The 57,671-nt window shown below is 34.2% G+C and carries 57 protein-coding genes and 2 pseudogenes (2 of these 59 cut by a window edge); 40 read left to right on the top strand and 19 right to left on the bottom strand.

Features of this window, described 5'->3' with window-relative positions; translation table 11 throughout:
- From betA to mbcS, 4 genes are all read left to right on the top strand, one after another.
- Positions 1 to 1,653: the 3' portion of a choline dehydrogenase gene (gene betA / locus HMPREF3247_RS05405; RefSeq protein ID WP_000066526.1), read on the top strand. It extends 57 nt beyond the left edge of the window; 1,653 of the gene's 1,710 nt are visible here — the last part of the coding sequence; its start codon lies off the left edge, out of view; its stop codon occupies positions 1,651 to 1,653.
- 277 nt (positions 1,654 to 1,930) lie between these two features.
- The gene (locus HMPREF3247_RS05400) at positions 1,931 to 2,143 is read left to right on the top strand and encodes a sterile alpha motif-like domain-containing protein (RefSeq protein WP_000011688.1); all 213 of its coding nucleotides are present in this window, start codon (positions 1,931 to 1,933) and stop codon (positions 2,141 to 2,143) included.
- Positions 2,144 to 2,422: 279 nt separating this feature from the next.
- The gene (locus tag HMPREF3247_RS05395; RefSeq protein ID WP_000708244.1) at positions 2,423 to 2,866 is read left to right on the top strand and encodes an antibiotic biosynthesis monooxygenase family protein; all 444 of its coding nucleotides are present in this window, start codon (positions 2,423 to 2,425) and stop codon (positions 2,864 to 2,866) included.
- 193 nt (positions 2,867 to 3,059) lie between these two features.
- On the top strand, positions 3,060 to 4,658 hold the full coding sequence (mbcS, locus tag HMPREF3247_RS05390; protein ID WP_001172351.1) for an acyl-CoA synthetase MbcS: 1,599 nt from the start codon (positions 3,060 to 3,062) through the stop codon (positions 4,656 to 4,658).
- A 59-nt stretch (positions 4,659 to 4,717) separates the two neighbouring features.
- Here mbcS and HMPREF3247_RS05385 read toward each other — a convergent pair whose 3' ends face one another.
- Entirely contained in the window at positions 4,718 to 5,047 is a 330-nt protein-coding gene (locus HMPREF3247_RS05385) for a hypothetical protein (protein WP_001791775.1), read from the bottom strand.
- Between the two features lie 295 nt (positions 5,048 to 5,342).
- On the opposite strand from HMPREF3247_RS05385, the gene lqo reads away from it, so the two are divergent.
- A complete protein-coding gene (lqo, locus tag HMPREF3247_RS05380) occupies positions 5,343 to 6,839 on the top strand; it encodes an L-lactate dehydrogenase (quinone) (protein ID WP_001130051.1) in 1,497 nt (498 codons plus the stop codon).
- 192 nt (positions 6,840 to 7,031) lie between these two features.
- Here lqo and HMPREF3247_RS05375 read toward each other — a convergent pair whose 3' ends face one another.
- Complete coding sequence (locus HMPREF3247_RS05375; RefSeq protein WP_001031413.1) at positions 7,032 to 7,922, bottom strand: fructose bisphosphate aldolase; 891 nt, start codon at positions 7,920 to 7,922, stop codon at positions 7,032 to 7,034.
- A 122-nt stretch (positions 7,923 to 8,044) separates the two neighbouring features.
- Positions 8,045 to 8,461 carry a hypothetical protein gene (locus HMPREF3247_RS05370; RefSeq protein ID WP_001237629.1) on the bottom strand — a complete coding sequence of 139 codons (417 nt, stop codon included), beginning with the start codon at positions 8,459 to 8,461 and terminating at the stop codon, positions 8,045 to 8,047.
- 257 nt (positions 8,462 to 8,718) lie between these two features.
- Between HMPREF3247_RS05370 and HMPREF3247_RS05365 the strand changes: the two genes are divergently transcribed.
- Positions 8,719 to 10,056 (top strand): aspartate aminotransferase family protein, encoded by a 1,338-nt coding sequence (locus tag HMPREF3247_RS05365; RefSeq protein WP_000030073.1) that lies wholly within the window; start codon positions 8,719 to 8,721, stop codon positions 10,054 to 10,056.
- A gap of 79 nt (positions 10,057 to 10,135) precedes the next feature.
- Here HMPREF3247_RS05365 and HMPREF3247_RS05360 read toward each other — a convergent pair whose 3' ends face one another.
- Positions 10,136 to 11,584 (bottom strand): APC family permease, encoded by a 1,449-nt coding sequence (locus HMPREF3247_RS05360; protein ID WP_000534428.1) that lies wholly within the window; start codon positions 11,582 to 11,584, stop codon positions 10,136 to 10,138.
- Between the two features lie 686 nt (positions 11,585 to 12,270).
- On the opposite strand from HMPREF3247_RS05360, the gene HMPREF3247_RS05350 reads away from it, so the two are divergent.
- Positions 12,271 to 13,230 carry an L-lactate dehydrogenase gene (locus HMPREF3247_RS05350; RefSeq protein ID WP_000846637.1) on the top strand — a complete coding sequence of 320 codons (960 nt, stop codon included), beginning with the start codon at positions 12,271 to 12,273 and terminating at the stop codon, positions 13,228 to 13,230.
- A gap of 278 nt (positions 13,231 to 13,508) precedes the next feature.
- Positions 13,509 to 14,213, top strand: coding sequence for an acetolactate decarboxylase (gene budA / locus HMPREF3247_RS05345; RefSeq protein ID WP_000186126.1), 705 nt, complete (start codon positions 13,509 to 13,511; stop codon positions 14,211 to 14,213).
- 85 nt (positions 14,214 to 14,298) lie between these two features.
- Here budA and HMPREF3247_RS05340 read toward each other — a convergent pair whose 3' ends face one another.
- The gene (locus HMPREF3247_RS05340) at positions 14,299 to 15,159 is read right to left on the bottom strand and encodes an oxidoreductase (protein ID WP_000953556.1); all 861 of its coding nucleotides are present in this window, start codon (positions 15,157 to 15,159) and stop codon (positions 14,299 to 14,301) included.
- Positions 15,160 to 15,231: 72 nt separating this feature from the next.
- Here HMPREF3247_RS05340 and panB point away from each other — a divergent pair, with 72 nt between their 5' ends.
- The 4 genes from panB (at position 15,232) to sasK (ending at position 17,996) form a co-directional block, all read left to right on the top strand.
- On the top strand, positions 15,232 to 16,050 hold the full coding sequence (gene panB, locus HMPREF3247_RS05335) for a 3-methyl-2-oxobutanoate hydroxymethyltransferase (RefSeq protein ID WP_000860047.1): 819 nt from the start codon (positions 15,232 to 15,234) through the stop codon (positions 16,048 to 16,050).
- Positions 16,043 to 16,894: a pantoate--beta-alanine ligase gene (gene panC / locus HMPREF3247_RS05330; protein ID WP_000163742.1), complete on the top strand. Its 852-nt coding sequence runs from the start codon at positions 16,043 to 16,045 to the stop codon at positions 16,892 to 16,894. The genes panB and panC overlap by 8 nt, the downstream gene beginning before the upstream one ends.
- Before the next feature lies 1 nt (position 16,895).
- Positions 16,896 to 17,279: an aspartate 1-decarboxylase gene (gene panD / locus HMPREF3247_RS05325; protein ID WP_000621531.1), complete on the top strand. Its 384-nt coding sequence runs from the start codon at positions 16,896 to 16,898 to the stop codon at positions 17,277 to 17,279.
- Between the two features lie 99 nt (positions 17,280 to 17,378).
- Positions 17,379 to 17,996 carry an LPXTG-anchored surface protein SasK gene (gene sasK / locus HMPREF3247_RS05320; RefSeq protein WP_001838109.1) on the top strand — a complete coding sequence of 206 codons (618 nt, stop codon included), beginning with the start codon at positions 17,379 to 17,381 and terminating at the stop codon, positions 17,994 to 17,996.
- Positions 17,997 to 18,093: 97 nt separating this feature from the next.
- On the opposite strand, the gene HMPREF3247_RS05315 is transcribed toward sasK, so the two are convergent.
- Positions 18,094 to 19,776, bottom strand: coding sequence for a CocE/NonD family hydrolase (locus tag HMPREF3247_RS05315; RefSeq protein ID WP_001071571.1), 1,683 nt, complete (start codon positions 19,774 to 19,776; stop codon positions 18,094 to 18,096).
- Positions 19,777 to 19,832: 56 nt separating this feature from the next.
- Here HMPREF3247_RS05315 and HMPREF3247_RS05310 point away from each other — a divergent pair.
- Positions 19,833 to 19,941 (top strand): annotated as a pseudogene (locus tag HMPREF3247_RS05310) (hypothetical protein).
- Entirely contained in the window at positions 19,919 to 20,506 is a 588-nt protein-coding gene (locus HMPREF3247_RS05305; RefSeq protein WP_000151110.1) for a TetR/AcrR family transcriptional regulator, read from the top strand. The pseudogene HMPREF3247_RS05310 and the gene HMPREF3247_RS05305 overlap by 23 nt, the downstream one beginning before the upstream one ends.
- 80 nt (positions 20,507 to 20,586) lie before the next feature.
- Here the strand turns inward: HMPREF3247_RS05305 and HMPREF3247_RS05300 are convergent, their stop codons facing one another.
- Positions 20,587 to 21,036 carry a VOC family protein gene (locus tag HMPREF3247_RS05300; protein ID WP_000125708.1) on the bottom strand — a complete coding sequence of 150 codons (450 nt, stop codon included), beginning with the start codon at positions 21,034 to 21,036 and terminating at the stop codon, positions 20,587 to 20,589.
- 353 nt (positions 21,037 to 21,389) lie between these two features.
- On the opposite strand from HMPREF3247_RS05300, the gene HMPREF3247_RS05295 reads away from it, so the two are divergent.
- Entirely contained in the window at positions 21,390 to 22,112 is a 723-nt protein-coding gene (locus tag HMPREF3247_RS05295; protein WP_000606210.1) for an epoxyqueuosine reductase QueH, read from the top strand.
- Positions 22,113 to 22,297: 185 nt separating this feature from the next.
- On the opposite strand, the gene HMPREF3247_RS05290 is transcribed toward HMPREF3247_RS05295, so the two are convergent.
- Complete coding sequence (locus tag HMPREF3247_RS05290) at positions 22,298 to 22,573, bottom strand: hypothetical protein (RefSeq protein WP_000159837.1); 276 nt, start codon at positions 22,571 to 22,573, stop codon at positions 22,298 to 22,300.
- 154 nt (positions 22,574 to 22,727) lie between these two features.
- Complete coding sequence (locus HMPREF3247_RS05285; protein ID WP_000277412.1) at positions 22,728 to 23,792, bottom strand: quinone-dependent dihydroorotate dehydrogenase; 1,065 nt, start codon at positions 23,790 to 23,792, stop codon at positions 22,728 to 22,730.
- A gap of 217 nt (positions 23,793 to 24,009) precedes the next feature.
- Between HMPREF3247_RS05285 and HMPREF3247_RS05280 the strand changes: the two genes are divergently transcribed.
- From HMPREF3247_RS05280 to HMPREF3247_RS05250, 7 genes and pseudogenes are all read left to right on the top strand, one after another.
- Entirely contained in the window at positions 24,010 to 24,876 is an 867-nt protein-coding gene (locus HMPREF3247_RS05280) for a fructosamine kinase family protein (RefSeq protein ID WP_001005509.1), read from the top strand.
- A gap of 341 nt (positions 24,877 to 25,217) precedes the next feature.
- On the top strand, positions 25,218 to 25,496 hold the full coding sequence (locus HMPREF3247_RS05275) for a TIGR04197 family type VII secretion effector (RefSeq protein WP_000987949.1): 279 nt from the start codon (positions 25,218 to 25,220) through the stop codon (positions 25,494 to 25,496).
- A gap of 14 nt (positions 25,497 to 25,510) precedes the next feature.
- The gene (locus HMPREF3247_RS05270; RefSeq protein ID WP_070866198.1) at positions 25,511 to 25,879 is read left to right on the top strand and encodes a hypothetical protein; all 369 of its coding nucleotides are present in this window, start codon (positions 25,511 to 25,513) and stop codon (positions 25,877 to 25,879) included.
- Complete coding sequence (locus HMPREF3247_RS05265) at positions 25,867 to 26,163, top strand: DUF4176 domain-containing protein (protein WP_000447710.1); 297 nt, start codon at positions 25,867 to 25,869, stop codon at positions 26,161 to 26,163. Before HMPREF3247_RS05270 ends, HMPREF3247_RS05265 begins: the two co-directional genes overlap by 13 nt.
- Positions 26,164 to 26,678: 515 nt before the next feature.
- A complete protein-coding gene (locus HMPREF3247_RS05260; protein ID WP_001163737.1) occupies positions 26,679 to 27,785 on the top strand; it encodes an NAD(P)/FAD-dependent oxidoreductase in 1,107 nt (368 codons plus the stop codon).
- A pseudogene (locus HMPREF3247_RS05255) lies at positions 27,779 to 29,120 on the top strand (nucleoside recognition domain-containing protein). Before HMPREF3247_RS05260 ends, HMPREF3247_RS05255 begins: the two are co-directional and overlap by 7 nt.
- A 96-nt stretch (positions 29,121 to 29,216) precedes the next feature.
- Positions 29,217 to 30,107: a CobW family GTP-binding protein gene (locus tag HMPREF3247_RS05250; RefSeq protein ID WP_070866197.1), complete on the top strand. Its 891-nt coding sequence runs from the start codon at positions 29,217 to 29,219 to the stop codon at positions 30,105 to 30,107.
- 146 nt (positions 30,108 to 30,253) lie between these two features.
- Here HMPREF3247_RS05250 and HMPREF3247_RS05245 read toward each other — a convergent pair whose 3' ends face one another.
- The 4 genes from HMPREF3247_RS05245 to HMPREF3247_RS05230 all read right to left on the bottom strand — a co-directional run bounded on the left by HMPREF3247_RS05245 (position 30,254) and on the right by HMPREF3247_RS05230 (position 33,466).
- Complete coding sequence (locus HMPREF3247_RS05245; protein ID WP_000448913.1) at positions 30,254 to 31,084, bottom strand: alpha/beta hydrolase; 831 nt, start codon at positions 31,082 to 31,084, stop codon at positions 30,254 to 30,256.
- 19 nt (positions 31,085 to 31,103) lie between these two features.
- The gene (locus HMPREF3247_RS05240) at positions 31,104 to 32,114 is read right to left on the bottom strand and encodes an amidohydrolase family protein (RefSeq protein WP_000836431.1); all 1,011 of its coding nucleotides are present in this window, start codon (positions 32,112 to 32,114) and stop codon (positions 31,104 to 31,106) included.
- Positions 32,115 to 32,211: 97 nt separating this feature from the next.
- Entirely contained in the window at positions 32,212 to 32,916 is a 705-nt protein-coding gene (locus HMPREF3247_RS05235) for an SDR family NAD(P)-dependent oxidoreductase (RefSeq protein ID WP_000161829.1), read from the bottom strand.
- A complete protein-coding gene (locus tag HMPREF3247_RS05230) occupies positions 32,909 to 33,466 on the bottom strand; it encodes a TetR/AcrR family transcriptional regulator (protein WP_001224187.1) in 558 nt (185 codons plus the stop codon). Before HMPREF3247_RS05230 ends, HMPREF3247_RS05235 begins: the two co-directional genes overlap by 8 nt.
- 130 nt (positions 33,467 to 33,596) lie before the next feature.
- Between HMPREF3247_RS05230 and HMPREF3247_RS05225 the strand changes: the two genes are divergently transcribed.
- The 3 genes from HMPREF3247_RS05225 to HMPREF3247_RS05215 are packed head-to-tail and all read left to right on the top strand — an operon-like array spanning position 33,597 to position 35,131.
- Complete coding sequence (locus HMPREF3247_RS05225) at positions 33,597 to 33,896, top strand: DUF2316 family protein (protein ID WP_000055856.1); 300 nt, start codon at positions 33,597 to 33,599, stop codon at positions 33,894 to 33,896.
- Between the two features lie 19 nt (positions 33,897 to 33,915).
- A complete protein-coding gene (locus tag HMPREF3247_RS05220; protein ID WP_000651837.1) occupies positions 33,916 to 34,737 on the top strand; it encodes an NmrA/HSCARG family protein in 822 nt (273 codons plus the stop codon).
- 16 nt (positions 34,738 to 34,753) lie between these two features.
- Positions 34,754 to 35,131: a VOC family protein gene (locus tag HMPREF3247_RS05215; protein WP_000616227.1), complete on the top strand. Its 378-nt coding sequence runs from the start codon at positions 34,754 to 34,756 to the stop codon at positions 35,129 to 35,131.
- A 149-nt stretch (positions 35,132 to 35,280) separates the two neighbouring features.
- On the opposite strand, the gene HMPREF3247_RS05210 is transcribed toward HMPREF3247_RS05215, so the two are convergent.
- The 3 genes from HMPREF3247_RS05210 to HMPREF3247_RS05200 form a co-directional block, all read right to left on the bottom strand.
- On the bottom strand, positions 35,281 to 35,511 hold the full coding sequence (locus tag HMPREF3247_RS05210; RefSeq protein ID WP_000697134.1) for a DUF896 domain-containing protein: 231 nt from the start codon (positions 35,509 to 35,511) through the stop codon (positions 35,281 to 35,283).
- Between the two features lie 219 nt (positions 35,512 to 35,730).
- Positions 35,731 to 36,231, bottom strand: a complete 501-nt coding sequence (locus HMPREF3247_RS14295; RefSeq protein WP_072467470.1) for a hypothetical protein — start codon at positions 36,229 to 36,231, stop codon at positions 35,731 to 35,733.
- A 197-nt stretch (positions 36,232 to 36,428) separates the two neighbouring features.
- On the bottom strand, positions 36,429 to 36,998 hold the full coding sequence (locus tag HMPREF3247_RS05200) for a TetR/AcrR family transcriptional regulator (protein WP_072467476.1): 570 nt from the start codon (positions 36,996 to 36,998) through the stop codon (positions 36,429 to 36,431).
- A 184-nt stretch (positions 36,999 to 37,182) separates the two neighbouring features.
- On the opposite strand from HMPREF3247_RS05200, the gene HMPREF3247_RS05190 reads away from it, so the two are divergent.
- From HMPREF3247_RS05190 to HMPREF3247_RS05130, 13 genes are all read left to right on the top strand, one after another.
- On the top strand, positions 37,183 to 37,281 hold the full coding sequence (locus HMPREF3247_RS05190; protein ID WP_223181132.1) for a hypothetical protein: 99 nt from the start codon (positions 37,183 to 37,185) through the stop codon (positions 37,279 to 37,281).
- Positions 37,282 to 37,407: 126 nt separating this feature from the next.
- Complete coding sequence (locus HMPREF3247_RS05185; protein ID WP_000200684.1) at positions 37,408 to 38,463, top strand: PTS sugar transporter subunit IIC; 1,056 nt, start codon at positions 37,408 to 37,410, stop codon at positions 38,461 to 38,463.
- 607 nt (positions 38,464 to 39,070) lie between these two features.
- Positions 39,071 to 39,772: a lytic transglycosylase IsaA gene (isaA, locus tag HMPREF3247_RS05180; RefSeq protein WP_000751267.1), complete on the top strand. Its 702-nt coding sequence runs from the start codon at positions 39,071 to 39,073 to the stop codon at positions 39,770 to 39,772.
- 275 nt (positions 39,773 to 40,047) lie between these two features.
- Positions 40,048 to 40,536: a GNAT family N-acetyltransferase gene (locus HMPREF3247_RS05175; RefSeq protein ID WP_000996736.1), complete on the top strand. Its 489-nt coding sequence runs from the start codon at positions 40,048 to 40,050 to the stop codon at positions 40,534 to 40,536.
- 511 nt (positions 40,537 to 41,047) lie between these two features.
- Positions 41,048 to 42,859 (top strand): acyltransferase family protein, encoded by a 1,812-nt coding sequence (locus HMPREF3247_RS05170; RefSeq protein ID WP_000379821.1) that lies wholly within the window; start codon positions 41,048 to 41,050, stop codon positions 42,857 to 42,859.
- Between the two features lie 360 nt (positions 42,860 to 43,219).
- Entirely contained in the window at positions 43,220 to 43,987 is a 768-nt protein-coding gene (locus tag HMPREF3247_RS05165; RefSeq protein WP_000725225.1) for a CHAP domain-containing protein, read from the top strand.
- Positions 43,988 to 44,161: 174 nt separating this feature from the next.
- Complete coding sequence (gene crtO, locus HMPREF3247_RS05160; RefSeq protein WP_001795496.1) at positions 44,162 to 44,650, top strand: glycosyl-4,4'-diaponeurosporenoate acyltransferase; 489 nt, start codon at positions 44,162 to 44,164, stop codon at positions 44,648 to 44,650.
- On the top strand, positions 44,643 to 46,136 hold the full coding sequence (locus tag HMPREF3247_RS05155) for a phytoene desaturase family protein (protein WP_000160459.1): 1,494 nt from the start codon (positions 44,643 to 44,645) through the stop codon (positions 46,134 to 46,136). Before crtO ends, HMPREF3247_RS05155 begins: the two co-directional genes overlap by 8 nt.
- Before the next feature lie 5 nt (positions 46,137 to 46,141).
- Positions 46,142 to 47,269, top strand: coding sequence for a 4,4'-diaponeurosporenoate glycosyltransferase (crtQ, locus tag HMPREF3247_RS05150; protein ID WP_000871732.1), 1,128 nt, complete (start codon positions 46,142 to 46,144; stop codon positions 47,267 to 47,269).
- Between the two features lie 36 nt (positions 47,270 to 47,305).
- Positions 47,306 to 48,169, top strand: a complete 864-nt coding sequence (gene crtM, locus HMPREF3247_RS05145) for a 4,4'-diapophytoene synthase CrtM (protein ID WP_000178305.1) — start codon at positions 47,306 to 47,308, stop codon at positions 48,167 to 48,169.
- Positions 48,170 to 48,180: 11 nt separating this feature from the next.
- A complete protein-coding gene (locus HMPREF3247_RS05140; protein WP_000686167.1) occupies positions 48,181 to 49,689 on the top strand; it encodes a phytoene desaturase family protein in 1,509 nt (502 codons plus the stop codon).
- 426 nt (positions 49,690 to 50,115) lie between these two features.
- Positions 50,116 to 51,270 carry an aminotransferase class I/II-fold pyridoxal phosphate-dependent enzyme gene (locus HMPREF3247_RS05135; RefSeq protein ID WP_000625079.1) on the top strand — a complete coding sequence of 385 codons (1,155 nt, stop codon included), beginning with the start codon at positions 50,116 to 50,118 and terminating at the stop codon, positions 51,268 to 51,270.
- A 22-nt stretch (positions 51,271 to 51,292) separates the two neighbouring features.
- On the top strand, positions 51,293 to 52,291 hold the full coding sequence (locus tag HMPREF3247_RS05130; protein WP_000161366.1) for a D-lactate dehydrogenase: 999 nt from the start codon (positions 51,293 to 51,295) through the stop codon (positions 52,289 to 52,291).
- An 89-nt stretch (positions 52,292 to 52,380) separates the two neighbouring features.
- On the opposite strand, the gene copZ is transcribed toward HMPREF3247_RS05130, so the two are convergent.
- From copZ to cwrA, 3 genes are all read right to left on the bottom strand, one after another.
- Positions 52,381 to 52,587, bottom strand: coding sequence for a copper chaperone CopZ (copZ, locus tag HMPREF3247_RS05125; protein ID WP_000076661.1), 207 nt, complete (start codon positions 52,585 to 52,587; stop codon positions 52,381 to 52,383).
- A gap of 279 nt (positions 52,588 to 52,866) precedes the next feature.
- Positions 52,867 to 55,275, bottom strand: a complete 2,409-nt coding sequence (locus tag HMPREF3247_RS05120; protein WP_000024129.1) for a heavy metal translocating P-type ATPase — start codon at positions 55,273 to 55,275, stop codon at positions 52,867 to 52,869.
- Between the two features lie 239 nt (positions 55,276 to 55,514).
- Positions 55,515 to 55,706 (bottom strand): cell wall inhibition responsive protein CwrA, encoded by a 192-nt coding sequence (gene cwrA / locus HMPREF3247_RS05115; protein WP_001221402.1) that lies wholly within the window; start codon positions 55,704 to 55,706, stop codon positions 55,515 to 55,517.
- Positions 55,707 to 55,944: 238 nt separating this feature from the next.
- Here cwrA and HMPREF3247_RS05110 point away from each other — a divergent pair, with 238 nt between their 5' ends.
- On the top strand, positions 55,945 to 56,544 hold the full coding sequence (locus HMPREF3247_RS05110; protein ID WP_000136500.1) for a sugar O-acetyltransferase: 600 nt from the start codon (positions 55,945 to 55,947) through the stop codon (positions 56,542 to 56,544).
- A gap of 189 nt (positions 56,545 to 56,733) precedes the next feature.
- A protein-coding gene (gene pruA, locus HMPREF3247_RS05105; RefSeq protein WP_000259692.1) for an L-glutamate gamma-semialdehyde dehydrogenase crosses the window boundary here: on the top strand, positions 56,734 to 57,671 show its 5' portion. Its footprint extends 607 nt past the window's final position; 938 of the gene's 1,545 nt are visible here — the first part of the coding sequence; the start codon lies at positions 56,734 to 56,736; its stop codon lies off the right edge, out of view.

The following is a 57,671-nucleotide window of genomic DNA, read 5'->3' as shown; positions in this document are numbered from 1 at the left end:
TCTGTACTAGGTAATCGACTGAGTGAAGATAAAGATAAAGAAGTCTTAGTATTAGAAGCGGGTCGCAGTGATTATTTTTGGGATTTATTTATCCAAATGCCTGCTGCGTTAATGTTCCCTTCAGGCAATAAATTTTACGATTGGATTTATTCAACAGATGAAGAACCACATATGGGCGGTCGTAAAGTAGCACATGCCCGAGGTAAAGTTTTAGGTGGATCAAGTTCGATTAATGGCATGATTTATCAACGTGGTAATCCAATGGACTATGAAGGCTGGGCAGAACCAGAAGGTATGGAAACTTGGGATTTTGCGCACTGCTTACCGTATTTTAAAAAATTAGAAAAAACATACGGTGCAGCGCCTTATGATAAATTTAGAGGCCATGATGGACCAATTAAGTTAAAACGAGGGCCAGCAACGAATCCTTTATTCCAGTCATTCTTTGATGCAGGTGTTGAAGCAGGCTATCATAAAACACCTGATGTGAATGGATTTAGACAAGAAGGTTTTGGACCGTTCGATAGTCAAGTACATCGTGGTCGCCGAATGTCAGCTTCAAGAGCATATTTACATCCAGCTATGAAGCGTAAAAACTTAACCGTTGAAACACGTGCCTTTGTAACTGAAATTCATTATGAAGGTAGAAGAGCAACTGGTGTTACGTATAAGAAAAATGGCAAACTACATACCATCGATGCTAATGAAGTCATCTTGTCTGGCGGGGCATTCAATACGCCACAATTACTACAATTATCTGGTATTGGTGATTCAGAGTTCCTAAAATCAAAAGGCATTGAGCCACGTGTTCATTTACCTGGTGTGGGTGAAAACTTTGAAGATCACTTAGAGGTATACATTCAACATAAATGTAAGGAACCTGTATCATTACAGCCAAGCTTAGATATCAAGCGCATGCCATTTATTGGTTTACAATGGATTTTCACACGTACAGGTGCAGCAGCATCTAACCATTTTGAAGGTGGCGGATTTGTACGTTCAAATAACGAAGTTGATTATCCTAACTTAATGTTCCATTTCTTACCAATAGCTGTAAGATATGATGGTCAAAAGGCAACGGTCGCACATGGTTATCAAGTTCACGTAGGACCAATGTATTCAAACTCTCGTGGTAGCTTGAAAATCAAATCTAAAGATCCATTCGAAAAACCAAGTATCCGCTTTAATTATTTATCAACAGAAGAAGATAAAAAAGAATGGGTAGAAGCAATTCGTGTAGCAAGAAATATCTTATCTCAAAAAGCAATGGATCCATTCAATGGTGGAGAAATTTCACCAGGACCAGAAGTGCAAACAGACGAAGAAATTCTGGATTGGGTTCGTAGAGATGGTGAAACAGCATTACACCCATCTTGTAGTGCTAAAATGGGTCCTGCTTCAGATCCAATGGCAGTAGTTGACCCGTTAACAATGAAAGTCCACGGTATGGAAAATTTACGTGTAGTTGATGCATCCGCTATGCCACGTACGACAAATGGCAATATACACGCACCTGTTTTAATGTTAGCTGAAAAAGCAGCAGACATTATACGTGGCAGAAAGCCTTTAGAGCCACAATATATTGATTATTATAAGCATGGTGTTCATGATGAAAATGAAGGTGCAATCGAAGTAAAACCATACGCTAAATAAATTTATATAGTAGACTCTTAGTCTGGCATCTATTGTATTGGTGCCAGACTTTTTTGCGTTTTATCTAAATGAGAAGTTAATGTGTTGTTCAAAAACGGTGTGTGAGTAAATGAACTGAAAATAGAGTTAATTGTACATTGTGATGATTAATTGACCTAATTGGCAGACATTAAAAGAGTGTACAACCTTAAAAAGTTCACTAAATAGACATTTAATTGTGTTTTCTTGAAAGCTTTCGTGGTAGGATTTATATAAGTAAATTGAGAGAAGGAATACTATGAGCTTTTACGAATATATACAAACATTTAAAGATGATAAAACACCATTAGGCGAATTAGCGATTTGGATTAAAGAAGATGATTCATTCCCAAAACAAGAGAAGCTAACAGAAAACATTTTGTCTTATTTTCATCAAATGTCCAATATAGATCATGAGTTTTTAGAAATTGTAAAAAGATCACTTTCTCTGTATGATCAATTAAAATCGTAAAATCAGAAATAAAGTTAGCTAAAATAAAAGGCCGGTGATTTCACAGATGAAGTTGTCGGCTATTTTCATGACTAATGTTAAATAATGATCATGAAATTGAAGACACAAAAATAGTGGGCGACTCCTGTCCCCATTTGTATGAAATATTAATACTTTTTACAAAGTCTTATCTTTTAAAAAGAAGCCAAACTATGATTGTAATTAATAAATACGGGAATGAATTAGTAATAGATATAAAGTAATATGACCAAAAATATAAATGAAATGAAGGCATTTATTATGAAAATTTATGATGAATATAGAAGTTATGTAATAGAAGAATTGAATGATTGTCTCACAATACAAAAAAATAATGACACTGCATATTACGATGTTTTGGAAGCGATAAATGATTTATCAAATGATTCATTATGTGTGTTAAATCATTTATATATTAACGAAGGACAAGAAGAAACATTCGAGCAAAAATTTTTGCGACGTAATAAGCATTTAAAAAACGTTGATGGATTTAAAGCATTAAGATTTTTAAGACCTAGAACAGCTGGTAGACACTATATCATTATTACGCTGTGGGAAAATAGGCAAGCATTTTATCATTGGCAAAATTCAGCTGAGTACAAGCATACACACAAGCATCGTGGCACTTCGAAAGGTGCAGATGTAAAAATAATTAATCGTGAATTATCATACAATATTCGTATTGAATTAGCTGATATGGTCTAGCCCGAGATATCAACCCTCAATCATTTGAAAGTCCTTGAATGCTACGTCATGTCAAAGTGTAGTGTCGAGGACTTTGGTATTTAACCCTATTTAATTGAAAATTCTGTAAAGATAGGCGTATGATATATATAATTCATTTATAAAATTACAATGTTCATCACAGGAAAAGTGGATGTATGAAAGGAAGTTAGTTATGCAAAAGTCAGCTCTATTCGCGCCTGAAAAATATAACATTATTTCGGAAATCGAAAAATATAGCCACATACCAGATAAAAAGGCAATTCTATATCATAATACTGTAGGCGAAGATATATCAGTCACTTACCAACAGCTCATTGAACAGTCTAATAAAGTAGGTAATGTTTTAGCATCGCACGGTTTATCTAAAGGCGATAAAGTACTCATTATGATGCCACGATCTATTGCGACGTATGAATTATATATTGCTGCTTTAAAATTAGGTGTTGCAATCATTCCATGTTCTGAAATGCTAAGAACTAAAGATTTACAATACCGTATCACGCACGGTGAAATAAATGCAGTTATTGCATTAGAGCCATTCACAGTTGAATTTGAAAAAATTAAAGAATATGATGCGTTAACTAAATTTGTTATTGCCGGTCAAAAAGATGGATGGATTTCACTTGAAGCTGAAAAAGAAAACGCAAGTAACAAACTAGAAATGGCAGATACGACGTGTGATGATATGGCGATTCTGTCATATACATCTGGTACAACTGGCAATCCTAAAGCCGTTACACATTGTCATGGATGGGGATTTGCACATTTACAAATGGCACCAAAACATTGGTTATGTATTAATGAAGATGACTTAGTTTGGGCAACAGCAGCACCAGGTTGGCAAAAATGGGTATGGAGTCCTTTTTTATCTGTATTAGGTTCAGGTGCAACTGCTTTTGTATTTAATGGAAGATTCAGTCCTGAAACATACTTAGAATTGCTTCAAAAATATCAAATTAATGTTTTATGTTGTACACCGACAGAATATCGTATGATGGCTAAATTACAGAACTTAAATGATTATGACTTAACGCATTTACATAGTGCCGTTTCTGCAGGTGAGCCACTAAATCGAGAAGTAGTTGAACAATTCAAGAAATACTTTAATTTAACTGTAAGAGATGGATATGGCCAGACTGAAAGTACCTTGCTTATAGGCTTTTTAAAAGATACACCACAAAGGATTGGATCAATGGGTAAAGGCATTCCGGGTAGTTCGGTCACTGTAGTAGATGATGAGGGGAATAGCGTACCTGCTAATACGAAAGGGAATATTGCAGTACCACTTGATTTGCCAGCACTTTTCAAAGGGTATTATAAAGAGCCAGAACGTACGGCGAAAGCGCAAACAGGTAAATACTACATCACTGGTGACTTAGCTCATGTAGATGATGATGGTTATTTCTGGTTTGAAGGACGTCGAGATGACATTATTATTAGTTCAGGCTATACGATTGGGCCTTTTGAAGTTGAAGATGCGTTAACGAATCATCCAGCCGTTAAAGAATGTGCTGTAGTAGCAAAGCCTCATGATATACGAGGAAATATTGTTAAAGCATTCGTTATTTTACAGGACCATACTGCGGGTGATGATACGTTAGTTAAAGAACTACAACAATTTGTTAAAAATGAAGTTGCACCATATAAATATCCGAGAGAGATTGAATTCGTTGACGACTTACCAAAAACAAACTCAGGTAAAATTCGTCGTGTTGAACTACGAGATGCTGAAATAGAAAAATGGCAACAACAAAAAGATAGCAATCAATAAACATAGCAAAGCAGTCCAATGCGTAAGGTATGATGATACGCACTGGACTGCTTGTTTATTTATGATGTTCTTTGTCGTCTAGTTATAAATATTAAAATTAGTTTAGAAACAAGCGCAACCAGTATTAAGAATGAGAAAATATAAGATGTTAAACCTCGAATATCCCAGTTTAATAAAAACACATTACTATCACCGGCATTAAGTTGAAACTCAGTATGTGTTAGAACGATAATTACAATACCTATAAGTGCAAGATTCAAAATAATTTTCAATATTAAAGGTAATTGTAATGTTTTTCTTGGATGCAGATATTGAATATCCTTTTTATGATTGATTTTACACTTATATTGTATCAAAATAGAGTATAGGTTTAAAATGCTATAAGCCAAATGTAGATTAAAACAATCGTTAGCTATTTGTTGTCAAATAATTATGATTGATTTGATATTTATCTTCTATGAATAAAAGATTTAATATATTGCAAAGTTAATGAATAATTATAATTTACATTTACCACTGCTTGCTTTAACATATACATGTAAGCACTAACTATAGTATTTTGTTACAGCGTATCAATTAAAACAGGAAGTTATCAATGGCGTTGATATTTTAAAGAAATATGTCAGTTTTATGTAACTTTCATATTGATGATACACATTTACAATTTTTGGAGAGGTGAAACCAATGGCTAAGTCTAATAGTAAAGACATCGTTTTAATTGGAGCCGGTGTACTTAGCACAACATTTGGTTCAATGTTAAAAGAAATTGAGCCAGACTGGAATATCCACGTTTACGAACGCTTGGATCGTCCTGCAATCGAAAGTTCAAACGAAAGAAATAATGCTGGTACGGGTCATGCAGCATTATGTGAGTTGAACTACACAGTTTTACAACCTGATGGTTCTATCGACATCGAAAAAGCGAAAGTGATTAACGAAGAGTTTGAGATTTCAAAACAATTCTGGGGTCACTTAGTGAAAAGCGGTAGCATCGAGAACCCAAGAGAATTTATCAATCCATTACCACACATCAGTTATGTTAGAGGTAAAAACAATGTTAAATTCTTAAAAGATCGTTACGAAGCGATGAAAGCTTTCCCTATGTTCGATAATATCGAATATACTGAAGACATCGAAGTAATGAAAAAATGGATTCCATTGATGATGAAAGGCCGTGAAGATAACCCTGGTATCATGGCGGCAAGTAAAATTGACGAAGGTACAGATGTAAACTTCGGTGAATTAACACGTAAAATGGCTAAAAGCATTGAAGCACATCCAAATGCTACAGTGCAATTTAACCATGAAGTTGTTGATTTTGAACAATTATCAAATGGTCAATGGGAAGTTACTGTTAAAAATCGCCTAACTGGTGAGAAATTCAAACAAGTAACTGACTACGTATTCATCGGTGCTGGCGGTGGAGCAATTCCATTATTACAAAAAACAGGTATCCCTGAAAGTAAACATTTGGGTGGATTCCCTATCAGTGGTCAATTCTTAGCTTGTACAAACCCACAAGTTATTGAACAACACGATGCCAAAGTTTATGGTAAAGAGCCACCTGGTACACCACCAATGACTGTACCTCATTTAGATACGCGTTACATTGATGGTCAAAGAACATTATTATTTGGACCATTTGCTAATGTTGGACCTAAATTCTTGAAAAATGGTTCTAACTTAGATTTATTCAAGTCTGTTAAAACATACAACATTACAACTTTATTAGCAGCAGCAGTTAAAAACTTACCTTTAATTAAATACTCATTTGACCAAGTAATTATGACAAAAGAAGGTTGTATGAACCACTTACGTACTTTCTATCCAGAAGCACGTAATGAAGATTGGCAATTATACACTGCTGGTAAACGTGTACAAGTTATCAAAGATACACCTGAACACGGTAAAGGATTCATCCAATTCGGTACAGAAGTGGTTAACTCACAAGACCACACTGTAATTGCATTATTAGGTGAATCACCAGGGGCTTCAACTTCAGTTTCAGTTGCGTTAGAAGTATTAGAACGTAACTTCCCTGAATACAAAACTGAATGGGCACCTAAAATTAAGAAAATGATTCCATCATACGGTGAATCATTAATTGAAGACGAAAAATTAATGAGAAAAATCCGTAAACAAACTTCAAAAGACTTAGAATTAGGTTACTACGAAAACTAAATTCTAATAGCTATATTTAAAATCGGACAACTGAGAAATCTTAAAGATTTTTCAGCTGTCCGATTTTTTTACGTAATCTAATACATACGGCAAAATCAACTTTAATCAAAAAAGACTCATACACAATGCCTTTAAAGCACATGTATGAGTCCTTTTTAGTAGTTTATATCAAAAAATAGTTTAATGTATAAATTAGTTTTTGTTTACAGATGCGTCGTAGATTGATTCTACAGCATCACCTAAAGCTTTATCGAATTCTTCTTTAGATTGATCAGCTCTTAAATCACTAGCTAATGCACGTGAGAAACTTGCGATAAGTTCAGCGTTATCTTTAAGTAATTCATTTGCTTTTTCTCTGCTGTAACCACCTGATAATACAACGACACGAACAACATTAGGATGTTCAGCTAACTCTTTGTATAAGTTTGGTTCAGTAGGAATTGTTAATTTCAACATTACTAATTGATCAGCATTTAAGCTATCTAAACCTTTTTTAAGTTCAGCTTTTAATACTTTTTCAATTTCAGCTTTGTCTTTTGCATTAATATTAACTTCTGGTTCGATAATTGGAACTAAACCTTTAGCAATAATTTGTTTAGCAACTTCAAATTGTTGTTCAACAACGTCTTTGATACCTTGCTCATTTAATTCTAAAATGTTAGAACGCATTTTTGTACCAAAAATGTGACGTTCGTTTGCACGGTCTAATAAATTGTCTAAGTTGTCGATTGGTTTCATTAATTGAACACCATTTTGCTCTTCAGCAAGACCTTTGTCTACTTTTAAGAACGGAACAACACCTTTATCAGCTAAGTAATCTGCAGTGTATTTGCTTTCTACTTCGCGATCCATTGTTTGTTCGAAAAGAATAGCACCCAAAATTTTATCTGGTGAGAATGAAGGTGAAGTTACGACACGTGTACGCATATCGTGAACAAGTTGGAACATTTCGTCTTCATTGCTATATTGATCTTCGTTTACACCATATTCTTTAAGTGCTTTTGGTGTACTACCACCACTTTGGTCTAATGCGGCAATAAAGCCTTTTCCATTTTTCATTTTTTCTAATTGCTCTTTATTCATACTTTCCACTCCTTAACTTTTCAATACACCTCCAGTATGATAAAAATGAGAACATTTCTCAAGTCATAAACCTTGAAAAGTGTATAAAATGTGAAAAATAATTGTCAGTTTAATTAAAAATATTATTTTATTCTAGGTATGACTAACGCCATTAATGACATAAAGAAAATATGTGTAATAATCCAACCGATTAATTCTGTCACACTAAATTGAAAAATTGGACGTTGCGCAATAAATACTAAAAAGGGATACAATGCTATAAATAAGAAAAATAAAGGGATATAACATAGATAGTAAAGCCTTTTAGAAGTATGAAACAGCAACACAAATACAAAATAAATGACGCTACCAATTAGTAAGTGACATATTATTTCTAGAATATATGGTGTATTGTCAGAAGGAATTAGAAAATCTAAATTCAATAATAAAGCTTTTAAATGTGATTGATTGCTTATTAAGTCAAACAACATGGTCATCCATAGCAACATGAATGATATGAAAATAGCAGCAATGAAATGGAACAATACTTTTAAACGCATTCGTATCACCTCAGAGTCAAATGGAATATAGTAAACAATTCCCTAATCGAACAAAATTATGCGCATAAACAAAGTAGATTGATATAAAATTCTTAATTATCAGAATATATTTACAAATCTGAATTTTATTAGTATATTGGATAGTATTCATAGAGGCATGACGGTATTTGAGCAGGATTTTAAATCGGATTTTATAATCGATTTAAGAGAGGCCACTTTGCTTGCACATTAATACTGTCAATGGGAGGGGAATGAATATGAGTAAAGCACATCAATTAATTCAAGAGGATGAACATTATTTTGCGAAATCAGGACGTATTAAATATTATCCGTTAGTGATTGATCATGGATATGGAGCAACATTGGTTGATATTGAGGGGAAGACATATATCGATTTGTTATCGAGTGCAAGTTCTCAAAACGTAGGTCATGCACCTAGAGAAGTAACAGAAGCGATAAAGGCACAAGTTGATAAATTTATTCATTATACACCAGCATATATGTATCATGAACCGTTGGTACGTTTAGCTAAGAAGCTTTGTGAGCTTGCACCTGGAGATTTTGAAAAAAGAGTGACCTTCGGATTAACCGGATCAGACGCAAATGATGGCATCATTAAATTTGCCAGAGCATATACAGGGCGTCCTTATATCATTAGTTTCACTAACGCATATCATGGTTCAACTTTTGGCTCATTGTCTATGTCAGCTATTAGTTTAAATATGCGCAAACATTATGGTCCGTTATTGAATGGTTTTTATCATATTCCGTTTCCAGATAAATATCGTGGTATGTACGAGCAGCCACAAGCTAATTCAGTAGAAGAATATTTAGCACCCTTAAAAGAAATGTTTGCGAAATATGTACCTGCTGACGAAGTAGCATGTATTGTTATTGAAACGATACAAGGCGATGGTGGACTTTTAGAACCAGTTCCAGGGTATTTTGAAGCGTTAGAAAAGATTTGTCGTGAACATGGTATTTTAATCGCTGTCGATGATATTCAACAAGGTTTTGGGCGAACAGGTACATGGAGTTCAGTCTCGCATTTTAATTTTACGCCTGATTTAATCACTTTTGGAAAATCCTTAGCAGGTGGTATGCCTATGTCAGCAATTGTTGGACGCAAAGAGATTATGAATTGTTTAGAAGCACCAGCACATTTATTTACAACAGGTGCTAATCCAGTTAGTTGTGAAGCTGCATTAGCCACAATTCAAATGATTGAAGATCAGTCGCTTCTTCAGGATAGTGCGGAAAAAGGGGAATATGTTAGGAAACGAATGGATCAATGGGTATCTAAATACAATAGTGTAGGCGATGTTAGAGGTAAAGGTCTGAGCATTGGTATTGATATTGTTTCCGACAAAAAACTCAAAACACGTGATGCCAGTGCGGCACTTAAAATTTGTAATTACTGCTTTGAGCATGGCGTAGTTATTATAGCTGTAGCAGGAAATGTGTTGCGATTCCAACCGCCATTGGTGATAACATATGAGCAATTAGACACGGCGTTAAACACTATAGAAGATGCACTGACTGCTTTGGAAGCAGGTAACTTAGATCAATATGACATATCTGGACAAGGTTGGTAATAGCGATTATCTTAATATAAAATAAAAAATCATTTCCACATCTGGATGTTAATCAGATGGGAAATGATTTTTTTGATTTTTATTTTGGTGGGTGGTATTCAGCTACGTCATTTTTCTTAGAATGTCTAAGTCCATAACTTAAATATAGAATGATACCAACAATAAACCAAATTAAAGTGTATAATTTCGCTTCGAATCCTAATCCCCAGAATACTAGCAATACTAAAACAAATGTAACTGCTGGTAACACAGGATATAAAGGTAATTTAAATGCAGGAATTGGTAGATCTTTACCTTCACGCTTTCTCAAACGATACATTGCTAATGAAACGAACATAAATGCAACAAGTGTACCGGCTGAAATTAATTGTGCTAAAAATGCGAATGGGAACATAGAACCAATTAAAACACCAATAATAGTAAGTATAACTAGTGCGCGATTAGGTAAATGTTTGTCGTTTAAGTGGCTTAACCATGAAGGTAATAAGCCGTCACGTCCAAATGAATAAAGTAAACGTGAGCCTGCTAACATCATACCAATTAATGCTGTAAACATACCGATAACAGAGATAGCTTGAACAATAGCTGCTACAACACCATGACCACTTTGACGTAAAGCCCAACCAACAGGTTCAGCATTGTTTGCGTATTGTGAGTAATGGAACATACCAACTAACACAAGTGCTACAGCAATAAATAATACGATAGCAACGCTTAAAGAACCAAGAATACCTCTAGGCATTGTCTTTTGAGGATCAAGTGCTTCTGCTGAGTTTGCTGCGATAGAATCGAAACCGATATACGCTAAGAAAATCATTGAAACACCAGCATATATGCCTTGCCATCCACCAAAGTCACCTGTAGCAGTTACTTTGTGTTCTGGAATAAATGGCACATAGTTACTAACATTTATTGCTGTTAAACCTACGATGACAAATAAAATAATAGCTAATACTTTTAAAATAACTAAAATATTTTCCATACGAGCTGCTTCCGACATACCACGTGATAGTAATAATGCAGTTAATAAAATAACGATAGCAGCAATAATATCGATAAAACCGCCATTCGTACCAAATGGATTTGATAATGCTGCTGGTAATTCGATGCCAATTGGTTTCACAAGTCCGCGTAAATTCGCTGAGAATCCTGATGCAACAAAGGCTACGGCGATAAAATATTCAGCTAATAAAGCCCAACCGGCAACCCATCCAAAGAATTCACCGAATAATACATTGACCCAAGAATAGGCTGAACCTGCAAATGGCATAGCGGCAGCCATTTCTGCATAAGTAAATGCAACTAAACCAGCAACAATAGCAGCGAGTAAGAATGATAACGCAACGGCCGGTCCTGCATGTTCTGCAGCAACAATGCCAGGTAGCGTAAAGATAGATGTCGATACAATTGTTCCTACACCTAAAGCTAAGAAATCACGCACCCGAAGTGTACGCTTTAAATGACCATCTTTATTTTGATAGATAGCCGGATCCTCTTTTCGTGCTATTTTATTGAAAAAACTTCCCATAAACTTTCCTCCCAAACATTCATAAACAATTCTATACGGTGTTTTTTAATATGTTATATCATAGCACAAATAATCAATATTTTGTCTAAAAATTCTGAAAAATCACAACTTTATGTTACGTATTAATGACTTGTCTTGATAACATCCATAGATTTTTTAAATGATAAAACTGATTATAACAGATATTAAATGAATAAGTACTGTTTTTTGCTAATTTTCTAACAATTTTGCACATTATATTTTTAAAATCAATTTCATGTTTATGTCTGATTGGCTAGTTTGTATGAAATGTAATCCTTTGACTATAAAAAGATGCATCAAATATGATGAGGGTAAGGCGGAAAATAGGAGGTTATATAGTAAGTCATTTAAGTCGAATAGCCATCCTTTTTAAAATGAAAAAAATAGAAAGCTCAATAGTTTGTTAAAGCCTTTAAATAGCGTCATTACGCAATTTTAGAATGCTAAAAATTGTCACAAATTTCAAATTACGTGCTAAAGCTTGAGATATCAATATTTATTGGCGTTAGAGTGTAATTTGACTCCGCTTACATCTCAGTTTTATGTTTGTAATTTGGTAGCATAATATTATAATAAAATAAAATTGTTAATCTTTAATTTCAGTATAGATATTTTTACGTGTAGTCACGTGTAAAATAAATTCAATTAGGTTAGGAGACATAATTATGAAAACATTTGGTAAAAAGGTTGTATTAATCGGAGATGGATCTGTAGGATCAAGCTATGCCTTTGCAATGGTTACGCAAGGTGTTGCTGATGAATTTGTAATTATTGACATTGCAAAAGACAAAGTAAAAGCAGATGTTCAAGATTTAAACCATGGTACAGTCCACAGTCCTTCACCAGTTGATGTGAAAGCAGGTGAATACGAAGACTGTAAAGATGCAGATTTAGTTGTTATTACAGCTGGTGCACCTCAAAAGCCAGGTGAAACACGTTTACAATTAGTTGAAAAAAATACTAAGATTATGAAGAGCATCGTTAAGAGTGTTATGGATAGTGGCTTTGATGGATATTTCTTAATCGCGGCAAACCCTGTTGACATTTTAACAAGATTTGTAAAAGAATATACTGGTTTACCAGCAGAGCGTGTTATCGGTTCAGGTACTGTATTGGACAGTGCACGTTTACAATATTTAATTAGCCAAGAACTTGGTGTTGCACCTTCAAGTGTTGACGCTAGTATTATTGGTGAGCATGGTGATACTGAACTTGCAGTTTGGTCACAAGCAAATGTAGCTGGTATTTCAGTATATGACACATTAAAAGAACAAACTGGTAGCGAAGCTAAAGCGGAAGAAATTTATGTAAATACACGTGACGCTGCTTATGAAATTATCCAAGCTAAAGGGTCAACATACTATGGTATTGCATTAGCATTGATGCGCATTTCAAAAGCCATTTTAAATAATGAAAATAATGTCTTAAATGTTTCTATACAATTAGATGGTCAATATGGTGGTCACAAAGGCGTTTACCTAGGTGTACCAACATTAGTTAACCAACATGGCGCAGTTAAAATTTATGAAATGCCATTAAGTGCCGAAGAACAAGCGTTGTTCGATAAATCTGTTAAAACATTAGAAGATACATTTGATTCAATTAAATATTTATTAGAAGACTAAGCCTATTTTAAGTATTAATTAGAAATATATTAATGGTAAGAGGATCTATTAGTGTTGCAGTAACACGTGGCACTGATAGGTTCATTTTTTTTAGCAAGCATTGATAGAGGCAATACTTTTGCGTAAAATAATAATTGAATAAAATATTATGACTCGTGAAAATTTAGTGGCATGAATAGAAATGTCGAGGCGTCATTGAGTATAAAGGAAAGTAGTTCTGCATTAATCACGAAGTAGAGCATGACAACGAGGAATAACTATAGGGAGATGGTTTTGGAATGACGAATGTCTTGTATCAACATGGTACATTAGGTACGTTAATGGCTGGCTTACTAGAAGGAACAGCTACAATTAATGAATTGTTAGAACATGGAAATTTAGGGATTGCAACGTTAACAGGGTCTGATGGCGAAGTAATATTTTTAGACGGGAAGGCATATCATGCTAACGAGCATAAAGAATTTATAGAATTAAAAGGCGATGAGAAAGTACCGTATGCATCGATTACTAATTTTAAAGCGAGTAAGACATTTTCATTGCAACAATTATCACAAGATGATGTATTCGCACAAATTAAAAATGAAATGTTAAGTGAGAATTTATTTTCGGCTGTTAAAATTTATGGCACATTTAAACATATGCATGTACGAATGATGCCTGCTCAGCAACCGCCATATACACGTTTGATTGATTCAGCACGCAGACAACCTGAGGAAAAAAGACAAAATATTCGTGGTGCCATTGTTGGATTTTTTACACCAGAATTATTTCATGGCGTAGGATCTGCTGGTTTTCATATACATTTTGCAGATGATGAAAGAGCTTATGGTGGACATGTTCTTGACTTTGAAGTGGATGACGTTGTCGTTGAGATACAAAACTTTGAAACATTCCAACAACATTTCCCGGTAAATAACGAGACGTTTGTTAAAGCGAAAATAGACTATAAAGATGTGGCAGAAGAAATTAGAGAAGCTGAATAGTCTAATATAATTAAAAGACCTTAGCGATATAAGGAACAGGTGGTTCTAAATGCATCGTTAAGGTCTTTTTATATTATATATGAGCTTACATATTTTGTTGATACGCGCGTAAAAAGCTATAAATAGTATCAAGATATGGGGTGTCAAGATTGTGTTCACGTGCACGTCGATAAATAAAGCCTTGAATTGCTTCGACTTCAAGAGGTTGCTGATGCACAATGTCGTAATACATGCTCGTTCCCATTTCGTCGGGATAACCTTGATATATAGTCATAATAGTATCGACAGTTTGTTCTGAAAAGTTTAACCCCTCTGCCTGTGCAACACGACAACCATCTAGTAATAGCTGTCTACACAGTGTACGTATTTCAGGATTATGCATGATTGCAACTGTCTGTCTACCGAGTGCTGTGATAGAATTAATGCCCAAGTTAACTAACAATTTATACCAAATAGCTTGTTGAATATTTGCTTCTAATACAATGTCGATTTGACTGTCTTGGACCAAATCTCTAAATTGTCGTGTTAATGCATTATCTTTTATGCGTAATTGATAATCTCTGAAGTGTGTAACAACATCGCCTTTCTTTTGACCACTTATATAGACAACTGCTTGGCATACGTTTTTAAATGGAATATGTTCGAGTTGACCATAACCATTTTGGGCTAAAATGATGAGCGTGTCCTCATGTGCAAGATGAGTTAAATGAGGAATAACTGCATCAAGTTGATGTGTTTTGACTGCAATAATAATAACATCAAATGTGTTTGTGACATCTTCATAACCTTTCACAACAATATCTTGTGCAGGTGCATGTGGTACAGTATAATATGTTATTGTTTTGGCGTGTCTCCCGATAAGCGTTGTATGAGGCAATGATTGTTGTAATTCATAGGCAATAGTTGTACCGACAGCGCCTGGGCCGATAATCGCAACTGATAACATCTTCTTCTTTCCTTTCTATAAAAGATTCATTATACTATTTCTAATAATACTGCAAAAAGAGGTTGAATAACATTGAAAACAGTAAGTCAATTAATAGATATGAAACAAAAGCAAACTAAAATTTCTATGGTAACAGCTTATGATTTTCCAAGTGCTAAACAAGTGGAAGCAGCGGGTATTGATATGATTCTTGTTGGGGATTCACTTGGTATGACTGTATTAGGTTATGAAAGTACCGTACAAGTGACGTTAGCAGATATGATTCATCACGGTCGTGCAGTAAGAAGAGGCGCACCAAATACATTTGTAGTTGTTGATATGCCGATTGGTGCAGTAGGCATCTCTATGACACAAGACTTAAATCATGCTCTAAAGCTTTATCAGGAGACGAATGCAAATGCAATTAAAGCAGAAGGAGCGCATATTACACCATTTATTGAAAAAGCAACGGCAATTGGTATTCCTGTTGTTGCACATTTAGGATTAACACCTCAAAGTGTTGGCGTTATGGGGTATAAATTACAAGGTGCAACGAAAGAAGCAGCGGAGCAACTTATTTTAGATGCGAAAAATGTAGAACAAGCTGGTGCAGTAGCGTTAGTACTTGAAGCAATTCCAAATGATTTAGCAGAAGAAATTAGCAAGCACTTAACAATTCCAGTCATTGGTATTGGTGCAGGAAAAGGTACAGATGGTCAAGTATTGGTTTATCACGATATGTTAAATTATGGTGTTGAACATAAAGCGAAATTTGTGAAGCAATTTGCTGATTTTAGTGTTGGTGTGGACGGTTTAAAACAATACGATCAAGAAGTTAAATCTGGTGCATTTCCATCAGAAGAATATACGTATAAAAAGAAAATTATGAATGAGGTTAATAACAATGACTAAGCTGATTACTACGGTAAAAGAGATGCAACACATTGTTAAAGCAGCCAAACGCTCAGGAACAACGATTGGTTTTATCCCAACAATGGGTGCCTTACATGATGGACATTTAACGATGGTACGCGAATCAGTTAGTACAAATGATATTACAGTTGTGAGTGTATTTGTTAATCCATTACAATTTGGTCCAAACGAAGATTTCGATGCTTATCCGAGACAAATTGATAAAGATTTAGAATTAGTATCAGAAGTAGGGGCGGACATTGTTTTTCATCCTGCAGTAGAAGATATGTATCCAGGTGAATTAGGTATTGATGTCAAAGTAGGTCCATTAGCTGATGTGTTAGAAGGAGCGAAGCGTCCAGGGCATTTTGATGGGGTGGTAACAGTAGTTAATAAGCTATTTAATATTGTTATGCCGGATTATGCTTATTTTGGTAAAAAAGATGCCCAGCAATTGGCTATTGTCGAGCAAATGGTAAAAGACTTCAATCATGCCGTTGAAATTATTGGTATTGATATCGTTCGAGAAGCAGATGGTTTGGCGAAAAGTTCAAGAAATGTTTATTTAACGGAGCAAGAACGACAAGAAGCGGTACATTTAAGTAAAAGTTTGCTATTAGCACAAGCGTTGTATCAAGACGGTGAACGTCAAAGTAAAGTAATTATAGACAGGGTTACTGAATATCTTGAATCACATATAAGTGGACGCATTGAAGAAGTTGCTGTTTATAGTTATCCTCAATTAGTAGAACAACACGAAATAACTGGACGCATATTTATCTCGTTAGCTGTTAAATTTTCAAAAGCGCGTTTAATAGATAATATAATAATTGGAGCTGAATAAAGTGATAAGAACAATGATGAATGCTAAAATTCATAGAGCAAGAGTGACTGAGTCAAATTTAAATTATGTAGGTAGCATTACGATTGATTCAGATATATTGGAAGCGGTAGACATCTTGCCAAATGAAAAAGTAGCCATCGTGAATAATAATAATGGTGCACGCTTTGAAACATACGTAATAGCTGGTGAAAGAGGTAGTGGTAAAATTTGTTTAAACGGTGCAGCGTCAAGACTTGTTGAAGTAGGCGATGTAGTCATAATCATGACTTATGCACAGTTGAATGAAGAAGAAATTAAAAACCATGCACCTAAAGTAGCAGTAATGAATGAAGACAATGTCATTATTGAAATGATTCATGAAAAAGAAAATAAGATAGTGTTATAAAATAGTATAAGTTAGAAACCTCTAGTAGATAACAATGTAGTTATCCATTAGGGGTTTTTATTTTTATGCCAATTGGGTTAGCGTAATAGAAGTAAAGGTATTATCGTTGCAATTTTATCAGTGTTGATTTTTACGGATAATGCGAACGCCGAAAATAACAAACCTGAAGGTGTGAATGAAAACAGCAATTTAATACCAGTTAGACAACCGGATGCAAATTATCCAGGGCCAGTTAGTGACATAGCACGTGTGAAAAAACTTGATAATTTAATAGATGGCACGAAAGATCCAGATGTTATCAAGCAGTTGAAAGATGATAATGAGGTGCCGAATAATGCGGTAAAGGCAAAAGATTCTAAAATAGTATCCGACTGCAGACATTTACTAAAACATCCAGATAATTTAATAGATGGCACGAAAGATCCAAATGTTATTAATCAGTTGAAAAACGCAAATGGAACATCGAATAATAGTGCTGTAAATCCAAGTATTAAAGCAAATGATATTCACACAAAAAGTAATAAACAAATGGCTAAACAACAAAGTATTCATTTGGATAGCAAGAGCAAGTCAGTACATAAGCAACAATTGAAAGAATTGCCAAAAACAGGAGTAAACAACGAAAGTAATACAGCAATAATGGCTTTATTTATTGGTTTAATATTGCTTGTAGTAAGTTTAGTGACAAGATTTATAAAATTAAATAGCCATCAATAATAAAAAGGGACACACCTTGGTTTAAGATTCCAAGCGTGTGGCCTTCTCTTCTATCACTATGTCACTTTTAATCAAAAGCGACCGTAATTGCTGCATATCAATTAACGATAGGAATGATTAATTGTGAATCATATTTACCACCAGTATAAATCATGTGCATGCCTTTATTTACGGTTTCTTCATGTTCATAACGCGTTTTCATGCCAGGGGTACTATTACCAATTACAATTTCACTACCTTTTACAACAACTTCCAATGTTTCGCCTTGTTTAAATAGCGTGCCTGAAGGTAACAATTCGATTTCAACAGGTACAATCTCATCTTGTGACAACTTTAATTCTGTTTCATGTTTATGCCAAGGTTGCGCAATTGTGGATTTTTCTTGATCTAATTCACGATGTGATACGCGTAACCAACCGGTAGCTACTTGACCATTTTCAATATGATTAAAATCAGGGAAGTTAACTTCATTACCACGACGATCTAACTTTTTAATACCTGCAAATAAATCCATATCGTCTGAGTCTGTAGTGCTTACCCATAGTTTTAAGTTCATGTTTCCAACTAACTCAGTATCTTTGTCAAACGTATATTTAAAACTTACATCTTGTCGTTTATCTTCAGAGTCATATTGTGCGACATGCGCGCTACTAATCTTTGCATGATTCAATGTGTGATTTTCAGCATTCAAATACAATGGTGTATATTCTGTGTTAGGTAAAGGGAACGCTGACGCTGATTTGAATTCGCCTTTATAAAATTGATCTCTAACTTCATAAATGACATGAGGCGTATCTTTCCAATCGCTATTTTCTTCTTTAAGGTAAAAATCAAAGAATGATTTTTGGCGTTCGAGATTTTCTCTAGCGTAGTAACTTTCCCATTCTTTACGTCCATGCACATATAGCCATTTTTCTTCAGATGCAGCTTGTTTAAATCCTTCAAAAGAGCCACGGTTGTGCAAACCTTGTGTAGACCAACTGGCACATGTTAGTAGAGGTGTTTTAATTTGTGATAATGGCACTTGACGCTGTTTCCAAAAATCATCGAACAGAGGGTGTTCTTGTTGTGCTTGAATCAAATCTTCGATATTTGGATTATCTGTCCATCTCGCAAAAATACCTTGTATCCAGAAACGATAAAAGCCAGTATCCGGTATACCTCCGTGAAAGGCTACTTCTCTATACATATCATTTAATCCTTCCCAAGGAATCATTGCTTTTAAATGTGGTGGATTTAATGATGCGACCCACCATTGAGTCACCGCAAGATAAGAAACACCATTTGTTCCGATATTTCCATTACTCCATGGCTGTTTTGCTGCCCATTCAATCATTTCGTAATAATCTTCCGCTTCTCTTTTTGACCATGGAGATAAGACGCCTTTGGATTTGTCACTACCGCGTAATGCAACTTTAACTACAACATAATCATTTGGCACCCAAAATCCTGGGTCTGGTGATTCTTCAGGTGTAAAACTAGATGTCGGAATGGCACCTAATGTTGGCCAAAGGGCACCCATATTTGTGATTTTAGGCTTATTATCTTTACCGTAAGTATCTGCAGACATAACTACAGGGAATTTGCCATCTTTATTTGGTCTGAAAATATTAATATATAATTTTTCGCCATCGCGCATTTCCACAGTGACATCTTTTTCCATAATCATTTCTTGATTTCCATATTGAACACTGTCGACAACGATGTGGTTAATACCGGCTTTAACTTCATTGACATGAGTTACAGTTAATTTTGGATTTCCTAGTAAATGTTGGTTCATTGTTATCACCTTTTTCTGTTTGTTTGTATCACCTATATTAAACAGGTAAACATTGTGTGCCAATCATCAATGTTGGAGATTTGTGGGTTAATGAACATAACTTTTATAATTGTTTATAATCATTGGGGAGGACTTGATATAAATGACTATAGATCGACGTATTAGAAAATCACAAGTTGCAATGAGAAATGCATTTATTGAACTTTTACATCAACACCAATTAGAAGAGATTACTGTGCAACAAATTGCAGATTTAGCTGATGTTAACCGTAGTACATTTTATACGCATTATTATGATAAATATGATTTGCTTGAAAAATTAGAGGACCAGCAGTTGGAGGAAATAAGAGACTTCATTCATGATGAGAAGTTAAATGGAGCAGTTAAGTTATCCACGGATAACATACATCAAATTATGACTGTTTTAATAGATATGATAGAAAAAGACATCGCATTTTATCAATTGATGTTTCGTATGGGTAAAGATTCAAATATACACGAAAAACTATATGATTTAATTATGTGTCATTTACAACGTTATAAAAATGAAAATGATCAAATTAATGGTATACCATTTTCTTATTTCATGAGTTATGTTTCAGGTGCGGGATTGTCTTTGATAAGACATTGGGTAGAAGATCCAAACCGTATAGACAAAGTTGACTTAATAATGCATTTTAATACGATTGTCAATCAAGGGCCAGCAACGATAATTAAAAATATACAATAAAATAAGGCAAGCCATGAATCGAGAGTGGCTTGCCTTGCTAAATAACATAAGCTTATTAAATGATATCTTTATCAATAACATTATTGTTGGATTGCAGTATAGTCTTGACCATGTAACATCCAACGAACACCGTATTTATCTGTAAAGACGCCCATTTTGCCACCCCAGAATTGGTCAGCAAACGGTAATTCTATTTCAATTGAAGAATGATCTTTAATTTGCTCATAGAATGCTTCAACTTTATCAGCATCTTCCTTATTGTTAACATCATAATCAATTAATAATGATATGCCATTATTAATTTTGTCAGCGCGACCAAAAGAATCAGAACATAGCACTTTTACGCCAAGCACTTCAAATTCAGCATGCATAGTTGCTTCTTGCGCTTCTTCCTTAGTCATACCAAAATGTGACGCTTGTTCTTCGCCAACTTCTAAACGTTTAACGTCAGTTGCACCAAATACTTCTTCGTAATATGCAAGGGCTTCTTTTGAATTTTCAAAAGCGATATAAGGGAATAATGCTGTCATGTAAAACACCTCAATGTATTATTTTTATTACTAACACCATGTTACATTAAAAAATGGCAAAAGTATAACTTTTACGATGAATTGAAGTCAATCTTTTGTAAAATACACGATAAATTATAAGATGAAATTGATTTAAATGAAGTAAACATATATATGACATACAAAAAATGAAAATGACACAGAGACGTATGTGTTGTTTAGTGTTTTAAAATTCAAGTTTAAAAAATGCTTTTAGATACATAAGGGACTTTCGAAATATAAATGCATTAAAATGAATTTCTAACTTTTTTGACTGACATTTAATATGAATCATATATAATAGAAGTTAATGATTAAATGTGGGAGGTTAAATCATGATTAATGCTGAACCTATTATCAGTAAAATGAAAAATCAAAAAATTAATTATGACAAGGTGTTGAAGAAATTAATCGGGCAGTGGGAAAGAGAAGCAATCAGACCTAAAATCTTATTGCATAGTTGTTGTGCACCTTGTAGTACATATACATTAGAGTTTTTAACACAATATGCAGACATTGCAATTTATTTCGCGAATTCAAATATTCATCCGAAAAATGAATATTTACGACGTGCTAAAGTGCAAGAACAATTTGTGGAAGATTTTAATCGCAAGACTGGTGCGAATGTGAAGTATATTGAAGCACCTTATGAACCGCATAAGTTTGTGAAAATGGTGAAGGATAAAGAATTAGCTGATGAAAAAGAAGGCGGCTTACGTTGTACCGCTTGTTTTGAAATGCGTTTGGATATTGTAGCGAAAGCAGCTGTAGAACATGGCTATGATTATTTTGGCAGTGCAATCACATTATCACCTAAAAAGAACGCACAATTAATCAATGAACTTGGTATGGATGTCCAAAAAATATACGATGTGAACTATTTGCCAAGTGATTTTAAGAAAAGTAAAGGTTATGAGCGTTCCATAGAAATGTGTAATGACTATAATATCTTTAGGCAGTGTTATTGTGGATGTGTCTTTGCAGCGATGCAACAAGGTATTGATTTTAAAACAGTTAATAAAGAAGCGAAAGCATTTTTAGAACAATATCCAGATTAATCATTGGAAATGAGATAAAAGGCAGGCGCATATACAAGCCATGCCCTATTAAAAATTATCAAATAGAAACCCGAGATTTTAGTGAAATAAATCATACTAAAATCTCGGGTTATTTATATAATCGTAAATATTGTAGCTATAATGAATAACTGGATCCTGAGACATAAAACAATGTCTCACTCTAATTACATCATTTTATGAACAAATCTTATAATTGCTAAAATGACAATGACAAGTGTTGAAATAAGTGAAAACACTTTAAACTTTTTGTAGTCATTTTTCGTTTCATTTTCTCCTGTTTTCATCATTTCACGTAGCTCTTGCTCGATTTCTAAATCAAGATCTGTTTTACGATAACCATTCAAACCTTGACGTTCATCTTCTTCAGGTTGATTTTGTTGCTGTGTGTCTTTGTTGTCAGAAGTCGCTACTGTTTTTTTATTATCTGTTTCTTTAGTCATAACAAACGCCTCCGTTATAAAACGCTATATTTAATGATATGTGATATTTAAGCCATTATTTTGAAAAATGGTGATAAATATATCTTCTTGAGTTATATCATAATTTTAATAAGACGATTCAGCAAGTTTTAAAGTATTATTTGACTACGTTGGATTAGGCATCTAGTCCTATAATATCACTGACATTGTCAAAATGATGATCCTTTAAGTAACGTGCGATGCCTTTGTTCATTTTCTTAGTTAAACCTGGGCCTTCAATAACAAGTGATGAATAAATTTGAATAAGTGACGCACCGTGACGCATCATTTTGATTGCATCTTCAGTACTGAATACGCCGCCTGTACCTATAATTAAAAATTCACCATTTGTTTGCTGATAAGCATACTTAATCAATTTTAAATTACGTTCAAATAATGGACGACCACTCAAACCGCCTTCTTCGACTTTATTAGCAGAAGTTAAACCATCTCGTTGTCGCGTTGTGTTTGCTAAGATGATACCGTCAAATGTCTCAGTAATCGCTGGTAATAGTGCTTTTAAGCCATCGAAATCCATATCAGACGTTAGTTTTAAATAAATTGGCACTGTTACATCGTGCTGTTTTTTAAATGTTGTCAAAGCTTGGCATAACATTGAAAATTCATCTTTATCATGGAAGTTTTGAAGATTTTCAGTATTTGGAGAACTGATGTTGACTGTGAAAAATGAAACGTCGTGTTTAAACGTATCAATAACCTTTATATAATCTTGATAACGCGCTTCATAAGGTGTCATTTTATTCACACCAACATTGATACCAACAGGTACTTGATAAGCATTTTTACGCAAATGACTTAGTGCTTTGTTCATACCAATATTATTGAAGCCCATTCGATTTATCAAGGCGTCATCTTCTAATAATCTAAACATACGTGGTTGAGGGTTACCCGGTTGAGGTTTAGGTGTGATACCACCTAATTCTAAAGCACCGAATCCAAGGTGTTCCAATGCTTTTGGTACTTCGCAAGATTTGTCGAAACCAGCTGCTAAGCCAATTGGATTGTCGTACGTATTACCTTGTATCGCTTGTGATAACGTTGGATTCTTATAAGTAAATAGTTTATCGACGACTGGGAATAAAACTGGAAATTTTTGTAACGTTTTTAATGCATCGATAGTTAGTCCGTGTGCTTTTTCGGGTTCGATTTTGAATAAGAAAGGTTTAATTAATTTGTACATGAGTATGCTCCTATTTCATTATATTTGAGGCTTACTATCCTCAACTTAATATATGTGAAATATATTCTTTTAATAGACTAGCATTTCCATACATAATTTCCTAGTTAAAACTAAAAAGTTTTGAAAATTGACGCAAGTTTGAATAACGTTTTTAAGATTAAATCATCCTAATTAGGCAATATTATAGTATAAAGTAAGTAGATTGGAAGGTGTTTGTATGAATGAACAATGGTTAGAGCATTTACCTTTAAAAGATATTAAAGAGATTTCACCAGTGAGTGGTGGTGATGTAAACGAAGCATATCGAGTCGAAACAGATACGGATACATTTTTCTTACTTGTCCAACGTGGACGTAAAGAATCATTTTATGCTGCAGAAATTGCAGGTTTAAATGAATTTGAACGTGCAGGTATCACGGCACCTAGAGTAATTGCAAGTGGCGAGGTTAACGGTGATGCGTATTTAATGATGACGTATTTAGAAGAAGGGGCTTCAGGGAGTCAACGCCAATTAGGGCAACTCGTAGCTCAATTACACAGTCAGCAACAAGAAGAAGGCAAATTTGGCTTCTCATTACCTTATGAAGGTGGCGATATTTCTTTTGATAATCATTGGCAAGACGATTGGTGTACCATTTTTGTCGACAAGCGCTTGGACCATTTGAAAGATGAGTTGCTAAATAGAGGGCTATGGGATGCCAACGATATCAAAGTATATGACAAAGTGCGACGTCAAATTGTGGCGGAATTAGAAAAGCATCAAAGTAAACCGTCTTTATTACATGGTGACCTATGGGGTGGTAATTATATGTTCTTACAAGATGGTCGTCCGGCGTTATTTGATCCAGCGCCATTATATGGTGACAGAGAATTCGATATCGGTATTACAACGGTATTTGGTGGTTTTACGAGCGAATTTTATGATGCGTATAATAAACATTATCCACTCGCAAAAGGTGCATCCTATAGACTTGAATTTTATCGTTTATATTTATTGATGGTCCATTTATTGAAATTTGGTGAAATGTACCGTGATAGTGTTGCGCATTCTATGGATAAGATTTTACAAGATACAACAAGTTAGTTAAGACGTTAGATTGAGATAAATAGATAATATGCACAGATATTTTTACAATGAGAAGGCCTTCAGCTGCCTCAATAAAAATATTTGTGCTTTTTTATTGTTGGAAAATAAAATTTTAATCGCTATTGTTAATTTCTGTAATGTAAAACAAGGTTGAGTTGCAATAAAAGTGATTTTATAACTTTTTGTTCAATAAAATTCTAGGAATGATACATATTTATTGATACAATAATTTTGAATATAATCATAAAACAATATTTAAGTATAATTGAATGTTTGAATATCATATATTGATACAGTTTCTAATAATTTTAAAATAATTTAAATGGAGAGAGGTGTAAATGATGAGTACAGTTCAAAGTGATATTTTCAAGACTAATAGTGCATCATCATCTATTAAAAGCGCTGTTGAAACATGTAATAATGTGTCGAAACCGGATAAAGATGAAAGTACAACAGTAAGTGGAAATAATAATGCTCATAGTGTGATAGATGATTTGATGAGTAAGAATCAATCTGTTGCTGAAGCAATACGAACTGCGAGCGATAATATACAAAAAGTTGGTGAGGCTTTTGACCAAACTGACGTAATGATTGGTAATGAAATTGGTAAAAATTAAAACGTGGTGAAATGATGTCGAATAAACTGGATGAAATCAATAAAATAATCACAGCGAAACATAAGCAAATGGATGACTTATATGATGAAAAGCGAGAGGTTAAAGCATTGATAGATGAAAGTGATGCGCTTAATCATTCGATAGATCAATTATATCAACATTTAGGTGAGCGTTTTTATATTAGCAATATGGCTAGTCGTATGGAACAGTTCCGCGATGAATTTCATTTTGCGAAACGACGTTCAACGGAAGCGTTATACGAGCAGCAACAGCAAATTCAACATGGCATTCGTAAAGCGGAAGAAGAGATGATTGACTTGGAAATGCGAAGGAATGTTGAAATTGAGACGGTGACAAAGGAGGAAAATAAATGGAAACAATAGGAAGCATTATTTATTTAAAAGAAGGTTCGCAAAAGTTAATGATTATTAATAGAGGACCAATTGTAGAAATTGAAAATCAAAAGTATATGTTTGACTATTCTGCATGTAAATATCCGATTGGTGTTGTGGAAGATGAAATTTATTATTTTAACGAAGAAAATATAGATTCAGTTATTTTTAAAGGTTATTCTGATCAAGATGAGGTTAGATTTCAAGAGTTGTTTGAAAATATGAAACAAAATTTGGATAGTGAAATACAACGTGGAGAAGTTACACAACAATAAAGAAATACTTTATCTTTAGAAATTAGTATTTCTTATGCATGAGCTTTACACATGTATTCCCATTTTTTAAGCACACCTGGGCTGCGGCTAATGTGTAAGAATCTGAGACATAAATAAATGTTCTAGGCTCAAAAATGATGAATTAGCTGGGGTCCCAACACAGAAGCTGACGGAAAGTCAACTTACTATAATGTGCAAGTTGGGGTGGGACGACGAAATAAATTTTGTAAAAATATGATTTCTGTCTCACCGCCAAAATGTTATCTCCAAGTACTGAGGCTGGATGATACCATGAAATGTCATTCATAATCATTTGAACTAAACGTAGCATCCTTAAATTTTAAAAAAAAGACACATACCAACTTCCGAAATGTAGATGAATTCTCTACAATAACGGAAGTTTTTCTTTTAATATTGAAATTTCTCAAGGATAGGTCTATACTTTATAAATCGTAATTATTACGATTTATAATCAAAAACAATAACTTGAAATAGATCATTGAGGGAGTGTTAATATGCAACATCATAAAGTGGCTATTATCGGTGCCGGTGCTGCAGGTATAGGTATGGCCATTACCTTAAAAGATTTCGGTATAAAAGATGTCATTATTTTAGAAAAAGGAACAGTAGGACATTCATTTAAACATTGGCCGAAATCGACCCGTACGATCACGCCATCATTTACGTCTAATGGATTTGGCATGCCTGATATGAATGCAATTTCCATGGATACTTCACCAGCATTTACATTTAATGAAGAACATATTTCCGGAGAAACATATGCTGAATATTTACAAGTGGTTGCCAACCATTACGAGCTGAATATCTTTGAAAATACAGTTGTCACAAATATATCTGTAGATGATGCATATTATACGATTGCAACGACAACAGAGACATATCACGCGGATTATATCTTTGTCGCAACAGGTGATTATAATTTCCCTAAAAAGCCATTTAAATATGGTATTCATTATAGTGAAATTGAAGACTTTGATAACTTTAATAAGGGGCAATATGTGGTTATCGGAGGTAATGAAAGTGGCTTTGATGCTGCATATCAACTTGCAAAAAATGGCTCTGACATCGCACTTTATACTAGCACAACCGGTTTAAATGATCCGGATGCTGATCCTAGTGTTAGATTGTCACCTTATACACGTCAGCGACTAGGTAATGTCATTAAGCAAGGTGCTCGCATCGAAATGAATGTACATTATACAGTTAAAGATATTGATTTTAACAATGGACAGTATCATATCAGTTTTGATAGCGGACAAAGTGTGCATACGCCTCATGAACCAATACTAGCAACTGGCTTTGATGCAACAAAAAATCCAATCGTTCAACAATTATTTGTGACAACAAATCAAGATATTAAATTAACAACACATGATGAATCGACACGTTATCCGAATATTTTTATGATTGGTGCGACAGTTGAAAATGATAATGCCAAATTATGCTATATCTATAAATTCAGAGCGCGATTTGCAGTACTTGCACATCTTTTAACACAGCGGGAAGGCTTACCAGCTAAACAAGATGTCATTGAAAATTATCAAAAAAATCAAATGTATTTAGATGATTATTCATGTTGTGAAGTGTCATGCACATGTTAGAAGTGAAATATGATATGAGAACTGGGCATTATACGCCCATACCTAATGAACCTCATTATTTGGTTATTAGTCATGCGGATAAACTTACCGCAACAGAAAAAGCGAAATTAAGATTATTAATCATAAAACAGAAATTAGATATTTCATTGGCAGAAAGTGTAGTTTCTTCGCCTATAGCGAGCGAACATGTGATAGAACAATTGACACTATTTCAACATGAGCGACGACATTTAAGGCCTAAAATAAGTGCGACATTTTTAGCCTGGTTGTTGATATTTTTAATGTTTGCATTACCAATCGGTATCGCTTATCAATTTTCAGATTGGTTTCAAAATCAGTATGTATCAGCATGGATAGAATATTTAACTCAAACAACATTGCTCAATCACGATATATTACAGCATATATTATTTGGTGATTATGGTGTGCTATCACTTGGAACATATTCGCTCGTATGGGCATTGCCGGTTGTAATATTAATTAGTTTATCAACTTGCAATAATTGATCAAACAGGACTCAAATCATGGATGATATGGGCAATTGAACCGTCAATGTTATGGATCGGATTACAAGGTAATGATATCGTGCCACTATTAGAAGGATTTGGATGTAATGCAGCAGCTATTTCACAAGCAGCACACCAATGCCATACCTGCACGAAGACACAGTGTATGAGTTTAATAAGCTTTGGTAGTTCTTGTAGTTATCAAATAGGTGCGACATTATCTATTTTTAGTGTAGCTGGAAAGTCATGGCTATTTATGCCGTACTTAATATTAGTACTTTTAGGTGGCATCTTACATAATAGGATATGGTTGAAAAAGAATGATCAACAACTTAGCGTTCCGCTACCTTATGATAGACAATTACATATGCCAAATATACGTCAAATGTTGCTGCAAATGTGGCAAAATATACAAATGTTTATCGTTCAAGCGCTACCTATTTTTATCACAATCTGTCTTATTGTTAGTATTTTATCACTAACGCCAATTTTGAATGTTTTATCACAAATATTTACACCTATATTATCGTTATTAGGCATCTCGTCAGAATTGTCACCAGGGATTTTATTTTCAATGATTCGAAAAGACGGCATGCTCTTGTTTAATTTGCATCAGGGCGCCTTATTACAAGGAATGACAGCAACACAGTTACTACTACTTGTGTTTTTTAGTTCAACTTTTACAGCGTGCTCGGTCACAATGACGATGCTTTTGAAACATTTAGGTGGTCAGTCAGCACTAAAATTAATTGGAAAGCAAATGGTGACATCATTGTCTTTAGTTATTGGTGTAGGCATCATTGTTAAAATAGTAATGCTGATTATTTAAAAAAATGAACTATAACTGAATATAGAGTCATGTCAGTCAATAGGAGATCTATCTTGGAATATGCTATTCATATGAAGTATAAGAGGAGAGTCGCAGATGAAAATAGTTATTATAGGTGGGTTTTTAGGTGGCGGTAAAACGACTGTCTTAAATCATTTGCTCGCTGAATCATTAAAGGAATCGCTGAAACCAGCAGTCATCATGAATGAATTTGGGAAAATGAGTGTTGATGGTGCCTTAGTATCTGAAGACATACCTTTAAGTGAACTGACAGAGGGGTGTATCTGTTGCGCAATGAAAGCAGATGTATCAGAACAGTTACATCAATTATATTTAAAAGATCAACCAGACATTGTATTTATTGAATGTAGTGGGATTGCAGAACCAGTCTCTGTCTTAGATGCTTGTTTAACGCCTATTTTAGCTCCGTTTACAACCATTACACATATGATTGGTGTAATAGACGCAAGCATGTATAAACACATTAAATCATTCCCTAAAGACATCCAAGGCTTATTTTATGAGCAATTAGCATATTGTTCTGTCTTATTTGTTAATAAAATAGATTCAGCAGATGTTGAAACGACGAGCAAACTATTGAAAGATTTAGAAGTTATTAACCCAGAGGCCGATATACAAGTTGGTATGCATGGCAGCGTCACTTTGCCAATATCAGTTAGCCAAATGACAGCAACTTCTGAAAATAAACATGAATCATTACACAAAACAATAAATCATCAATTTGTGCAATCACCAGCCAAATGTACTAAAGCACAGTTTATAAAACGTTTAGCATGCCTTCCGTCTCATATTTATAGGTTAAAAGGGTTTATGACATTTGAAGACACCACACATACGTATCTCATTCAATTTACACAAGGACAATATGAATTAACACCTGTAGCATTTTCAAAAAAAGTGCCAGAATATTTGGTGCTTATCGGAAAGGGTATTTCAAAAGAAGACTATCAATGTTTGGAACAGTAGTGTTTTCAGTGGAAGAGAATGGTTAACATGCCTTCATGTATAATAACGAGTTGATTTGAACGTTTAAACGTAAACAAAAATAAGCTTGGTCAGCCATCAAATATAATTTGAAAACTGTCCAAGCTGTTTTATTAGAGAACGATCAATTAACCCCACATATTTAATAATACGTCAGCAAAGCCTTCAGGTTTTTGAATATAACCTAAGTGACCACCTGGAATATCTACAATAGGTATGCCAGTTTCTTTATTTATATAAAAGTTAACATCTTGTGGGAAGGAGCCTCTAGAATCTGTCCCATTTAGTAGGGTGATTTTATCGCTGTATTTTGTGAAATCATCCAAAGTAATATCTGAATGCGTATATTGTCTAATTTCAAATTTTGACCAGAACATCGTACGTTTGTACTGTTCTATACGTCCTTCTTCAGTATCAGCAGGTTGAGACATCATTTTTGCATCAATTGGTGCGATATTTAATGTTTCACCAAATGTTTTCATGCCTTTTTCTAAGCCTTCTGTTAAAATTTGATGCACAATGTCATCATTTTTATCTTTCCAATAAGTACTGTCTGGTAAAAATGTATTAATTGGTGGTTCATGAAATGCAATCTTTTTAACGACTTCAGGGTAATCTTTTAACACATGCATCGCAACGATTGAACCTGAACTTGAACCTAATATATAGACAGGTTTATCACTTAATGACTTTGCAAGTTCGGCAATGTCCTGTGCGTCGCGTTTGACACGATAATCACTGTCAGGGTTTGAAGCGGAATCAGGGAGTGGTTCAGTTAACTCGCTTTCTCCATAATCACGACGATCAACGGCTACAACAGTAAAATGGTCTTTTAACTGTTCTGCAAGAGGCAGAAAAATGTCTCCGGTACCGTTTGCACCAGGAATAAAGATGAGCACGGGTCCTTGTCCGACTTGGTGGTATCGTAATTTAGCGCCTTGTAATTCTAAAGTTTCCATATTCAATGACCTCCATTTGTTAATTGTTAGGTGATAAACCTAATAATTTAGCACCATTTGTATAACTTATTTTCTCTTTTTCTTCATCTGTTAAACCCAGTTCATCTAAAAATACACCTAATTTTTCAGGCTCAATATATGGATAATCAGCAGCATAAAGAATTCTATCAATACCTACTTCTTTCTTGACTAAATCAAACTGTGGCTTCGTTAACATGCCACTCGGTGTGATATAAAAATTATTTTTAAAGTAATAGCTTACAGGGTGGTTCAAATGTTCAGCGAATAAAGCTTCATCCATACGTTCTAAGAAGAATGGGATAAACTCACCCCAATGTCCAATAATCATATTTAACTTTGGATAACGATCAAAAATACCAGATAATACTAGATGTATTGCATGAATACCGACATCAATGTGCCAACCATAACCAAAACAAGCAAATGTTGCCGCAGTTACTTCAGGATAATTTCCTTTATAGTATGATTGATAAATGTCATTGTTAACTGGCGCGGGATGTAGATAAATCGGTACGTCTAAATTTTCAGCTGTTTTGAAAATAATGTCATATTTGTCTTGATCAAGAAAACCATCTTGTGCACGTCCCATAATGAGCGCACCTTTGAATCCTAAATCATTGATGCAACGTTCGAATTCTCGCGCTGCGGCTTCAGGCTCATTGATAGGTAAAGTTGCAAAGCCTACAAAGCGATTGGGATATTGTGCAATATAGTTTGCCAATTGATCATTTGCTTTTTGACATAATTCAATGGCTTTCTGACCAACCAAATTTGAAGGAGACCCATTTCCATAAGATAAGACTTGAATTTGAACGTCTTGATTATTCATAAATTGGATACGTTCATCATGATGTGATAATTCGTCGGCATTTGTAAAACCTGTCTTTTTTTCAAGGCCTTCTAACATTACTTTCATCGGTACACCTTTAGGATTTGCTGATATCGCATTCATCGTTTCTTTTTGAATATCTTCAATGACATAATGTTCTTCAAACGTAATACTTTTCATTTAATTCGCCTCCATATTGTATTGCATGTTTATTGCATCTATTGCAGAAGCATTTTTTGTATACCTCTAATTTCAATGTTTGTAACATAAAATTGATCTACCAAGGCATCTCTCCATCGCCATTAATAAATGTACCTGTTGGGCCATCTGCACCAATCGTTGCTAATTGAATGATTGGCTTGATTCCTTCAGAAACGTGTTTGGAATTATTACTAAAATCACCAACTAAATCAGTATTTGTAGCGCCTGGATCAGCAGCATTGATTTGCATGTTAGGTAATCCTTTAGCGTATTGTAGCGTTAGCATTGTTACTGCCGATTTAGACGAACAATAAGCTAATGAATTCACTTTAGATTCAGCTGTTTCGGGGTTTGTAACCATTCCAAATGAACCTAAACCACTTGATACGTTGACGACAACAGGTTGTTCAGATTTTTCTAAGAGAGGGACGAATGTATTCATCATTCGTACGATACCGAATACATTCGTTTGATATACTTCTTCAACGTCACGAGGTGTCAATTTGGAAGGTGCTGAAAATTGACCAGATATACCTGCATTGTTAATGAGGATATCAAGACGGCCTTCTTTTTCAGCAATCATGTTATAAGCATTTTTGACTGAGTAGTCACTTGTAACATCTAACTGTACATAATGAACACCTAATTTTTGTGATGCTTGTTGTCCTCTTACATCATTCCGAGAACCTATATAAACTTTGTAACCCAATGCTTTAAGTGCCTCTGCACTTGCATAGCCTAACCCTTTATTGCCTCCTGTGATTAACACAATTTTAGTCATTACGTTCCACCTCATCTAAATAAATGTTTAATAAATAATTTCTGTACGCTTCAATTGAAATATGGCGATGCTCTATTTGGAAGGCAAATACACTAGTTGATAATGATTGCAACAGCATATCTGTTTTGAACTTCGTGTAAGTGTCGTCATCGCTTTTAAATAAGTCATAATAAAAATCAAATAATTCTTGATAAAATGCGCTTTGGTAAAAACGTAATTTATTGTTGCCTGCTTCAATACATTGCAGTAGTGCCTTATTATCGATTTTAAATTGTAAAAGATAATCTAACGACACTTGCATAACCTCATAATTAGAATGATAGTCATCTTTAATTTGCTTAAAATGAGTGATAAAAATATCAAGGTCTCTTTGTATGACGTAGTAGCATAAATCGCTTTTATCTTTGAAATGTCGATACAATGTCCCCATACCGATACCTAGTTCTTTAGCAATACGATTCATACTAATGTTTTCAACGCCTTCTTCATCAAAAAGTTTGTGCGCTATTTCTTCAATTCGTTGCCTATTCTCTTTTGCATCTTTTCGCATGATTACACCTACTTAAAATTCTCTAAAATTGACAAACGGATAACTCTCCGTTTATTATAAAACGTGTTAAGAAAGTTAGCAATGAATTTGCAATAACTATTAAATATCATAAAAGAAAAGAGTGTTGATAATGTCTTTAAATAAAGAGCAAAGACGCATCACAGCTGAAGAGTTGCAAGCACATTTTGAAGAATCTACCTTATCGGTTCAAATGATTGCTGAAAAACTGAATGTCACTACAGAAGATGTGGAAAAAGTATTAGCTATGACAGCGCCACTAGGCATTTTTAGTCATCAATTACAACGATTTATTCATTTAGTATGGGATGTCAGAGATGTAATAAACGACAATATTAAAGGAAATGGACAAACACCAGAACCATATACGTATTTAAAAGGTGAAAAAGAGGACTATTGGTTTTTAAGATAAAAAGAGGAGTGGATCTAAAATGAAAGATATTTTAGTAATAGGCGCAACAGGGAAGCAAGGTAATGCAGTTGTAAAACAGTTGTTAGAGGATGGATGGTATGTAAGTGCATTAACTAGAAATAAGAATAATCGTAAACTTTCAGACATAGGACATCCGCATTTATCAATCGTTGAAGGTGATCTGAGTGATAATGTTAGTTTGCAATCAGCGATGAAAGGTAAGTATGGCTTATACAGTATTCAGCCAATCGTTAAAGATGATGTTAGCGAAGAATTAAGACAAGGTATGAAGATAATTGAAATAGCTGAGCAAGAAAATATTCAACATATTGTGTATAGTACTGCGGGAGGGGTTAATCGAAATCGAACTGGCCCACACTTTGAAGTACTAGCAAAAATAGAAAATAGATTAATGGAATCTAATATAAATGCAACAGTTATCAAACCATCATTCTTTATGGATAATTTTTTACGCATTGCTAAAGTCGAAGATGAACGTATTACATTACCAGAATTTATTAATCCGAATATAAAATTCACAATGATTTCTTCTATTGATATAGCTAAAATTGCATCGTATATTTTTGCACATCCACAAAGCTTTACGCATCAATCAATAGAGATTGGTTCCGATGAAGTTACATTAAGTGAAGCAGCAACAATTTTTAGTGAAGTGACAGGTAAATCTACTGTTATAGAAGGAGAATTTGTTAGTGGTGTTGCAGAAAAGCAATGGTTGGAAGAAAAAGGTTATGAAGTAGACTTTGAATTAATGGCTGAAATAAATCCAACAAGATTATCATTAAGTGATTGGCTTAAAGTCCAAAACTATAATAAGTAATGAATGGGGTGCAATCATGATTCAATCAATGTGGTTTAATTTGCATGTGCAAGATTTAGAAAAGAGCGCACAGTTTTATAAAGCGTTAGGATTTAAAATAAATAGAAACCCACAAATGTTAGATAAAATGGTCGGCATTCAAATAGGTCAAACAACCGTAATTTTAATAGAAAACAAGCATTTTCAAAATGTAAGTCAGCAAAGCCTTAATACTGAACCAAATGAAGTGATGATTTCTCTAGGTGTGAACACAAATGAAGAAGTTGACCAGTTGGTGAATAAAGTGAAAGAAGCGGGTGGCACAGTCGTTCAAGAACCAACAGTAAGCCAAGGGTTTTATGGTGCAATGTTCAAAGATCTTGATGGACACCATTTTAATTTTTTGGTCTGCTAAAATGAAATTCTCAAAAGAATAAATAAAAAGCCCATACAAAGATGAAGGTTTAATGTGCACCATGGTGGACACATTAGTGTCTTCAATCAGTATGGGCTTTGTTTATGAGGTCAGTTGGCACCTTAAGTGCAATACCTCGTGAGCAAATATTAATTTTGAATATAACCGTATTGTTGGCGAAGATCATAAACTTTATCTGGTGTGACATCCTGACCGATTGGATCAACCACTTTTATTGTGGAAAATGTTGTTAATACTTGTCCTCGGATCATGCTTAAGTAGTCTTGACGCAATGCATGTTGTTCTTGTTTTTCAGCTACAGTAAGTGGTTGTACTTTTTCTTTATTTGCAAGTTCATTAATTCTATCTAAAATTTTCATATTGTCATATCCTCCTTAGAATCAAGTGTTGATATATTTTGAGATTATTTCTATAAGGTAATTTATCAACACATTCAGTAATGTTTTTAGTTTCTCGGTCTTTTGACCAGCAGATTTTTGGAATTTAAATAAGGGATTTGAGACACGATTTTACTAGTAGTACGATGGCAAAGTGATGTTATTGAAGTGTCGTTTGATATACATGGCTGCAATGTTGTTTTATAAGACAGGATGACGTAACTGAGCAAAGAAATGAGCATTGTCGAATGACATCGTGTGTCTTATTAAAATTGCAATGGGCATAGCATAGGTATATTCACAGTCGATTTTCTTGATTTCTACATTATCATAATACGTAGTGTAAAAGTTATACGACAGTCGATAGTCGATTCGCTTTTTACCACGAGCAATTATTATGTGTTGCTTCAACGTCGACTTTAATTTATTTGTAATGTATGTCACTACACCCAGACTACTCTGATTAATATTTAATATATTATGCGTGCGTTCAAACCCCTGAGGTTCATCTGTCTCGCTCACGTCAATCCCTCCTATCTTAGTATTTAAACAACGCATATCAACTATGCAACATGTGTTGTTTAGATATACTATACTACTATGTCGTACGTTTGCCAATAAACACGCACATATCATTTGTTGCCTAAACAACATATTGCCTGAAGTGTTGTTTAAGTACGCAAAAACAAAAATGCTTGTCACTAAAATCTATATGTTTTAATGACAAGCTTATTTTCATTCAGTTAACGACTGCTAATATGACATTGTAGAGTATAGGACGTTGATTTATGTCCTAGACACGGCTAATCAATCGTAATACGTTAAATTTTATTGTGTGTACAAGTATGAACCTAAGTCACATAGTGCTTTCAAGATGCATGACTAAATACCAAGTTTTATTAAAAATGTGCTATATGATGAATTAAAAATGGGAGGTTGCGATCGATAAACACATCGGCTGTCTCTTGACTCGTGTTAAACCAATGTAATGCTAAGCCTGAGATACCAGCTGCTAAAAAACTCGCACTATTTACAATGATATCTCGTTGATGCTCCGGATAGCTGTTTTCTAACATAATCGCAAAAATATCTTCTAATTCATTATTAATACGTTGATGTGCTTTGTTGCAAAATGCTTCACTATTTAATTCGCAAGACTTTGCAGCATCTTTGATATAACTCGCAATTGAAATGAAAATATTACGCAGTACCTTTTCATTAATGACACTAGAAATGCTCAAGTTATCATTCAAGTCTTTTAAAATGGTTACAGACAATGTGTAGTCTAGGAGGTCTTCTTTATCAGTGAAATGAGCGTAAAATGTTGCACGATTTAGCGTAGCAATATCAGTGATATCTTTAACTGTAATTTGAGACAATTTCTTTTCTCTAGAAATTTTAAGAAAAGCATCGACAAGCAATTGTTTGGTTCTAACGATTCTTGGATCTATGGATTTACTTTCCATCATTTGTTCACTACCTAACATCTGTTGTTTTAACATTTATTATCAGTATCTTCTATTATGTTGTCAATTGTGTTGATGATATGTAAGTGCTGATACGCTCCTAATAAATAATGTACCTTTTTGGTAAGCATTTGAATGTCTTTCTTCTATTATATTAATGGATTTTAAAAATGAAGATAAAATAAAAGTGTATTGTAACAATATGTTTGAAAAATTGCCAATTTCCTTATCTAAAAATTCAGAATTTTGTGATATACTATTTTTCATAGTCTTGAGTTATAGATGATACTGCTAGCCTAAATATAACAACATCGGCATGCACATCTTAGAATTTAAGCTAGTGGCAGCTTATAACTTAAGGCTCTTTATTATTTGCATAAAGATGTATATACATAAATGGAAGGATGATATTATGACATCAATTAAAACAATTACACCCAAAGATTTTATATTTAGAGTTTTATCAGGTGTCGCCATAGGTATTGTTGCGGGCTTAGTTCCTAATGCGATACTTGGAGAAATTTTTAAATACTTTATGGATTATCATCCGATTTTTAAAACGTTATTAGGCGTTGTCGTTGCAATTCAATTTACAGTACCTGCTTTGATTGGTGCATTGGTTGCCATGAAATTTGACCTATCGCCATTAGCAATTGCTGTTGTGGCAAGTGCAGCATATGTAGGAAGCGGTGCAGCGCAGTTTAAAAATGGTGCTTGGATGATTACGGGTATTGGTGATTTAATTAATACAATGATTACAGCAGCGATTGCAGTGTTGTTCATTTTACTTATTCAACATCGCGTAGGTAGTATGGCATTGATTGTATTCCCAACAGTTGTTGGCGGTATTTCAGGTGCAATTGGTGTTTTAATATTGCCGTATACGAAAATGATTACAACAGCCATCGGTAATATGGTTAATGGTTTTACAGAATTACAACCGATTGTCATGAGTATTTTGATTTCAATGGTATTTAGTCTTATTATTATTTCTCCACTATCAACTGTGGCCATTGCCTTTGCGATAGGTATTACAGGTTTAGCAGCTGGATCAGCGTCAATTGGTATCTCCGCGACTGAAGCAGTATTGATAATTGGTACAAGTAAAGTGAATCGTTTAGGGGTGCCGTTATCCGTCTTCTTTGGAGGCGTTAAAATGATGATACCTAATATGGTGAAATATCCAATTCTTATGTTACCAATATTAACGACAGCCATTGTATCAGGTTTGGTATCAGCATTAGTAGGTATTCATGGAACGAAAGAGTCAGCTGGATTTGGTTTTATAGGAATGGTAGGACCGATTAATGCATTTAAATTTATGGAGGTTGATTCTGCTTGGTTGAGTGTCTTACTAATTGTAGTAGCGTTCTTTGTTGTACCATTTGTAACAGCTTGGCTTGCAGATATCATTTATCGTAAAGTGTTTCGTTTATATACTAATGATATTTTTAAATTCATGGGATAATAACAGTATGTTTTTTGAAAATATGAGACCAAAAATTATTTAATGTTATTGTGAATTGCGAGAATGAAGTTGAACAATATAATTGAGCTGCAGTTTATTTGCGCTAATAAAAGATAAGACAATTCACAAAAGATGTGTGTTTTAAAACTTTGAATATACAACAATAATAGCAATCAATACATGTGTAGAAACATATGTGTTGATTGCTTTTTAATTGCGTTTAATGTACGAAAATAAGAGAAGTTACATGTCAGATATATTACAGCTATGTAACAAAAATACAATCTGTAATATTACGAAAGCTGTAATAGTTGAGCTAAATATAGTAAAAATCTTATGTGTTAAAGACTATTTCAAGGGTTGATTGGATTCTAAAGGGCACATATTTCACATTACAGTATAAAACAGCCATATTTCAACATTACAAATAACACTTGATATTGTAATGTTTTGTAAAGAAAGTGTAATTTACTGGCTGGTTTTTTGTGATATAGTGAGTACCGTTGAAAGAAATAAAAGACAATTTAAACTTGCACTACGACATTCAAATTCAAAATATAATTACTAAAAACATAAACTTACAATTATTACTGGAGGATTTTTTACTATGAAAAAGACAATTATGGCATCATCATTAGCAGTGGCATTAGGTGTAACAGGTTACGCAGCAGGTACAGGACATCAAGCACACGCTGCTGAAGTAAACGTTGATCAAGCACACTTAGTTGACTTAGCGCATAATCACCAAGATCAATTAAATGCAGCTCCAATCAAAGATGGTGCATATGACATCCACTTTGTAAAAGATGGTTTCCAATATAACTTCACTTCAAATGGTACTACATGGTCATGGAGCTATGAAGCAGCTAATGGTCAAACTGCTGGTTTCTCAAACGTTGCAGGTGCAGACTACACTACTTCATACAACCAAGGTTCAAATGTACAATCAGTAAGCTACAATGCACAATCAAGTAACTCAAACGTTGAAGCTGTTTCAGCTCCAACTTACCATAACTACAGCACTTCAACTACTTCAAGTTCAGTGAGATTAAGCAATGGTAATACTGCAGGTGCTACTGGTTCATCAGCAGCTCAAATCATGGCTCAACGTACTGGTGTTTCAGCTTCTACATGGGCTGCAATCATCGCTCGTGAATCAAATGGTCAAGTAAATGCTTACAACCCATCAGGTGCTTCAGGTTTATTCCAAACTATGCCAGGTTGGGGTCCAACAAACACTGTTGACCAACAAATCAACGCAGCTGTTAAAGCATACAAAGCACAAGGTTTAGGTGCTTGGGGATTCTAATTCCTTCATAATAAATAAAAGTAATGTTTAGACATTAAATATATAGCTCTTCCCATAGAAATTGGGGAGAGTTTTTTTATTAATTAAAAATACATTTTTTAAAAAGTGGATATTGAAGTTAGGGAAATTTATTGGACTTTATTGTATTACTGCTAAAATACTTGTCTTTATTAAGTGCCAATTGGAATGAAACATCATTTGAGGCTGTACTGAGTACACTAGATACAAACTAAACGCACATTTTATAATTAAATTAAATGAAAAAGGAGATAAAAATGGCTATAAACATAATTGAATATAATAGGTCTTATAAGGAAGAGCTAATCGAGTTTATTTTATCGATTCAAAAAAATGAATTTAATATAAAAATTGATAGAGATGATCAACCTGATTTGGAGAACATCGAACATAACTATTTGAATAATGGAGGGCAATTTTGGCTTGCAATAAACAATCATCAAAATATTGTTGGTACTATAGGTTTGATTAGACTAGATAATAATATGTCTGCACTTAAAAAAATGTTTGTTGATAAAGGTTATAGGAATTTAAAAATAGGTAAAAAACTTTTAGATAAAGTTATAATGACATGTAAAGAACAAAATATCGATGGTATTTATTTAGGAACAATTGATAAATTTATTAGTGCACAGTATTTTTATTCTAATAATGGCTTCCGTGAAATTAAGCGAGGAGATTTACCAAGTAGTTTTCCTAAATTAGATGTAGATAATAGGTTTTATTACAGAAATTTAAAAGATTAATTCGATGCAATAATAATTGATATGACAATCTTAGTAATATTCATTTTAAAAGTGACACATAGCGTTTAAATATAAAGTCTGACGAGATATATCGTTTGGTTTACATTAGAGGATAGGCTGCATTTCGCTTTTTTTTCAATACATGTTAATTTATTCATTATATAAATTTTGAAAAAGTATATTCGAATAGCATATCTTAATGATTCTGTTACAGTAAGATGCATAAAATATAAAACGAACCTTTTTTTGTAAAAATATAATGAAAATAACAGTTATTTTGCTAAAAATTCAAGAATCTATGATAATCTATGTTATGTAGTAAAATCGACAAATTTATATGTGGTTTGCAGTAATGAAATTAACTGTAATAATTGTTTTCTACTTAATAAAAAATTTAAAACTATCTTAATTAAGGGTTAAATCAATTAATGAAAATCAGTGCAATATTTTATTTTCAAAAATATTGTGATATGCTACAAAATAGAGAAAAATAAATGGGGCGTTTATTAACATGGATACAAAAGACTTTAAACGTTTAGAAAAAATGTATTCCCCGCGATACTTACCTGGATTAGATGGATTGAGGGCATTCGCAGTTATAGGAATCATTATTTATCACTTGAATGCACAATGGTTAAGTGGGGGCTTTTTAGGAGTAGATACATTCTTCGTTATTTCAGGTTATTTAATAACAAGTTTGTTGATAAGTGAGTATTATCGGACGCAAAAAATCGATTTGCTAGAGTTTTGGAAGCGACGATTGAAACGACTCATTCCGGCAGTGTTATTTTTAATCTGTGTCGTGCTTACGTTCACACTGATATTTAAACCGGAATTGATTATACAAATGAAACGAGATGCTATTGCAGCTATATTCTATGTTTCAAACTGGTGGTACATTTCACAGAATGTAGATTATTTTAACCAATTTGCTATTGAACCACTCAAACATTTATGGTCTTTAGCCATTGAAGAACAATTTTACTTGCTTTTCCCATTGGTTATCACGTTCTTATTACATAGATTTAAACCGAGAAATATTATTCAAACGCTATTTATTGTATCGTTGATTTCTTTAGGACTTATGATAGTGATTCATTTCATCACTGGAGATAATTCACGTGTGTATTTTGGGACAGATACACGACTGCAAACTTTATTGCTTGGTTGTATATTAGCATTTATTTGGCCTCCGTTTGCTTTGAAAAAAGATATTTCTAAAAAGATTGTCGTATCATTAGATATTATAGGGATATCTGGTTTTGCGGTTCTAATGACTTTGTTCTTTATAGTTGGAGACCAAGATCAATGGATCTATAATGGAGGATTTTACATTATATCATTTGCAACTTTATTCATTATTGCAATTGCGGTACATCCTTCTAGTTTATTTGCTAAATTTTTAAGTATGAAACCTTTACTAATTATAGGTAAACGATCATATAGCTTATATTTATGGCATTATCCTATCATTGTTTTTGTGAACAGTTATTACGTACAAGGACAAATACCGGTATACGTTTATATTATAGAAATTTTATTAACAGCGTTAATGGCTGAAATTTCGTATCGCTTTATTGAAACACCTATACGTAAAAAAGGATTTAAAGCTTTTGCATTTTTACCTAAAAAGAAGGGGCAATTTGCTAGAACAGTGTTAGTTATCCTATTATTGGTTCCGTCTATCGTTGTGCTCAGTGGACAGTTTGATGCACTTGGCAAACAACATGAAGCCGAGAAGAAAGAGAAGAAGACGGAATTTAAAACAACGAAGAAAAAAGTCGTTAAAAAAGATAAGCAAGAGGATAAGCAGACAGCGAATAGCAAAGAGGATATTAAAAAGTCATCACCACTATTAATTGGTGACTCGGTCATGGTGGATATTGGTAATGTCTTTACTAAGAAAATACCAAATGCACAAATTGATGGTAAAGTTGGACGGCAACTCGTTGATGCTACACCAATTGTGAAATCGCAATATAAAGACTATGCTAAAAAAGGTCAAAAAGTTGTAGTAGAGCTTGGTACAAATGGGGCATTTACGAAAGATCAATTAAATGAACTATTGGATAGTTTTGGAAAAGCAGACATATATTTAGTTTCTATTAGAGTACCTAGAGATTATGAAGGTAGAATAAATAAATTAATTTATGAGGCAGCTGAAAAGCGCTCTAATGTACATCTAGTCGATTGGTATAAAGCTTCTGCAGGTCATCCGGAGTACTTTGCATATGACGGTATTCACTTAGAATATGCAGGTAGTAAAGCGCTGACTGATTTGATTGTAAAAACGATGGAAACACATGCTACAAATAAGAAATAATTTGATGCACTAAACTTTTGAAATATTACATTACTTCTGATATTTATTATCAAAAATGATGTATTTCATTAAAAGTTTAGTGCTTTTTTATTTTCAAATCCCATAGTAACGGTGCAGAAAAAGTGTTGTAAACATTCTAATTGGTATATTACATTCAATGAAGCTTTATTAGGAACAGATTACATTATGATAACAAAGCCCGCAAGACACCTAATCTCTGTTATAGTTTGTTTTGTCGCAAAACTATAAAAGTTATAATTGTTTGCATACTAAAAAAATAAAAAATATAAAATTTAAAATAATTGAGTCGCTAATGACTATATGTATAGAGTGTTTTGATTATTGGGAGGATATTTAATTATGAAAAAAATCGTTACAGCTACAATCGCTACAGCAGGACTTGCCACTATCGCATTTGCAGGACATGATGCACAAGCCGCAGAACAAAATAACAATGGATATAATTCTAATGACGCTCAATCATACAGCTATACGTATACAATTGATGCACAAGGTAATTATCATTACACTTGGACAGGAAATTGGAATCCAAGTCAATTAACGCAAAACAACACATACTACTACAACAACTACAATACTTATAGTTATAACAATGCATCTTACAATAACTACTATAATCATTCATATCAATACAATAACTATACAAACAATAGTCAAACAGCAACAAATAACTATTATACTGGTGGTTCAGGTGCAAGTTATAGCACAACAAGTAATAATGTTCATGTGACTACAACTGCAGCGCCATCTTCAAATGGTCGTTCAATTTCTAATGGTTATGCATCAGGAAGTAACTTATATACTTCAGGACAATGTACTTATTATGTATTTGATCGTGTTGGTGGGAAAATTGGTTCAACATGGGGTAACGCAAGTAATTGGGCTAACGCAGCTGCATCATCTGGCTATACAGTGAACAATACACCAAAAGTTGGTGCTATCATGCAAACAACACAAGGCTATTACGGTCATGTTGCTTACGTTGAAGGCGTTAACAGCAACGGTTCTGTTCGTGTTTCAGAAATGAACTATGGACATGGTGCTGGTGTGGTTACGTCTCGTACAATTTCAGCAAACCAAGCAGGTTCATATAATTTCATTCATTAATCAAATGTAAATCAAATGACGTCAATATTCTCTAACATGAGAGTATTGGCGTTTTTGTTTTATATAAATATAAATGAGAGCGGTTTATTCACTGATCTTTAGGGAACTAAGTAATAAAGTGATAATTTATACTATGTCAGTATGATTGAGAGTGATTCAATTTAGATGAAAACCATGAAAAAATATATTAAAACAGCATTTTTTTGTAGTATGTATTGGTTAATTGTTCAACTAAATATAGCAAATTTAGGTACAAGAATTCCTGATAAGTATTTTCGTCAGAAGTACATAATATTTAAATCATTTAACTTTGAGAAGCATGGAAAATTTTGGAACAAATGGTTTTACGTAAGAAAATGGAAACATAAGATTTTAGATGGTCATCAGCTTAATCAAAATATATATGATCAGCGTCATTTAATGACAATCAATACTGATGAAATTGAAAAAATGATTATAGAGACAAAGAGGGCAGAGTTGATTCATTGGATATCGATACTTCCAGTCATCATATTCAATAAAGGCCCTCGTTTAGTAAAGTATATAAATATTTTCTATGCAATGATAGCTAATGTTCCAATCATTATTGTGCAACGCTATAATCGACCGAGATTAACGCAGTTACTACGCATATTAAAGCGAAGAGGTGAACGTCATGACTAAACATATCATCGTTATTGGTGGTGGCTTAGGTGGGATTTCTGCAGCAATTCGAATGGCACAAAGTGGCTATTCGGTCTCATTATATGAACAAAATAATCATATAGGAGGCAAAGTGAATCGTCATGAATCAGATGGCTTTGGCTTTGATTTAGGTCCATCTATTTTAACGATGCCTTATATTTTTGAAAAATTATTCGAATATAGCAAGAAGCAAATGTCAGACTACGTTACAATCAAGCGTTTACCACATCAATGGCGTAGCTTTTTTCCAGATGGCACGACTATCGATTTGTATGAAGGTATTAAAGAAACAGGTCAGCATAATGCGATATTGTCGAAACAGGATATAGAGGAACTGCAAAATTATTTGAATTATACAAGACGAATCGATCGTATTACTGAAAAAGGGTATTTTAACTATGGTTTAGATACACTATCTCAAATTATTAAATTTCATGGGCCATTAAATGCTCTTATTAATTATGATTATGTACATACTATGCAACAGGCCATAGACAAGCGTATCTCGAATCCATACTTGCGACAAATGTTAGGCTATTTTATCAAATATGTAGGTTCTTCATCATACGATGCGCCAGCTGTATTATCTATGTTATTCCATATGCAACAAGAGCAAGGCCTTTGGTATGTAGAAGGTGGAATCCATCATTTAGCCAATGCCTTGGAAAAGCTAGCGCGTGAAGAAGGTGTCACAATTCATACAGGTGCACGTGTGGACAATATTAAAACATATCAAAGACGTGTGACGGGTGTCAGATTAGATACAGGTGAGTTTGTAAAGGCAGATTATATTATTTCAAATATGGAAGTCATACCTACTTATAAATATTTACTTCACCTTGATACTCAACGATTAAACAAATTAGAGCGGGAATTTGAGCCAGCAAGCTCAGGATATGTGATGCATTTAGGTGTTGCTTGCCAATACCCGCAATTAGCACATCATAATTTCTTTTTTACGGAAAATGCTTATCTCAATTATCAACAAGTTTTTCATGAAAAGGTATTGCCAGATGATCCGACCATTTATCTAGTAAATACGAATAAAACTGATCACACACAAGCGCCAGTAGGTTATGAAAATATCAAAGTCTTACCACATATTCCATATATTCAAGATCAGCCTTTTACCACTGAAGATTATGCGAAGTTTAGGGATAAAATTTTGGATAAATTAGAAAAAATGGGACTTACTGATTTAAGAAAACACATTATTTATGAAGATGTTTGGACACCGGAGGATATTGAAAAAAATTATCGTTCTAATCGTGGTGCAATATATGGTGTTGTAGCAGATAAAAAGAAAAACAAAGGGTTTAAATTTCCTAAAGAAAGTCAGTATTTTGAAAACTTGTACTTTGTAGGTGGATCAGTAAATCCTGGTGGTGGCATGCCAATGGTTACATTAAGTGGGCAACAAGTCGCAGACAAAATAAACGTGCGAGAAGCGAAGAATAGGAAGTGATATCTATGAAATGGTTATCACGAATATTAACAGTAATAGTGACCATGTCTATGGCGTGTGGTGCATTGATATTTAATCGTAGACATCAGCTAAAGGCGAAAACGCTGAACTTCAATCATAAAGCATTAACAATTATTATTCCGGCTAGAAACGAAGAAAAAAGAATAGGTCATTTACTACATTCGATAATACAACAGCAAGTTCCAGTAGATGTCATTGTTATGAATGACGGATCGACAGATGAAACAGCACGTGTAGCACGTTCATATGGTGCGACTGTAGTAGATGTTGTTGATGATACTGACGGCAAATGGTATGGGAAATCACATGCTTGTTATCAAGGTGTGACGCATGTATGTACGAATCGTATTGCCTTTGTAGATGCTGATGTAACTTTCTTAAGGAAAGATGCTGTTGAAACGTTGATTAATCAGTATCAATTACAAGGTGAAAAAGGATTGTTAAGCGTACAGCCTTATCATATAACAAAGCGTTTCTACGAAGGGTTTTCAGCGATATTTAATTTAATGACAGTCGTTGGTATGAATGTATTTTCTACCTTAGACGACGGTCGGACTAACCAGCATGCATTTGGACCGGTGACATTAACAAATAAAGAAGATTATTATGCAACTGGAGGTCATAAAAGTGCGAACCGTCATATTATTGAAGGATTTGCTTTAGGAAGTGCATATACTTCACAATCATTGCCCGTAACAGTTTATGAAGGATTTCCATTTGTTGCATTTCGCATGTATCAAGAAGGATTTCAGTCATTACAAGAAGGATGGACAAAGCATTTGTCAACTGGGGCAGGTGGCACAAAGCCTAAGATCATGACAGCAATTGTGTTGTGGTTGTTCGGTTCTATAGCGAGTATTTTAGGGCTATGTCTTAGTTTAAAATATCGCCAAATGTCTGTAAGAAAAATGGTAGCACTTTACTTGAGCTACACTACACAATTTATTTATCTGCATCGAAGGGTCGGCCAATTTTCTAATTTATTAATGGTATGTCATCCATTGTTATTTATGTTTTTTACTAAAATTTTCATCCAATCTTGGAAACAAACGCATCGTTATGGTGTAGTTGAATGGAAAGGTCGTCAATATTCTATATCTAAAGAACAATAAATCAAGGTAATGGCATTTCAATATAGGAGGACTAGTATGACAATGATGGATATGAATTTTAAATATTGTCATAAAATCATGAAGAAACATTCAAAAAGCTTTTCTTACGCTTTTGACTTGTTACCAGAAGATCAAAGAAAAGCGGTTTGGGCAATTTATGCTGTGTGTCGTAAAATTGATGACAGTATAGATGTTTATGGCGATATTCAATTTTTAAATCAAATAAAAGAAGATATACAATCTATTGAAAAATACCCATATGAACATCATCACTTTCAAAGTGATCGTAGAATCATGATAGCACTTCAGCATGTTGCACAACATAAAAATATCGCCTTTCAGTCTTTCTATAATCTCATTGATACTGTATATAAAGATCAACATTTTACAATGTTTGAAACGGACGCTGAATTATTCGGATATTGTTATGGTGTTGCTGGTACAGTAGGTGAAGTATTGACGCCGATTTTAAGTGATCATGAAACACATCAGACATACGATGTCGCAAGAAGACTTGGTGAATCGTTGCAATTGATTAATATATTAAGAGATGTCGGTGAAGATTTTGACAATGAACGGATATATTTTAGTAAGCAACGATTAAAGCAATATGAAGTTGATATTGCTGAAGTGTACCAAAATGGTGTTAATAATCATTATATTGACTTATGGGAATATTATGCAGCTATCGCAGAAAAAGATTTTCAAGATGTTATGGATCAAATCAAAGTATTTAGTATTGAAGCACAACCAATCATAGAATTAGCAGCACGTATATATATTGAAATACTGGACGAAGTGAGACAGGCTAACTATACATTACATGAACGTGTTTTTGTGGATAAGCGGAAAAAGGCAAAGTTGTTTCATGAAATAAATAGTAAATATCATAGAATATAGGTGGTTGAATAATGAAGATTGCAGTAATTGGTGCAGGTGTCACAGGATTAGCAGCGGCAGCCCGTATTGCTTCTCAAGGTCATGAAGTGACGATATTTGAAAAAAATAATAATGTAGGCGGGCGTATGAATCAATTAAAGAAAGACGGCTTTACATTTGATATGGGTCCCACAATTGTCATGATGCCAGATGTTTATAAAGATGTTTTTACAGCGTGTGGTAAAAATTATGAAGATTATATTGAATTGAGACAATTACGTTATATTTACGATGTGTATTTTGACCACGATGATCGTATAACGGTGCCTACAGATTTAGCTGAATTACAGCAAATGCTAGAAAGTATAGAACCTGGTTCAACGCATGGTTTTATGTCCTTTTTAACGGATGTTTATAAAAAATATGAAATTGCACGTCGCTATTTCTTAGAAAGAACGTATCGCAAACCGAGTGACTTTTATAATATGACGTCACTTGTGCAAGGTGCTAAGTTAAAAACGTTAAATCATGCAGATCAGCTAATTGAACATTATATTGATAACGAAAAGATACAAAAGCTTTTAGCGTTTCAAACGTTATACATAGGAATTGATCCAAAACGAGGCCCGTCACTATATTCAATTATTCCTATGATTGAAATGATGTTTGGTGTGCATTTTATTAAAGGCGGTATGTATGGCATGGCTCAAGGGCTAGCGCAATTAAATAAAGACTTAGGCGTTAATATTGAACTAAATGCTGAAATTGAGCAAATTATTATTGATCCTAAATTCAAACGGGCCGATGCGATAAAAGTGAATGGTGACATAAGAAAATTTGATAAAATTTTATGTACGGCTGATTTCCCTAGTGTTGCGGAATCATTAATGCCAGATTTTGCACCTATTAAAAAGTATCCACCACATAAAATTGCAGACTTAGATTACTCTTGTTCAGCATTTTTAATGTATATCGGTATAGATATTGATGTGACAGATCAAGTGAGACTTCATAATGTTATTTTTTCAGATGACTTTAGAGGCAATATTGAAGAAATATTTGAGGGACGTTTATCATATGATCCTTCTATTTATGTGTATGTACCAGCGGTCGCTGATAAATCACTTGCGCCAGAAGGCAAAACTGGTATTTATGTGCTAATGCCGACGCCGGAACTTAAAACAGGTAGCGGAATCGATTGGTCAGATGAAGCTTTGACGCAACAAATAAAGGAAATTATTTATCGTAAATTAGCAACGATTGAAGTATTTGAAGATATAAAATCGCATATTGTTTCAGAAACAATCTTTACGCCAAATGATTTTGAGCAAACGTATCATGCGAAATTTGGTTCGGCATTCGGTTTAATGCCAACTTTAGCGCAAAGTAATTATTATCGTCCACAAAATGTATCGCGAGATTATAAAGATTTATATTTTGCAGGTGCAAGTACGCATCCAGGTGCAGGCGTTCCTATTGTCTTAACGAGTGCGAAAATAACTGTAGATGAAATGATTAAAGATATTGAGCAAGGCGTGTAAGGGAGTAGTCTAAGAGAAAGATGTGAGAAAAGTATAAGGGGAACGTAAAAGGCATAGTGAAATAAGTATGTGCTTAAGAAGTTTTATTTAACAATGAATGACGCCTGTTAAGGTTCACGTTTGAATACGTACCTTGATGGGCGTTATACTTTATATAAGCATATCTAACTGGTTGCGCATGCGGATATGCATGGCAGTTGAATCATAATGATTGAGTGTATATTAATCTGAAAATTCCTAATATTGACAATAATGTTATACCTACCTAAAATGAAAATAAATTCATTCAATACAACGTGTGTCATAAGTTCTGTTGAACATAACGGTGAATGGCGATGTCATTGTAACCATCTAAATGAGAGTGATACAAGTTGTTAGGATTATGATAGTCGCCCAGGCTATGTTTAATGATAGAGGAGGAATTTGATGATCTCTAACAAATTAGCAAATATCCCTGATAGTTATTTCGGGAAAACGATGGGACGTAAAATCGAACATGGACCATTGCCATTAATTAATATGGCAGTTGGAATCCCTGATGGGCCTACGCCACAAGGTATTATTGATCATTTTCAACAAGCACTAACTATTCCTGAAAATCAAAAATATGGTGCTTTTCATGGTAAAGAAGCGTTCAAGCAAGCTATTGTAGATTTTTATCAAAGACAATATAATGTGACGTTAGATAAAGAAGATGAAGTATGCATTTTATATGGTACAAAAAATGGATTAGTGGCAGTACCAACATGTGTTATCAATCCAGGAGACTATGTATTACTACCTGATCCAGGCTACACGGATTATTTAGCAGGTGTACTTTTAGCTGATGGCAAGCCTGTCCCGCTTAATTTAGAACCGCCACATTATTTGCCAGATTGGTCCACAGTTGATTCACAAATAATAGATAAAACAAAACTCATTTATTTAACGTATCCAAATAATCCAACTGGATCGACAGCTACGAAAGAAGTTTTTGATGAAGCGATAGCTAAATTTAAAGATACAGACACTAAAATCGTGCATGATTTTGCTTATGGTGCTTTCGGTTTCGACGCTAAAAATCCTAGTATACTTGCTTCGGAAAATGGGAAAGATGTTGCGATTGAAATTTATTCCTTGTCTAAAGGTTATAACATGTCAGGTTTTAGAGTCGGTTTTGCAGTTGGTAATAAAGATATGATTCAAGCTTTGAAAAAGTACCAAACGCACACAAATGCTGGGATGTTTGGTGCATTACAAGATGCCGCAATATATGCTTTGAATCATTATGATGATTTTTTAGAAGAACAAAGCAATGTATTTAAAACACGTCGTGACCGATTCGAAGCCATGCTTGCAAAAGCTGATTTGCCATTTGTTCATGCTAAAGGTGGCATATATGTATGGTTGGAAACACCGCCTGGTTATGACAGCGAGCAATTTGAGCAATTTTTAGTGCAAGAGAAGTCAATACTTGTTGCTCCAGGGAAACCATTTGGAGAGAATGGTAATCGTTATGTGAGAATTTCATTGGCGTTAGATGACCAGAAATTAGACGAAGCTGCAATAAGATTAACAGAACTAGCATATTTATATGAATAATAAAGTTAAGGGTGATGTTAAAATGACAAAAATTAAAATCATGAGTGTACGTGATGAAGATATGCCTTATATCAAGGCGTGGGCAGAGAAACATCATGTTGAGGTAGATATTACTAAAGAAGCATTAACTGATGACAATGTTGAAGGTGTCGCTGGTTATGATGGCTTATCGCTATCACAACAAATACCATTATCAGAGCATGTTTATAAACGATTAAATGAACTTGGTATTAAACAAATCGCACAACGTAGTGCTGGATTTGATACATATGATTTAGAGTTAGCAAACAAGTATAACTTGATTGTGTCAAATGTGCCGTCATACTCTCCGAATTCAATTGCGGAGTTTGCTGTGAACCAGGCTATTAATGTGGTTCGTCATTTTAATCAAATTCAAACGAAAGTGCGGGAGCATGATTTTAGATGGGAACCTACTATTTTATCGAAATCCATTAAAGATTTAAAAGTAGCTGTTATTGGTACAGGTCGAATTGGCCGTGTAGTAGCCGATATATTTGCCAATGGTTATCAAAGTGATGTGGTCGCATACGACCCGTTTCCTAATGCTAAAATTGCAACGTATGTCGATTACAAAGATACGATTGAGGAAGCGGTTGAAGGTGCTGATATCGTGACATTACATGTACCTGCAACGAAATATAATCATTATCTATTTAATGCTGAATTATTTAAACATTTTAAAAAGGGCGCAGTATTTGTCAATTGTGCGAGAGGTTCTTTAGTAGATACTAAGGCGTTATTAGACGCATTAGACAATGGTGTGATTAAAGGTGCAGCACTTGATACGTATGAATTTGAACGCAAACTTTTCCCAAGTGATCAAAGGGGCAAAACACTGAACGATCCATTGTTAGAATCGTTGATTGACAGGGAAGATGTCATATTAACACCACATATTGCGTTTTATACTGAAGCTGCAGTTAAAAATCTAATTGTCGATGCATTAGATGCAACATTAGATGTATTGCAGACTGGAGATACTAGGTTACGAGTAAATTAAAAATCGAACTGATGAGATAATTTGGATTGTTGGGATTCTCATCAGTTCGATTTTTTAATTTGGTGTTGATGACGTTGAATATTGCCTAATTAAACGACATCGTAACCTTGATCTTCAATTGCGTCTTTCATTTGAGATACAGCAACTTTACTGTCATCATATTGAACACTTACTTGACCATTTTCAAGGTTAACGTCAGCTGAAGTGACACCGTCAATATTATTTAATGCAGATTCAACAGCACTTTTGCAGTGACCACAGCTCATACCTTCAACATTTAAAATTTCTTGTGACATAGCATTCACCTCCTTTTAGAGCCACTTATTATTTATAATAATTAGTGGCTCTTATGCAGTTGGAGCGAAGGACCAACTGTAAACCGTAGTGTACTTATTATTTATAATAATGATGGAACCTAATAGGCGGAGCTATTAGGTAAGATACACTAATTCGCCAAGCGAAAAGTGTAACTATATATGCAGTTGGAGCGAAAATCCAACTGTAAACCGCGACATTATAGAGCCAATCACTAGCCTATCTCAGAATCACCAACGAATCCTTCATTATTAAGGAATCTAGGCATCTTTACGGCGTGGTTCTAATCGCATCTTTTTCAATCTAAGTGCGTTTGTGACAACACTTACTGAACTTAGTGCCATTGCAGCACCAGCAACCCATGGCGCAAGTAAGCCCAATGCAGCTATAGGGATACCGGCAATATTATAGCCGAATGCCCAAAATAGATTTTGACGAATATTACGAATGGTTGCTTTACTTGCATAAATGGCTTTAGGAATAAGCATCAAGTCGCCACCAAGAATAGTAATATCAGCTGCTTCAATGGCAACTTCTGTACCTGTACCAATGGCGATACCGATATCAGCTTTAACTAATGCAGGTGCATCATTTACACCGTCACCAACCATCGCAACCTTCTTACCTTGTTGCTGTAGTTTCGCAATTTGTGCAGCTTTTTCTTCTGGTAAAATATCTGCAATAACAGTATCTATGCCTACTTGTTTTGCAATGGCTTGAGCAGTGTTTTTATTATCGCCAGTTAACATGGCAACTTCAATGCCCATATCATGCAATTGTTTTATTGCATCTTTGGCATGATCTTTTACAGTATCTGCCACTGCGATGATACCAGTTAATGAATAATTAACAGCAATGAGCATAGCAGTTTTACCATCTCGTTCATAATATGTTAAATCATCAGAAATATGCTTAGGCAAGCTAATATCATTGTCAGCCATTAATTTACGGTTACCAACCAATATATGGTGATGATCAATCGTTGCTTCAATACCATGTCCAGGTACTGCTTTAAATGTTGTCGTCTCAGTTAATGTTAATTGCTTTTCTTTTGCATAATTGACAATGGCTTCTGCCAATGGGTGTTCAGAATCTTTTTCAGCAGTAGCAAGTAGTTGTAGCGTTTGATTGTCACCATGATAATCTGTCACGACTGGACGACCATTTGTAATGGTACCCGTCTTATCTAAAACGATGGTATCAATTTGATGTGTGCGTTCAACAAACTCGCCACCTTTAAATAAAATACCATTTTCAGCAGCGCGACCAGTACCTACCATAATAGAAGTTGGTGTAGCAAGTCCTAATGCGCATGGACAAGCAATGACAAGAACGGAAATACTCGCAACAAGTGCAGGTTCAAATGTACCTGGTGTAACTAAAGTAATCCACACGATAAATGTTAATAGTGCGATACCAACAACGATAGGAACGAAATAACCAGAAATAATATCTGCCAATCGTTGAATCGGCGCTTTAGAACTTTGAGCTTCTTCGACAACTTTAATAATATTTGCCAACGCAGTGTCCCCGCCAACTTTTGTTGCTGTCATAGTAATAGTACCGTTTTTGTTCATCGTTGAACCAATTACAGTATCATCAACATTCTTCTCAACAGGGATAGATTCACCTGTTAACATAGATTCGTCGATGGCAGTCATACCTTTAATAATTTTGCCATCAACAGGTATCTTTTCACCTGGTTTAACGATAAGTGTATCTCCAACATGTACTTCATTTAGAGGAATCATCACTTCATTACCATCTTTTAAAATGCGTGCTTCTTTAGCTTGCAAACTTAATAATTCGCCAAGCGCATTGGTTGTTTGAGACTTCGCTCTAGCTTCTAAATACTTACCGAATAAGATTAAGGTAATTAGTACGGCGCTTGTTTCAAAGTATAAATGCGGTTGCGTTGTTGAGCCATTTAGCCAACGAACCATTTCATAAATACTGTAAAAATATGCTGCACTTGTACCAACAGCAACAAGTACATCCATATTGGCGCCACCATTTCTTAAGTTTTTATAAGCACCTACATAAAATTGCCATCCAATAATAAATTGTACAGGTGTAGCTAAAATAAATTGGAACCATGGATTCGTAAATAGTGCTGGTATATGCATATTGAAAAGATGCACAAACATTAACATTAATAGTGGTAAAGATAATACTGCTGATATGATAAGCTTAATCAATTTATGTTGTAGCGCTTCAGCTTTGCGTGACGTTTGATCTTTATTGTTATCTTTAATAGACGCGTCATAACCTAATTTTTGAATGCGAGTGACAAGTTTATCAGCATCTGTTTCTTCAGGATAATAGTCAACTTTAGCTTGCTCTGTTGTTAAATTGACCGTTGCATTTTGAACACCGTCCATTTTATTTAACACTTTTTCAATACGGCTTGAGCATGCAGCACAAGTCATACCTGTAATGTCTAATTCGACAGTTTCTACAGCGACACCGTAACCTAAATGTTGAATCGTATTAATAAATTCTTGGACATCATGTTGATCAGGGTTATACTCAACAGTTGCTTTCTCTGTAGTTAAATTCACTTGGGCATTAACGTCATCAAGTTTATTCAGTTTCTTTTCGATACGATTTGAACATGCGGCACAAGTCATACCAGTGATATCTAATGTTGTTTTTTTCGTATTAGCCACATTATTGCCTCCCTGTGATTCATTGTTACACGTCTAATGTACCCCCTATAGGTATATAAGTCAATCGTTGCGTTTTACTTTTACCAATTTTAAAAAGAAAAAGAGAGATTGCCGTGCAAACATTGCACAACAATCTCTCTATTTAGCATCTATATAAAAGAAGTCGTAATTAATATTAAAGGATGTATGAATGAAAGGTAAAACTTAAATGACTTCTGGATTTGCAATTCTTAGGTGACTTAAAAGAAATCAGATGGGTTAAATTCTTTCGCATGTAAATTTTTAAAATTATTAAGATGGATGACTTTATCATCATCTTTGTTGTCTGACAACTGACGACTCGTGTCGTTTGTCATTTCGTGATCTTGTATCGTTTTGACCAAACCTAAAATGATTAAGATAGCAACTGTGCCTGTAATTAATATTCTCATCGCTATCATACTCCTTTATATTTCTCTTACTCACATTGTACGTTAATAGATTAAAAAATGAATGCGTCTGTAGTATTGAATTTATCTACTACTTTAGCAGTATTTGATGCGAGAATTGTATAGATAAGGGTGATAAGGTCATGATTTCATAATGTTATAGCGTATTAGTTGCATAGGCGAATGTTTATTTGATTAACTTTTAAACAAGTAAATAAGTTATTAGGAGTTGAAAGGTGTAATGACTGAAAAAGAAAAAATGTTAGCAGAAAAATGGTACGATGCAAACTTTGATCAATACTTAATCAATGAACGTGCACGAGCGAAAGATATTTGCTTTGAATTAAATCATACAAGACCGAGTGCTACAAATAAAAGAAAGGAATTAATTGATCAATTATTTCAAACAACAACAGACAATGTAAGTATTTCGATTCCTTTTGATACAGATTATGGTTGGAACGTTAAACTAGGAAAAAATGTCTATGTAAACACCAATTGTTACTTTATGGATGGTGGACAGATTACAATTGGCGATAATGTTTTTATAGGACCTAATTGTGGATTCTACACAGCGACACATCCACTTAATTTCCATCATAGAAATGAAGGTTTTGAAAAAGCCGGACCCATTCATATTGGCAGTAATACTTGGTTTGGCGGTCATGTAGCCGTGTTACCAGGGGTGACGATTGGAGAAGGCAGTGTGATTGGTGCTGGTAGTGTTGTCACTAAAGATATTCCGCCACACAGCTTAGCGGTTGGAAACCCTTGTAAAGTCGTTCGTAAAATTGATAATGACCTACCATCCGAAACATTAAATGACGAAACGATAAAGTAGCAGTTGCGACCCATATAAATTTTAAAAAGTAACCAATCAATTTCAAAATACTTGAGAATAAGTGATAAAGCATAAAAATGAAAGCGATTGCAAAACTAACCTTAATCATAGTAAAATGAGTTTAAATGATGTTATATCATTAAATCAAAGGGTTAAACCACTTTCAAAATTTATAGGGGGTAAGTGTACATGGTAGTAGAATTTAAAAATGAACCTGGTTACGATTTTTCAGTCCAAGAAAATGTGGATATGTTTAAGAAAGCATTGAAAGACGTGGAAAAAGAATTAGGTCAAGACATACCATTAGTGATTAATGGAGAGAAGATTTTCAAAGATGACAAAATTAAATCAATCAATCCTGCAGACACATCACAAGTGATTGCAAATGCATCAAAGGCAACAAAACAAGATGTTGAAGATGCGTTTAAAGCAGCAAACGAAGCTTATAAATCTTGGAAAACATGGTCAGCAAATGATCGTGCAGAGCTTATGTTACGTGTTTCGGCAATTATTCGTCGTCGAAAAGCGGAAATTGCAGCAATTATGGTTTATGAAGCAGGTAAGCCATGGGATGAAGCAGTTGGTGATGCAGCTGAAGGTATTGATTTTATTGAATACTATGCACGTTCAATGATGGACTTGGCTCAAGGTAAGCCAGTACTTGATCGTGAAGGTGAACACAATAAATATTTCTATAAATCAATTGGTACAGGTGTTACAATTCCGCCGTGGAACTTCCCGTTTGCGATTATGGCTGGTACAACTTTAGCACCAGTTGTGGCAGGTAATACAGTGTTATTGAAACCTGCTGAGGATACACCTTATATCGCTTATAAATTAATGGAAATTTTAGAAGAAGCAGGATTACCAAAAGGCGTAGTTAACTTTGTTCCTGGTGATCCGAAAGAAATTGGTGATTACTTAGTTGATCATAAAGATACGCATTTCGTTACATTTACAGGATCACGTGCGACAGGTACTAGAATTTATGAACGTAGTGCCGTTGTTCAAGAAGGTCAAAACTTCTTGAAACGTGTTATCGCTGAAATGGGTGGTAAAGATGCCATTGTAGTTGATGAAAATATTGATACAGATATGGCAGCAGAAGCTATTGTAACGTCAGCATT

Origin of the sequence: Staphylococcus sp. HMSC36A10, assembly GCF_001838845.1 — a bacterium.
GTDB classification, from domain to species: domain Bacteria; phylum Bacillota; class Bacilli; order Staphylococcales; family Staphylococcaceae; genus Staphylococcus; species Staphylococcus aureus.
This window is presented reverse-complemented; position numbering and strand designations above follow the sequence as displayed.

Bases quoted from the DNA above. Each gene is read 5' to 3' on its own strand.
- HMPREF3247_RS05155 (WP_000160459.1), top strand. From the start codon at position 44,643: ATGACTAAACATATCATCGTTATTGGTGGTGGCTTAGGTGGGATTTCT.
- HMPREF3247_RS05235 (WP_000161829.1), bottom strand. From the start codon at position 32,916: ATGACTAAAATTGTGTTAATCACAGGAGGCAATAAAGGGTTAGGCTAT.
- HMPREF3247_RS05140 (WP_000686167.1), top strand. From the start codon at position 48,181: ATGAAGATTGCAGTAATTGGTGCAGGTGTCACAGGATTAGCAGCGGCA.
- HMPREF3247_RS05295 (WP_000606210.1), top strand. From the start codon at position 21,390: ATGATTAATGCTGAACCTATTATCAGTAAAATGAAAAATCAAAAAATT.
- crtO (WP_001795496.1), top strand. From the start codon at position 44,162: ATGAAAAAATATATTAAAACAGCATTTTTTTGTAGTATGTATTGGTTA.
- HMPREF3247_RS05290 (WP_000159837.1), bottom strand. From the start codon at position 22,573: ATGACTAAAGAAACAGATAATAAAAAAACAGTAGCGACTTCTGACAAC.
- lqo (WP_001130051.1), top strand. From the start codon at position 5,343: ATGGCTAAGTCTAATAGTAAAGACATCGTTTTAATTGGAGCCGGTGTA.
- HMPREF3247_RS05360 (WP_000534428.1), bottom strand. From the start codon at position 11,584: ATGGGAAGTTTTTTCAATAAAATAGCACGAAAAGAGGATCCGGCTATC.
- mbcS (WP_001172351.1), top strand. From the start codon at position 3,060: ATGCAAAAGTCAGCTCTATTCGCGCCTGAAAAATATAACATTATTTCG.
- HMPREF3247_RS05395 (WP_000708244.1), top strand. From the start codon at position 2,423: ATGAAAATTTATGATGAATATAGAAGTTATGTAATAGAAGAATTGAAT.
- HMPREF3247_RS05165 (WP_000725225.1), top strand. From the start codon at position 43,220: ATGAAAAAAATCGTTACAGCTACAATCGCTACAGCAGGACTTGCCACT.
- HMPREF3247_RS05245 (WP_000448913.1), bottom strand. From the start codon at position 31,084: ATGGAAACTTTAGAATTACAAGGCGCTAAATTACGATACCACCAAGTC.
- HMPREF3247_RS05260 (WP_001163737.1), top strand. From the start codon at position 26,679: ATGCAACATCATAAAGTGGCTATTATCGGTGCCGGTGCTGCAGGTATA.
- HMPREF3247_RS05375 (WP_001031413.1), bottom strand. From the start codon at position 7,922: ATGAATAAAGAGCAATTAGAAAAAATGAAAAATGGAAAAGGCTTTATT.
- HMPREF3247_RS05210 (WP_000697134.1), bottom strand. From the start codon at position 35,511: ATGAAAATTTTAGATAGAATTAATGAACTTGCAAATAAAGAAAAAGTA.
- HMPREF3247_RS05200 (WP_072467476.1), bottom strand. From the start codon at position 36,998: ATGATGGAAAGTAAATCCATAGATCCAAGAATCGTTAGAACCAAACAA.
- HMPREF3247_RS05170 (WP_000379821.1), top strand. From the start codon at position 41,048: ATGGATACAAAAGACTTTAAACGTTTAGAAAAAATGTATTCCCCGCGA.
- HMPREF3247_RS05240 (WP_000836431.1), bottom strand. From the start codon at position 32,114: ATGAAAAGTATTACGTTTGAAGAACATTATGTCATTGAAGATATTCAA.
- HMPREF3247_RS05315 (WP_001071571.1), bottom strand. From the start codon at position 19,776: ATGAACCAACATTTACTAGGAAATCCAAAATTAACTGTAACTCATGTC.
- copZ (WP_000076661.1), bottom strand. From the start codon at position 52,587: ATGTCACAAGAAATTTTAAATGTTGAAGGTATGAGCTGTGGTCACTGC.
- HMPREF3247_RS05300 (WP_000125708.1), bottom strand. From the start codon at position 21,036: ATGACAGCATTATTCCCTTATATCGCTTTTGAAAATTCAAAAGAAGCC.
- HMPREF3247_RS05215 (WP_000616227.1), top strand. From the start codon at position 34,754: ATGATTCAATCAATGTGGTTTAATTTGCATGTGCAAGATTTAGAAAAG.
- HMPREF3247_RS05340 (WP_000953556.1), bottom strand. From the start codon at position 15,159: ATGTTATCAGTTGCGATTATCGGCCCAGGCGCTGTCGGTACAACTATT.
- HMPREF3247_RS05220 (WP_000651837.1), top strand. From the start codon at position 33,916: ATGAAAGATATTTTAGTAATAGGCGCAACAGGGAAGCAAGGTAATGCA.
- HMPREF3247_RS05265 (WP_000447710.1), top strand. From the start codon at position 25,867: ATGGAAACAATAGGAAGCATTATTTATTTAAAAGAAGGTTCGCAAAAG.
- budA (WP_000186126.1), top strand. From the start codon at position 13,509: ATGACGAATGTCTTGTATCAACATGGTACATTAGGTACGTTAATGGCT.
- HMPREF3247_RS05230 (WP_001224187.1), bottom strand. From the start codon at position 33,466: ATGCGAAAAGATGCAAAAGAGAATAGGCAACGAATTGAAGAAATAGCG.
- crtM (WP_000178305.1), top strand. From the start codon at position 47,306: ATGACAATGATGGATATGAATTTTAAATATTGTCATAAAATCATGAAG.
- HMPREF3247_RS05350 (WP_000846637.1), top strand. From the start codon at position 12,271: ATGAAAACATTTGGTAAAAAGGTTGTATTAATCGGAGATGGATCTGTA.
- HMPREF3247_RS05270 (WP_070866198.1), top strand. From the start codon at position 25,511: ATGTCGAATAAACTGGATGAAATCAATAAAATAATCACAGCGAAACAT.
- HMPREF3247_RS05175 (WP_000996736.1), top strand. From the start codon at position 40,048: ATGGCTATAAACATAATTGAATATAATAGGTCTTATAAGGAAGAGCTA.
- panC (WP_000163742.1), top strand. From the start codon at position 16,043: ATGACTAAGCTGATTACTACGGTAAAAGAGATGCAACACATTGTTAAA.
- HMPREF3247_RS05285 (WP_000277412.1), bottom strand. From the start codon at position 23,792: ATGTACAAATTAATTAAACCTTTCTTATTCAAAATCGAACCCGAAAAA.
- HMPREF3247_RS05130 (WP_000161366.1), top strand. From the start codon at position 51,293: ATGACAAAAATTAAAATCATGAGTGTACGTGATGAAGATATGCCTTAT.
- HMPREF3247_RS05280 (WP_001005509.1), top strand. From the start codon at position 24,010: ATGAATGAACAATGGTTAGAGCATTTACCTTTAAAAGATATTAAAGAG.
- HMPREF3247_RS05250 (WP_070866197.1), top strand. From the start codon at position 29,217: ATGAAAATAGTTATTATAGGTGGGTTTTTAGGTGGCGGTAAAACGACT.
- HMPREF3247_RS05225 (WP_000055856.1), top strand. From the start codon at position 33,597: ATGTCTTTAAATAAAGAGCAAAGACGCATCACAGCTGAAGAGTTGCAA.
- HMPREF3247_RS05365 (WP_000030073.1), top strand. From the start codon at position 8,719: ATGAGTAAAGCACATCAATTAATTCAAGAGGATGAACATTATTTTGCG.
- cwrA (WP_001221402.1), bottom strand. From the start codon at position 55,706: ATGAGAATATTAATTACAGGCACAGTTGCTATCTTAATCATTTTAGGT.
- HMPREF3247_RS05370 (WP_001237629.1), bottom strand. From the start codon at position 8,461: ATGCGTTTAAAAGTATTGTTCCATTTCATTGCTGCTATTTTCATATCA.
- HMPREF3247_RS05275 (WP_000987949.1), top strand. From the start codon at position 25,218: ATGATGAGTACAGTTCAAAGTGATATTTTCAAGACTAATAGTGCATCA.
- crtQ (WP_000871732.1), top strand. From the start codon at position 46,142: ATGAAATGGTTATCACGAATATTAACAGTAATAGTGACCATGTCTATG.
- HMPREF3247_RS05185 (WP_000200684.1), top strand. From the start codon at position 37,408: ATGACATCAATTAAAACAATTACACCCAAAGATTTTATATTTAGAGTT.
- HMPREF3247_RS05400 (WP_000011688.1), top strand. From the start codon at position 1,931: ATGAGCTTTTACGAATATATACAAACATTTAAAGATGATAAAACACCA.
- isaA (WP_000751267.1), top strand. From the start codon at position 39,071: ATGAAAAAGACAATTATGGCATCATCATTAGCAGTGGCATTAGGTGTA.
- HMPREF3247_RS05110 (WP_000136500.1), top strand. From the start codon at position 55,945: ATGACTGAAAAAGAAAAAATGTTAGCAGAAAAATGGTACGATGCAAAC.
- HMPREF3247_RS05135 (WP_000625079.1), top strand. From the start codon at position 50,116: ATGATCTCTAACAAATTAGCAAATATCCCTGATAGTTATTTCGGGAAA.
- HMPREF3247_RS05305 (WP_000151110.1), top strand. From the start codon at position 19,919: ATGACTATAGATCGACGTATTAGAAAATCACAAGTTGCAATGAGAAAT.